This window comes from Primorskyibacter sp. S187A (assembly GCF_049800955.1).
In the GTDB taxonomy this organism is placed as follows: Bacteria; Pseudomonadota; Alphaproteobacteria; order Rhodobacterales; family Rhodobacteraceae; genus JAKVBH01.
The window spans coordinates 1-57,671 of sequence record NZ_JBNAGA010000005.1 but is presented as its reverse complement, the minus strand read 5'-3'; the positions used below and the strand labels follow the sequence as shown (position 1 = coordinate 57,671).

The 57,671-nt window shown below is 61.6% G+C and carries 44 protein-coding genes (1 of these 44 running past the window's edge); 26 read left to right on the top strand and 18 right to left on the bottom strand.

What is annotated here, in order from left to right; genetic code table 11:
• Nucleotides 1-908 carry the 5' portion of an O-antigen ligase family protein gene (locus ACP15S_RS20020; protein WP_425041422.1) on the bottom strand. The gene continues 529 nt to the left of window position 1, outside the view, so 908 of the gene's 1,437 nt are visible here — the first part of the coding sequence; the start codon lies at nucleotides 906-908; its stop codon lies off the left edge, out of view.
• 260 nt (nucleotides 909-1,168) lie between these two features.
• Here ACP15S_RS20020 and ACP15S_RS20015 point away from each other — a divergent pair, with 260 nt between their 5' ends.
• From ACP15S_RS20015 to ACP15S_RS19995, 5 genes are all read left to right on the top strand, one after another.
• Nucleotides 1,169-2,653, top strand: a complete 1,485-nt coding sequence (locus tag ACP15S_RS20015) for a UbiA family prenyltransferase (protein ID WP_425041421.1) — start codon at nucleotides 1,169-1,171, stop codon at nucleotides 2,651-2,653.
• A complete protein-coding gene (locus ACP15S_RS20010; RefSeq protein WP_425041420.1) occupies nucleotides 2,653-3,027 on the top strand; it encodes an EamA family transporter in 375 nt (124 codons plus the stop codon). The genes ACP15S_RS20015 and ACP15S_RS20010 overlap by 1 nt, the downstream gene beginning before the upstream one ends.
• On the top strand, nucleotides 3,027-4,289 hold the full coding sequence (locus ACP15S_RS20005) for a hypothetical protein (protein WP_425041419.1): 1,263 nt from the start codon (nucleotides 3,027-3,029) through the stop codon (nucleotides 4,287-4,289). Before ACP15S_RS20010 ends, ACP15S_RS20005 begins: the two co-directional genes overlap by 1 nt.
• A 140-nt stretch (nucleotides 4,290-4,429) precedes the next feature.
• Nucleotides 4,430-5,434 carry a nitroreductase family protein gene (locus ACP15S_RS20000; protein WP_425041418.1) on the top strand — a complete coding sequence of 335 codons (1,005 nt, stop codon included), beginning with the start codon at nucleotides 4,430-4,432 and terminating at the stop codon, nucleotides 5,432-5,434.
• Entirely contained in the window at nucleotides 5,431-6,618 is a 1,188-nt protein-coding gene (locus tag ACP15S_RS19995) for a polysaccharide pyruvyl transferase family protein (protein ID WP_425041417.1), read from the top strand. Before ACP15S_RS20000 ends, ACP15S_RS19995 begins: the two co-directional genes overlap by 4 nt.
• Nucleotides 6,619-6,680: 62 nt before the next feature.
• Here the strand turns inward: ACP15S_RS19995 and ACP15S_RS19990 are convergent, their stop codons facing one another.
• Together ACP15S_RS19990 and ACP15S_RS19985 are read right to left on the bottom strand one after the other, a co-directional pair.
• Nucleotides 6,681-9,845, bottom strand: a complete 3,165-nt coding sequence (locus ACP15S_RS19990; protein ID WP_425041416.1) for a hypothetical protein — start codon at nucleotides 9,843-9,845, stop codon at nucleotides 6,681-6,683.
• A 281-nt stretch (nucleotides 9,846-10,126) separates the two neighbouring features.
• Complete coding sequence (locus ACP15S_RS19985; RefSeq protein WP_425041415.1) at nucleotides 10,127-10,264, bottom strand: hypothetical protein; 138 nt, start codon at nucleotides 10,262-10,264, stop codon at nucleotides 10,127-10,129.
• A gap of 52 nt (nucleotides 10,265-10,316) precedes the next feature.
• Here ACP15S_RS19985 and ACP15S_RS19980 point away from each other — a divergent pair, with 52 nt between their 5' ends.
• Entirely contained in the window at nucleotides 10,317-11,705 is a 1,389-nt protein-coding gene (locus ACP15S_RS19980; RefSeq protein ID WP_425041414.1) for an oligosaccharide flippase family protein, read from the top strand.
• A 25-nt stretch (nucleotides 11,706-11,730) separates the two neighbouring features.
• Here ACP15S_RS19980 and ACP15S_RS19975 read toward each other — a convergent pair whose 3' ends face one another.
• The 3 genes from ACP15S_RS19975 to ACP15S_RS19965 form a co-directional block, all read right to left on the bottom strand.
• Entirely contained in the window at nucleotides 11,731-13,713 is a 1,983-nt protein-coding gene (locus tag ACP15S_RS19975) for a hypothetical protein (RefSeq protein WP_425041413.1), read from the bottom strand.
• 264 nt (nucleotides 13,714-13,977) lie between these two features.
• A complete protein-coding gene (locus ACP15S_RS19970; RefSeq protein ID WP_425041412.1) occupies nucleotides 13,978-14,241 on the bottom strand; it encodes a spike base protein, RCAP_Rcc01079 family in 264 nt (87 codons plus the stop codon).
• A 123-nt stretch (nucleotides 14,242-14,364) separates the two neighbouring features.
• A complete protein-coding gene (locus ACP15S_RS19965) occupies nucleotides 14,365-15,609 on the bottom strand; it encodes a glycosyltransferase family 4 protein (RefSeq protein ID WP_425041411.1) in 1,245 nt (414 codons plus the stop codon).
• A gap of 280 nt (nucleotides 15,610-15,889) precedes the next feature.
• Between ACP15S_RS19965 and ACP15S_RS19960 the strand changes: the two genes are divergently transcribed.
• On the top strand, nucleotides 15,890-16,591 hold the full coding sequence (locus ACP15S_RS19960) for a metallophosphoesterase (protein WP_425041410.1): 702 nt from the start codon (nucleotides 15,890-15,892) through the stop codon (nucleotides 16,589-16,591).
• Nucleotides 16,592-16,781: 190 nt separating this feature from the next.
• On the top strand, nucleotides 16,782-17,249 hold the full coding sequence (locus tag ACP15S_RS19955) for a hypothetical protein (protein WP_425041409.1): 468 nt from the start codon (nucleotides 16,782-16,784) through the stop codon (nucleotides 17,247-17,249).
• Nucleotides 17,250-17,455: 206 nt separating this feature from the next.
• On the opposite strand, the gene ACP15S_RS19950 is transcribed toward ACP15S_RS19955, so the two are convergent.
• Nucleotides 17,456-19,381: a tetratricopeptide repeat protein gene (locus ACP15S_RS19950; protein WP_425041408.1), complete on the bottom strand. Its 1,926-nt coding sequence runs from the start codon at nucleotides 19,379-19,381 to the stop codon at nucleotides 17,456-17,458.
• 365 nt (nucleotides 19,382-19,746) lie between these two features.
• Here ACP15S_RS19950 and ACP15S_RS19945 point away from each other — a divergent pair, with 365 nt between their 5' ends.
• From ACP15S_RS19945 to ACP15S_RS19925, 5 genes are all read left to right on the top strand, one after another.
• Nucleotides 19,747-22,392, top strand: a complete 2,646-nt coding sequence (locus ACP15S_RS19945) for a S8 family serine peptidase (RefSeq protein WP_425041407.1) — start codon at nucleotides 19,747-19,749, stop codon at nucleotides 22,390-22,392.
• A 107-nt stretch (nucleotides 22,393-22,499) separates the two neighbouring features.
• Complete coding sequence (locus tag ACP15S_RS19940) at nucleotides 22,500-23,861, top strand: M10 family metallopeptidase C-terminal domain-containing protein (RefSeq protein WP_425041406.1); 1,362 nt, start codon at nucleotides 22,500-22,502, stop codon at nucleotides 23,859-23,861.
• Between the two features lie 139 nt (nucleotides 23,862-24,000).
• Nucleotides 24,001-25,707: a calcium-binding protein gene (locus ACP15S_RS19935; protein WP_425041405.1), complete on the top strand. Its 1,707-nt coding sequence runs from the start codon at nucleotides 24,001-24,003 to the stop codon at nucleotides 25,705-25,707.
• A 110-nt stretch (nucleotides 25,708-25,817) separates the two neighbouring features.
• Complete coding sequence (locus tag ACP15S_RS19930) at nucleotides 25,818-28,652, top strand: calcium-binding protein (RefSeq protein ID WP_425041404.1); 2,835 nt, start codon at nucleotides 25,818-25,820, stop codon at nucleotides 28,650-28,652.
• 45 nt (nucleotides 28,653-28,697) lie between these two features.
• Nucleotides 28,698-30,020: a LicD family protein gene (locus ACP15S_RS19925; RefSeq protein ID WP_425041403.1), complete on the top strand. Its 1,323-nt coding sequence runs from the start codon at nucleotides 28,698-28,700 to the stop codon at nucleotides 30,018-30,020.
• A gap of 3 nt (nucleotides 30,021-30,023) precedes the next feature.
• On the opposite strand, the gene ACP15S_RS19920 is transcribed toward ACP15S_RS19925, so the two are convergent.
• The 7 genes from ACP15S_RS19920 to ACP15S_RS19890 form a co-directional block, all read right to left on the bottom strand.
• A complete protein-coding gene (locus tag ACP15S_RS19920; protein ID WP_425041402.1) occupies nucleotides 30,024-31,742 on the bottom strand; it encodes a hypothetical protein in 1,719 nt (572 codons plus the stop codon).
• A 9-nt stretch (nucleotides 31,743-31,751) separates the two neighbouring features.
• Nucleotides 31,752-34,151, bottom strand: a complete 2,400-nt coding sequence (locus ACP15S_RS19915; protein ID WP_425041401.1) for a hypothetical protein — start codon at nucleotides 34,149-34,151, stop codon at nucleotides 31,752-31,754.
• Between the two features lie 66 nt (nucleotides 34,152-34,217).
• Nucleotides 34,218-35,231, bottom strand: coding sequence for a cyclase family protein (locus ACP15S_RS19910; RefSeq protein WP_425041400.1), 1,014 nt, complete (start codon nucleotides 35,229-35,231; stop codon nucleotides 34,218-34,220).
• Entirely contained in the window at nucleotides 35,228-36,592 is a 1,365-nt protein-coding gene (locus tag ACP15S_RS19905; protein WP_425041399.1) for a class-II fumarase/aspartase family protein, read from the bottom strand. Before ACP15S_RS19905 ends, ACP15S_RS19910 begins: the two co-directional genes overlap by 4 nt.
• Before the next feature lie 27 nt (nucleotides 36,593-36,619).
• Nucleotides 36,620-37,909 (bottom strand): ATP-grasp domain-containing protein, encoded by a 1,290-nt coding sequence (locus ACP15S_RS19900; RefSeq protein ID WP_425041398.1) that lies wholly within the window; start codon nucleotides 37,907-37,909, stop codon nucleotides 36,620-36,622.
• Nucleotides 37,884-38,921 (bottom strand): Ldh family oxidoreductase, encoded by a 1,038-nt coding sequence (locus ACP15S_RS19895; protein ID WP_425041397.1) that lies wholly within the window; start codon nucleotides 38,919-38,921, stop codon nucleotides 37,884-37,886. The genes ACP15S_RS19900 and ACP15S_RS19895 overlap by 26 nt, the downstream gene beginning before the upstream one ends.
• Before the next feature lie 3 nt (nucleotides 38,922-38,924).
• Nucleotides 38,925-39,815, bottom strand: coding sequence for a hypothetical protein (locus tag ACP15S_RS19890; RefSeq protein WP_425041396.1), 891 nt, complete (start codon nucleotides 39,813-39,815; stop codon nucleotides 38,925-38,927).
• A gap of 338 nt (nucleotides 39,816-40,153) precedes the next feature.
• Between ACP15S_RS19890 and rfbA the strand changes: the two genes are divergently transcribed.
• The 6 genes from rfbA (at nucleotide 40,154) to ACP15S_RS19860 (ending at nucleotide 46,786) form a co-directional block, all read left to right on the top strand.
• Nucleotides 40,154-41,044, top strand: a complete 891-nt coding sequence (rfbA, locus tag ACP15S_RS19885) for a glucose-1-phosphate thymidylyltransferase RfbA (RefSeq protein WP_425041395.1) — start codon at nucleotides 40,154-40,156, stop codon at nucleotides 41,042-41,044.
• A complete protein-coding gene (locus ACP15S_RS19880; protein WP_425041394.1) occupies nucleotides 41,041-42,195 on the top strand; it encodes a DegT/DnrJ/EryC1/StrS family aminotransferase in 1,155 nt (384 codons plus the stop codon). Before rfbA ends, ACP15S_RS19880 begins: the two co-directional genes overlap by 4 nt.
• Before the next feature lie 11 nt (nucleotides 42,196-42,206).
• On the top strand, nucleotides 42,207-43,376 hold the full coding sequence (locus ACP15S_RS19875) for an HpcH/HpaI aldolase/citrate lyase family protein (RefSeq protein ID WP_425041393.1): 1,170 nt from the start codon (nucleotides 42,207-42,209) through the stop codon (nucleotides 43,374-43,376).
• The gene (locus ACP15S_RS19870) at nucleotides 43,373-44,713 is read left to right on the top strand and encodes an MmgE/PrpD family protein (RefSeq protein WP_425041392.1); all 1,341 of its coding nucleotides are present in this window, start codon (nucleotides 43,373-43,375) and stop codon (nucleotides 44,711-44,713) included. Before ACP15S_RS19875 ends, ACP15S_RS19870 begins: the two co-directional genes overlap by 4 nt.
• A 77-nt stretch (nucleotides 44,714-44,790) precedes the next feature.
• Nucleotides 44,791-45,537 carry a WbqC family protein gene (locus tag ACP15S_RS19865; RefSeq protein WP_425041391.1) on the top strand — a complete coding sequence of 249 codons (747 nt, stop codon included), beginning with the start codon at nucleotides 44,791-44,793 and terminating at the stop codon, nucleotides 45,535-45,537.
• Nucleotides 45,530-46,786 (top strand): ATP-grasp domain-containing protein, encoded by a 1,257-nt coding sequence (locus ACP15S_RS19860; protein ID WP_425041390.1) that lies wholly within the window; start codon nucleotides 45,530-45,532, stop codon nucleotides 46,784-46,786. Before ACP15S_RS19865 ends, ACP15S_RS19860 begins: the two co-directional genes overlap by 8 nt.
• An 82-nt stretch (nucleotides 46,787-46,868) precedes the next feature.
• Here the strand turns inward: ACP15S_RS19860 and ACP15S_RS19855 are convergent, their stop codons facing one another.
• Nucleotides 46,869-47,897: a replication initiator protein A gene (locus ACP15S_RS19855; RefSeq protein WP_425041389.1), complete on the bottom strand. Its 1,029-nt coding sequence runs from the start codon at nucleotides 47,895-47,897 to the stop codon at nucleotides 46,869-46,871.
• A gap of 452 nt (nucleotides 47,898-48,349) precedes the next feature.
• Here ACP15S_RS19855 and ACP15S_RS19850 point away from each other — a divergent pair, with 452 nt between their 5' ends.
• The 3 genes from ACP15S_RS19850 to rfbD all read left to right on the top strand — a co-directional run bounded on the left by ACP15S_RS19850 (nucleotide 48,350) and on the right by rfbD (nucleotide 51,698).
• Nucleotides 48,350-49,738 (top strand): AAA family ATPase, encoded by a 1,389-nt coding sequence (locus tag ACP15S_RS19850; protein WP_425041388.1) that lies wholly within the window; start codon nucleotides 48,350-48,352, stop codon nucleotides 49,736-49,738.
• A 12-nt stretch (nucleotides 49,739-49,750) separates the two neighbouring features.
• Complete coding sequence (locus ACP15S_RS19845) at nucleotides 49,751-50,716, top strand: ParB/RepB/Spo0J family partition protein (protein ID WP_425041387.1); 966 nt, start codon at nucleotides 49,751-49,753, stop codon at nucleotides 50,714-50,716.
• Nucleotides 50,717-50,849: 133 nt separating this feature from the next.
• Entirely contained in the window at nucleotides 50,850-51,698 is an 849-nt protein-coding gene (rfbD, locus tag ACP15S_RS19840; RefSeq protein WP_425041386.1) for a dTDP-4-dehydrorhamnose reductase, read from the top strand.
• On the opposite strand, the gene ACP15S_RS19835 is transcribed toward rfbD, so the two are convergent.
• Nucleotides 51,692-52,660 (bottom strand): DUF2793 domain-containing protein, encoded by a 969-nt coding sequence (locus ACP15S_RS19835; protein ID WP_425041385.1) that lies wholly within the window; start codon nucleotides 52,658-52,660, stop codon nucleotides 51,692-51,694. The two genes, rfbD and ACP15S_RS19835, sit on opposite strands and share 7 nt — an antisense overlap.
• Before the next feature lie 295 nt (nucleotides 52,661-52,955).
• On the opposite strand from ACP15S_RS19835, the gene rfbC reads away from it, so the two are divergent.
• Together rfbC and rfbB are read left to right on the top strand one after the other, a co-directional pair.
• Nucleotides 52,956-53,516, top strand: coding sequence for a dTDP-4-dehydrorhamnose 3,5-epimerase (gene rfbC / locus ACP15S_RS19830; protein WP_425041384.1), 561 nt, complete (start codon nucleotides 52,956-52,958; stop codon nucleotides 53,514-53,516).
• 6 nt (nucleotides 53,517-53,522) lie between these two features.
• Nucleotides 53,523-54,566 carry a dTDP-glucose 4,6-dehydratase gene (gene rfbB, locus ACP15S_RS19825; protein WP_425041383.1) on the top strand — a complete coding sequence of 348 codons (1,044 nt, stop codon included), beginning with the start codon at nucleotides 53,523-53,525 and terminating at the stop codon, nucleotides 54,564-54,566.
• A gap of 70 nt (nucleotides 54,567-54,636) precedes the next feature.
• On the opposite strand, the gene ACP15S_RS19820 is transcribed toward rfbB, so the two are convergent.
• Nucleotides 54,637-55,557 carry a hypothetical protein gene (locus ACP15S_RS19820; protein ID WP_425041382.1) on the bottom strand — a complete coding sequence of 307 codons (921 nt, stop codon included), beginning with the start codon at nucleotides 55,555-55,557 and terminating at the stop codon, nucleotides 54,637-54,639.
• Between the two features lie 486 nt (nucleotides 55,558-56,043).
• Between ACP15S_RS19820 and ACP15S_RS19815 the strand changes: the two genes are divergently transcribed.
• On the top strand, nucleotides 56,044-56,484 hold the full coding sequence (locus ACP15S_RS19815; RefSeq protein ID WP_425041381.1) for an adenylyltransferase/cytidyltransferase family protein: 441 nt from the start codon (nucleotides 56,044-56,046) through the stop codon (nucleotides 56,482-56,484).
• 25 nt (nucleotides 56,485-56,509) lie between these two features.
• On the opposite strand, the gene ACP15S_RS19810 is transcribed toward ACP15S_RS19815, so the two are convergent.
• Nucleotides 56,510-57,355, bottom strand: a complete 846-nt coding sequence (locus ACP15S_RS19810) for an ABC transporter permease (protein ID WP_425041380.1) — start codon at nucleotides 57,353-57,355, stop codon at nucleotides 56,510-56,512.
• 59 nt (nucleotides 57,356-57,414) lie between these two features.
• Between ACP15S_RS19810 and ACP15S_RS19805 the strand changes: the two genes are divergently transcribed.
• Nucleotides 57,415-57,671: hypothetical protein (locus tag ACP15S_RS19805; RefSeq protein ID WP_425041379.1), on the top strand; the 257-nt coding region annotated here is incomplete at its 3' end.

The window sequence follows — 57,671 nt, the reverse complement described above, 5'->3', positions numbered from 1 at the left end:
ACATTCACCATGCCCCAGTCAAAGATAAAGGTCCGCATGTAGACGTTGTGGCTGTTGAACGTGACCTTCGACAGGATGGCAACGACGGCAGAGCGGTCAGACAGAACCTCGGCAATGGCATAGAGAACAGCCATAAGGATCGTGAAAATCAGCCAGCGGCGGGAGACCCCCGCCATGGTCACGGCCCAGGCAATCAGGATGAATTGCAGGAAAAGCGGCAGAACCGCGCCGCTGGAGACGGAAAAGATCGTCCCGCAGACAATGGCGCAGGCCCCCAGCACACGTTTGAGCACCGAGAGCTGATCGCGCAGGCCCATCACGACCAGCGAGAGCATCATGGAGCAAAACAGGCCGTAGTGGATCTGGTGATAGAACACCACTTGGGAACGGTACATGCCCAACCGTTTGTCGGTGACGAAATCAGTGATGACAGGCAGGCCCACGCGGCTGAGGATATAAGGCAGCATTGCCCGTCCGGTGCGGGCCTCGATGAAGGCAAAGGGCAGCAGGAACAGACAGATAATGAACAGGGCCCAGGTCAACCGGCGGAAATCGCGCGGTGTGCGTACCGCGGCCCGCCCGATCAGGTAGCCCCCAAGGAAATCCAGCACGTTGGAGCCGCCGAATTGCACCAGCCGGTCCGGGTTGTTGACCCCGACCGCAACAAGTTGCCAGAAGGCATAGGCCAGCATGAGGCCGTCAATCACGGTAAAGCGCCCGTATTTCCCGGCGAAAAGCTGCACCAGAAGCGGCACGGTGACGAGGAGCAACATCAGCCGCACTGGGCTCATGGTCAAAGAGCCCACATTCAACAGCAGGGGCGTGGCAATCATCACGACGGCAATCACCGCCATGTTGGCCATTGGATGTGTGGTGCTGGAGACACCGATCTGATTTGCCGCAGCCATCTGGACTCGCTCGTTACCCACACCGCCCCTACCCGGGCATCTGTACCACAGCCTTTTGCCTAGAATAAGTTTCAATTGGATTTGTGGCCCAAAACGATCCAGATTGTGCCGCTGCCGTTTTTTGCGAAGTTTTCACCTCTGTGGACGACATTGCGACTTGCGGGTCACGGTTGCCCGTCCTTGCAGCGGTCCGGGTTGCGCAAGCTGAACGGGGCTGGATATCATGCGTACCTGGTGGGGCGTCTTTAGGATGTAGTGAATTGATTGATTCCCAGAGCGACTCCGCCGCAGCGGATGATGCGGCGCGCCAGTTCTCCAAATCCCACCTGCCCGCCATTGTCGTCGATCTCGACGACACCCTGGTGCAGACCGATACATTGGTCGAGGCCTTGCTGCATGCGTTCGGACGGGCGCCCCTGGCAACGCTTTCGCTTTTTGCCCGCCTGTGGCGGGACCGCGCGCAGCTGAAAGCGGAGATCACCAAGGCCGCACCGCTGGATATCGCGACCCTGCCTTATAACGAGGCGCTGGTTGCCTGGCTGCGCAGCCAATCCGAGGCGGGCCGTGAGATCATCCTCGCCACAGCCGCCGATCGCAGCACCGCCCAGCAGGTGGCCGATCACCTCAAGCTCTTCGATACGGTTCTGGCCAGCGATGGTCAGACAAACCTCAAAGGCGCAGCCAAACGTGATGCGATCCGCGCCCATCTCGCGGGCGCCCCCTATGTCTATGTCGGCGATTGTGCGGCGGATCTTCCGCTGTGGCAGGATGCGGCGGAGATTGGAGCTGTGAATGCCGGAGAGGCGCTGGTGCGCAAGATCTCCGAGATGGACAAGCCGGTCCACCGGTTTGACACGGAGATCGACCGCCCGGCTGCGTTGTGGCGCGGCATGCGGCCCTATCAATGGGTCAAGAATATCCTTGTTTTCCTGCCGCTTCTGGCGGCCCATCAATGGGGCAATCCCGGGCTTCTGGCCATGGGGCTGGGGGCGTTTGTGGCCTTCTCCCTGGCGGCTTCTGCGGTCTATCTCATCAATGATCTGCTCGATATTCAGGATGACCGCAGCCATCGCGAGAAACGCCATCGCCCTATCGCTGCGGGCCGCTTGCGCGCCAAGACGGCCTGTGTCGCGGCCGCCGCGCTCTTTGTGCTGTCGCTGGTATTGGCGGCGCTGGTCAGCCCGGCTTTGCTGGGCATATTGCTGATCTATGTGGCGGCGACATTTGCCTATTCGATCCTGATCAAGACCAAGCCGGCCATTGATGTGCTGTGGCTGGCGGGGCTTTATACCACGCGGGTTCTCGCGGGGGCGGCGGCCACCGGGATTGTGGCCTCCTATTGGCTTTTGGCCTTCTCCATTTTCGTGTTTCTCTCGCTGGCCTGCGCCAAGCGGTGCTCGGAGCTGCAGACCTATTTCACAGGCGAGAGCGCCAAGATCAGCCGCCGGGGCTACCGGGCCAGCGATATCGAGGTTGTGACGGCCTTTGGTGTCGCGTCTGCGTTCTCCTCGGTGATCATGTTGCTGCTCTACCTGCAGGATGACCGGGTGATACAGCTCTACAGCCGCCCCGAGCTTCTGATCCTTGTGGGCGCCTTGTTGCTCTATTGGCTGTGCCGGGTGTGGATCAAGGTCAAGCGCGACGAGCTCAGCGCGGATCCCATTGTCTTCGCCCTCAAGGACCGGATCAGCCGGTTCACCGGGCTGGCCATCGTTCTTGTTTTCATCATTTCGGCAGGTTTGTAATGCGTCTGGAACATCTTATCGCCGCGGTGCTCAGCATCGGTCTGGGCGCATCGGGGCAGTTGCTGCTCAAGATCGGGGCGGGGCAGATCTCGCAGGTTGGCCGGGATGGCGGCATCGTGAGCTTTCTGATCTCCATTGCCATGACATGGCAGCTGGTTCTGGGGCTTGTGTTTTACGCGGTGTCCGCGCTGGTCTGGATCCATGTCCTGTCCAATGTGAACCTGTCGCTGGCCTATCCGCTCATTGGGATAAGCTTCATCTTCGTGGTGGCCCTTGGGGTCTTTGTGCTGGGCGAGAGCCTGAGCATGATGCAAATCATCGGCTGCGGGGTGATCCTTGTGGGGATCACATTGGTCTTGCGGGGGCAGGCCTGATGATACAGCGCGCCATTCTTCCCCTTCTGGCGGCCCTGGCCGGGGCGATCATGTCCTTGTGGTTGAACGCGGGCAGCGCCGAACATGTTCTCTCGCGTGATTTCATCAACATCTGGTTTGACAGTGATATCGGGCGCGTCGCCGATAACATGACCATTCGTGACGAAGGTCATATGGCGACGTTCAAACACCCGATTTTCTCCATCACCACCTACCCCCTGACATCCGCCGCGCGCCTTTTGGGTCTTGAGCGGGAAACGGCCCTGGCCGCGGTTCTGGCGTTGAATGCGGCTGTGTTCATGGCGCTCTTTGTGACGTTGTTGCAGCGCGCGGGCGTGCGCGCGCAGGAACAGGCGCTGGGGGCGGTGCTGTGTCTGGGATCTGGCGGTGTCGTCTTTTGGTTTGGCGTGCCGGAGACCTTTCCGTTTGGCGCGACCTCTGTGCTGGCCAGCATCCTGATCCTCGATCTGGCCCGTGCCCGGCTGGACACCGGGCCGGCCTGGCCCCGATGGGCCGTGGCCACAGCGCTCTCCTTGAGCATGACCATCACCAATATCGTGGCGGCTTTTGGCGCGGCGGCTCTGATGTTGCTGCGCAGCTCGGACTGGATGCGCAGCTTGCGTGTGATCCTGATCGGGGGCACGGCGGGTGTGATTGGGCTTGCGGTGATTGCCGTGGTGCAGGATCAGCTGTTTGGCGATGCGGGCCTGTTCTTCAACCCGCGTGCCCTGATCGGCGAAACCCAGTTCTTTGCCTCCCAGCTTGATACCTTGCTGCTGGGGCGGTTGCAGACCCTCTTTGTGCAGACCGTGGCCGTGGGTCCGCCCATGCTGGTTGAAGGCGCGCCGGGGACGGCGGGGCAATTCCGGGTAGATGCCCGCTGGCCCGAGAGCGGGTTGGGCTGGATGGCGACGCTTGATTGGATGCTTCTTGCGCTGGTGAGCCTTGGCCTGATCGCCGTGCATTGGCGCCGGATGCCTCCGGTGGTGGCCATCTGCGCGCTCTATCTGTTGCTCAATACGATCATTCACCTGATCTATGGCGCGGCGGTCTTTCTCTATGTGGCCCATTTCGTGGGCCCGTTGCTGATCGTCATCCTGTGGGGGTTTGCGCAAAAAACCGAGGCGCTGAACCGCGCGGGCAGCATTGCCCTGGCGGTTGTGGCCGTGATGGTCATGGGCAGCAATATCATGACCTATCGCGCGACCATGGCAGCAGCAGATGCCGCCTATATTGCGGCGGCGCAGGAGGCGGCGGGCTGAGGCCTGCCTTGCGACGTGGTGCATATTCATTGTGGCATGGGCCGAATTGCAAAACATGTTGGATCGGGTAGAAGGCGCGAGACAGCGATTTCTGGATCTGGCCTCGCGGCCCCGATCCGCTCTCAAAAAGGTTTCTGGACGTGATTGACAAGAACGGGTCGGCATACCGCGCCCTGCAACGCATCTGGCGCAAGGTTCGGTTGTTGCGGATGGCCAGAGCTCTGACGCGCGACCATCTCTATGATCTGCGGCGCTATCTGCGCTGGTCCCATGGCATGGATACAGACCGCACCGAAGCCCAGTCGCGCCATGCGCTCTACAAGGCGTATCACGGTGTTGAGAAGGGATTGTCGCTGAGTGAGCCGCGTCCGGGATTTGGGCGCGACAAGGTGATGGCGCTGACACGCAAGCTGCAGGAATACCGGGACCGGCATGGTGTGGAACTGGCGCCGGCGGTCTCTGCGCTGCATGCCTATCAGGCCTTCAATGCCACCCATGATGTGGACAACGCGCCGCTTGAGGCGTTTCTTGCAGGCCAGCCGGACAATGGTGTTGGCGGGACCGCCCGTGTGACAGCCCAGGACATTCGCGCGGCGGGCGCGCAAGCGGATGCCTCCTTCTTCTGGTCCCGTCATTCGGTACGCCAATATGCGCCGACCCCTGTGGATCTTGATCTGATTGCCGAGGCGGTCGATCGCGCGCGCAAGACGCCCAGCGTCTGCAATCGGCAGGGGCCGCGGGTCCATGTGTTTGAAAACGCACAGCAGGCGCTGGACTGGCAGCCCGGCAACCGTGGCTTTGGAGATCGGGCCTCACGGGCGCTGGTGGTCACGGCGGATCTTCAGGCATTTTCCGGCGCGGGCGAGCGCAATCAGCCATTTGTCGATGGCGGCATGTTCGCCATGTCTTTGCTCTATGCCCTGCATTCTCTTGGTTTGGGCGCCTGCCCCCTGGCGTGGTCGATGCGCCACAGCGACGATCAGAAGATGCGTCAGGCTTTGAATATACCCGATAGTGAGGCCGTCATCATGATGATTTCAGTGGGGCATCTGCCCGAGGAGCTGGAGGTTGCCCGATCCCATCGCATGGGGCTTGATCATGTCATGGTGCTGCATGGCGCGCCCGGGCAGGGAGACGTGACATGAGCCAGACATCACAGCCCCCCCTGACCATCGGCCTGTTCTGGCATTCGATGAATTCCGACAATCTCGGCGTGGGCGCGTTGACGCTGGCCAATATTGAAATCCTGCGTCAGGCGGCGGCCGTGCAGGGGCGGCGCGCGCAGTTCATTGTTTTGGGCTGGCGCGATCCCCGGCCTTGGTATTTTGAAGCCGATGACATTGAAAACCAGCCCTTCCGTCAGCGCGAGCTTGTGCGCCCCGGTGGCCGTGTCGCCGCAGCGATTGCGCGCTGTGATGTGATTGTCGATATCGGGGGTGGGGACAGTTTCACCGATATCTATGGCTTCCGGCGCTTCTTCAATGTGTGCCATGCCAAGACGCGGACGCTTCTGGCAGGCAAGCCCCTTATCCTGAGCCCCCAGACCATCGGCCCGTTTGAGACATGGTGGGCGCGGCCCATGGCGCGCGCGGTCATGAACCGGGCGCAGCTGGTGGTCTCCCGCGATGCGCCCTCGACGCGCTTTCTTGCGGATATGGGCATCAAGGCGCCAATTCTTGAGGCCACGGATGTGGCCATGGGGTTGAGCTATGAGCGCCCCGGGCCGCGGTCTGAGGATGGCAAGGTCCGCGTCGGGCTCAATGTCTCGGGGCTTTTGTTCAACGGTGGATATACACAGGACAATCAGTTCGGGCTCAAAGGGGATTATCCGGCATTGATCCGCGCGATCCTTGCATGGGCTGCCGCGCAGCCTGAGGTGGAGATGCATTTGGTCGGGCATGTGCAATCCGATCATATCGCGGTGGAAGATGATCAGCGTGTGAGCGAGGCGCTGGCAGAGGAATTCCCCGGTGTTCAGGTTGCGCCTGTCTTTGGCTCACCCATTGCCGCCAAGACCTATATTGCCGGGCTCGATTTCTTCATGGGCGCGCGCATGCATGCCACGATCGCGGCTTTCTCTTCTGGCGTGCCGGTTATTCCCATGGCCTATAGCCGGAAATTCGCTGGTGTGTTTGGAACGCTGGGCTATCCGCATGTTGCCGATTGCAAAACCCAGAGCAACGATGACATTCTGGACATCATTCAGACAGGTTATGCCAATCGGAAGACCTTGGCCGGGGAAGTGTCTCAGGCCATGGAGGGTGTGAACGCCCGGCTGGAGCGGTACCGGACGGCGATTGGCGATGTCATTGGGAAAGCCGCCCCTTAGGCGCCCCTCCCTCAGGCGTGGCTGGCCACCCCGGGGCAGCCCCGGGGTGGCCTGTGCATGCCTCAGCTGACCATGAGCGCAACTCCGGCGCGGGCCTGGCTTGCGCCTGAGAAGCGCGTTTCAAACAGCCGTGGCTTTTCAGCAGGCACAATCGCCGCGCTCATGGCCGCTGTGCTGCGCCAGGCGCCAAAATTGGCATCCACCTGATCCCAACCGCTTTCAACGGACCAGACCCCATCCCCGGGTCCGCGATTGTGATAGGCAAATCCAATCACGCCCGCCCCGCTTTGGGTGTTGATCTCATGCGAATAGACCATGTCTCCGGCGCCGCCGGCGCTGAACGCATTCAAGGTGGCGATTGTCGCATCCCCGACGCTATAGGCCGCCAATTCCGTGTCGAACTGGTTCTCGCCGTAGTCGATGACGACATCCATGATGCCACCTGCCGCGAGATCAACTTCATAGACGGCCACATGGATCTGGCCTGAATCGATAACATCTCCGTACCGGCTGGCAGCTGTGCCGCCGACGGATACGGTCGGGATGGCAATATCGCCGCTGTCGGTCCAGCCAATGAACACGATGGCGCGCCCAGCGGGGAAATTCAGCCCGCTCATCGTCTTGACCGAGGACCGAATGATGTCTTCACGGGTGCCCAGGAAAACCGGGGTTACGGCGGGATCAGGCACTGTTGTCCATGAGAATGTATCGCCGCTCAGCCCTGAGAAGGCGGTATCATAGGTGACGCTGCGCAGGGCCTGATCTGTTATCCGCAGCGCCAGTGTCGTGCCGATGGGCCAGCCGGCCCCGCTGGTCACCAGCATCTGGCGGCCCTGGATCGTCACGGTCCCGCCATTGTCGCCCAGACCGGAAGCGATATCGAATGTCTCGATGGCGCTGCCCGCGTCGACATCCCAACAGGTCAGCGTACCGGTGCGCGGGCTGATGAAATGGTCAAACTCAACGGCAATCGGTGTTGAAGCCGAGAGCTCTTCCCCGTTGATCGGAGCTGTCGCCACGATATTGGGTGCGGGCAGGGCGCTCGCGACGCGGCCTGCGTCAAAGTCGTAATAGCCCACCGCACCGATGAACGCGCCGTCAATGGGCCCTCCTGCGCGCGGCGCGGCGGATGCAATCACCTCCGAGCGGCTCATGGGCCGGTAATCCGCGCGCGTGTCCCCCACGAGATAGGGTTGCACAAGGCTGAGCGCCTCCGATCCGCTGCCAGCGCTCAGGGCAATGGTGCCGAAGCTGTCCCCGGCATCTCCGCCCTCATCGACAACAAGGCCGCCAGTGGTGAAGTCCCGGAAGGAGAAGGCCCCAAGGCCATTTGCCCAGATGGTGCCACGCCCTCCGCCCGGTTCGGCTTCAAACGCATCCAGCGCCCCATCGCCATTGTCATCGTCGTAAAGGGTGCGCAGGATCGTGTTGTTCCAGATGTGGAAACCGGGCACGTCCTGTTCCAAGTGAATGCCATGCACTGTCGTGACATAGAGAATATTGCCGTGCACACGGATATTCTCGTAGAGGCCCTGGGGATGGCGGTTGCCGAAGAAGCCTTGCGTTGTCTGACCATCTTCTGCCGCGGTCCAATTGCCCGCCCCGTTGCCAACGACCTCGAGCCCATAGCCCTGCACGAAGGCAATCTCGGACTGGCTTTGCCCGCGCAGCAGCAATGTATTGCCCGCTTCGGGCACAACCCGCACAGTGTTGGCCGTCCCGTCCTGACGTGAAATGGTGAAGGACTGGGCCCCGTCTTGCGGCAATGTCAGCGTGATGTCCCCTGCGCTGGCATCCACCACAACGGTGCAATTGCTTTCAAGATCGCTCAGCGTCTGGCTCTGGGTGCGCAGCAACATATGTGCCCGGTAGCTGGGCGTAAGCTCTTTCCACTCTCCGCTGCCATCGCTGACAAAGGTGGCGTGGGAGGCATTCCCGCGTGTCGGGTCGGGCAGGACAAGGGATGTACCGCCGGCCCATGTATCGTTGCCATCCAGCGCAATGGTCACGGTGCCATTCGTCCGCCGCAGGCAAAACTGCCGGCCGGCATTGGCCGCAGCGGGGGGCAGGGTGATTGTGATGTCCCCCCCGACCCGGATCTCTCGGGCATGATCGGTGGCATCAAGGGTGTGATCGCTTGTGTAGCTGATAATCCCGGCCGGGCTGATCGGATCGACTTGCGCGGGTTTTGATGTCGCCGCGACAGAGGCGGTGTTGCCGACATATTCGATATCACGAATGGCGCGGCTGTTGTTCTGGGGCTGAAATTGCAGCAGATCGGTATGAAACAGCGACGCCCAGCCGGTTTGTTGTTCGTGATGGTTGTTGGCGATGCGAATATTGGCGCAATCATTTGAGGGCGGGTTTTGCAAAACGATTGCATCGTTGTGAAAGCGCCGGAAGAGATTGTCCTCAATCACGGCCCCATTGATCCCCAGCGCAATGCCGGTGCCCACGTGTTCCACGATATTGCGGCGGAAGGTAATATTGGTGATCTGATCGCCCCGCATGAAGAGAGCCGGATTTGTCGCCGTGAAACGCCCCCCTTCGGCCCAAGGCAGCAGGCCGCCGTCAAACAGGCAATCCTCGATGATCAACCCGTTGATCCCGGCCGCATTGTCGGTGCGCAAAATGGCATGCACGGAAGCGGAGGCCGGCGCCCAGAAGGGGACATTCGTGGGGTAATCGGTCTTGCGGAAAATCAGCCCGCGAAAGGTGACGTTGCTGATGGGTGTGCGGCTGAGATCCCAGTAATCCAGCTCTGGCGGGGCAAGGGGATCGGCGGAGGCAAAGGTCACGTTGGAGGGATGGCCATCCCATGTCGTGAACCATTCCAGCGCCTTCATCTCGTAGATGCTGCCCTTGTCGCGAATGTAGATGGTCTCTCCCGGGGCGACGGGCACATTGGCATGCAGGATATCCTGCAGTTCGCTTTCACGCGCGACACTCCGCGATTGGGGCACGACGGCCACCTCGAGGGTATCCCCGCTGTCCAGCTCAAGGGCATAGCTGCCGTTGAGTGCGCCTGCACCAGCGGCGCTTGGGCTCAACATGTTCTGGCTGATCTGCCAATGGCCCTCGGGATCGCCCGTCACGATCGCAGATCCCGTGACAGCCACGGCGCCCTCTCCCGCCCGGGTCGCAGCACCAAAGCGGATATCGGCAGTTGTGACCGCCTGGATCAAGGGCCGTTTGGCGGCAAAATTTGTTGATACGGCAATTTGCATTTTCGTCTCCTTCGCTGTGTCGCACGAACGGGTCGATCTGCGCGCCAGAGCATCGCGTGATAACCACGTGGAAGAGGTGTTGCGGAGCCGGACTTATAAGGAGAAATCAGCTGTGTTGCGTTCTGCCCGCGATGGCAGGGCGTTGCGTTATCGTGTCTGGTCTGTGTCTGTGCCGCGCGCAGCCATGCAGGCGCTCAGGGCAAGGGCATTGCGAAGAAAGTACCATGAAAACAGCGCGCTGAGCGGGTCTTGCCTGCGCCTTTACACGACGCACGGCGTGGTCATGTTTTGCTCACGCCTCCCCGAAAATGGGTGCCGCGCAGTTCCGCAGGGCGGCAGAAATTATCATGGGTGGCTGCGCCGCCCACGCGCTCCGCAGCGCAGCCTGCGGGTTTGATCGGTCGCAGTGGCAATCTCATGGCGCTTGAGATAGGCAAGGCCAGCCATACCACCGAGGATACCTGATCAAAGATGCTTAAATCTGCTGGGCTTGTTTTCATCAGCCAGGTTGTGATGATGGTTGTTCTGTTTTTGCGCAACATCCTGATCGCCCGGTTGATTTCGGTGGAGGATTTCGGGCTTGCGGTGAATCTGTCAATCGCTGTGGCCTTCATTGAAAATGCCTCCTACATCGGCATGCAGCGCATGATCGTTCAGGACCGTGACGGTGAATCCCGGCACTTTCAGGCGGCGCTGCACATGCTGCAGGTCATTCGTGGCGTTCTGGGCGGGCTGGCGGCGCTGGCGCTGGCCATTCCCTATGCACATTTCATCGGTGTGCCGGAGGTGGGCTGGGCCTTTGCCGTGCTGGCGCTTCTGCCTCTGCTGCGTGGGTTTCAACATCTCGATTTCGCGCGTTTTGAGCGGAATATGCAATTCGGCGCCACGGTCACGATCACATGGGCCTCCCCGATCCTGTCGCTTGTTGTGGCCTTGCTCGTTTATTTTATCTCGGCCGATTACCAGATGATGCTCTGGGCGATTGTCGCGCAGCAGATTGCCCAATGCGTGCTGTCACACCTGCTGGCGGAGCGGCGCTTTGAGCTGGCCTGGGATATGGCGATCATGCGCCGGGCGCTGGCCTTCGGCATCCCGCTTCTGGCCAACGGGCTTTTGCTTTTTGCGCTCACCAATGGGGATCGGCTCATCATCACCAATCAGTTTGGTCTCGAAGTGCTGGGCTGGTTCTCCGCGGCTTTCATGCTGGTGCAGGCAGTGGCCACATTGGTCAAGCGCACCTTCTCCTCCGTGGTGTTGCCAAAGCTCTCGGCCCAGGCGGACAACCGTGCCATTCAGGCGGCGACGCTGCAGATGGGGCTCTTTCTGGGGATTGGGCTGGGCCTTGGCATGATGTTTATCGGCCCGGCCCTGCTGCTTACAGCCTTTGATATGCGATATGCGCCCGCGCTGGAGGTTCTGGCGATCCTCGCGCTGATCCAATCTGTGTTGATGTTCAAGGGAACCATTGCCACCGTCGCCATGTCGATGGCCGATACGCTCAATGCGGTCTATGGCAATTTGCCCAGGCTGGTCTCGTTTCCAATCGCGTTCTGGGCCGCGCAATCAGGGTATGATCTGATTGCCGTGCTGCTGATCGGGTTGGTGGGTGAGCTGTTCGGGACGGGCCTCTCGCTTGCGCTCCTGAAGCGCCAACGCGGCGTGCCATTGCGGTCCCTGGCGCTGCCGACGGGGCTTGCATTGGCGGTTGGCGGGCTGGCCCTGTGGGACAGTCTCCAGAACCCACCCTCACCGGAGATGTTTGTGGCGTGGAACCTCAACCATGTCGGGCTGTTTATTCTCAGTTGCTGTTTTGTGGTCAGCCTGCGCGAATTGCTCAATATCGTGCTGCGCCGCCGGTAAGTCTGCAGCACCGGCAGCTCTGATCTTACCTGTCTGGCACCCAGCTCCAGTCATAGGGATCGTTCTCGGGCCGAACGCCCACTGCGCCAATGCCCGCGGTGCCCAGCATGCCATCGGCCCGGGGACGGGCCTTCTCGATGGCTTCGCGCGGTGTCGTTGGCATGAATGTCCCGCTTTGGGGGTCGGGCGTGAACCGGCTGAGCATCGAACGCCCACTGTCCGTGTGCCGCAAGCCATTGTCATTCCCGCTCCACCCCGGCTGGCGCCCGCCCCGCACACGGGTGGAGGAGATATTGCCCCGCACAACATTGGCCATGCCTTCCAGCCTGATCTGCGCACCGGAATGGCGTTCATTGAACCCATCGGAATGCAAGTTGGGACGCCCATCTCCGTTGGCGTCTCCGGGAAATGGTTGCAACAATGAATTGTTCAACACGCGAATATTGCGATTGTCCGGATCGCCGAAGGAGATCCCGTGACCAGAGGTGATCCACAGCACATTGTGGCGCACAATAATGTTCTGGTACCCATCCGGGCCTGCAATATTGTTGGAGAAGATACCCTGTGGGCCGGGTTTGGCAGTGTCGAGGTCCCACGTTCCCCGCGTGTCGGGCCGGCATGTCAGGCGGGCCACTTCCCAGTCTCCCAGCAGATCATAGGCGGGCTGACGCACACCATTGACCACAAGCACCGTGCCGGGCGGGGGGCGCAGGCTGAGCGGGCCTGAACCGGGCACGCGCTGCACGGCAATCCGCACACGCTCTTCAGGGCAGCTTGCGGGAGGCAGTGTCACATTGCCCGGAGCGTTCAGGCGCTGAACAACCCGGGGCTGGCTGGGCAGCACGGACGGTGCGGGTTGCGGCGCGGTTGCGGTGAAGCCCGTTGGAAACCCCGGCTGGCGGGCCCCTTCGCGGCCAAGATAGACGATATTGCCTTCAATCAGCACATCCTTGAGCCCACAAATGACCTTGTGGGAGGCAAAGAAGTGAATGAAATCCGGATGCCGGTTATTGTTGGACCAGATATCCGACATGATGTTGTTGCGCAGCACGATGCGTTCGCTGCGGCGACAGGGCCAGCCATTGGTGCGCCCCTCTGGTCTGGGCAAGACTTCCGGAGACACCTGAAACATATCCCCCCAAAGACGATGCCCGCGCACATGCTCCACAAGGATGTCACGGCCCTGGAGATGTATGGCGTTCATCAGGGTTTCGAAATGTGCGTGGCGAATGATGATCCGATCGCCCTTAGCCTGAATGCCATAGATATTGTGATACGTGGGATGGGCGCCTTTGAACGCCTCGCCCAGCGGGCCGCGGACCACAATGTTTTCGACCAGCACATTGCGCGCCGCAGGGCCTTGCCAGCCGATATAGATTGCAAAGAGATGCTCGTGCAGGCCGGGATCGCTCAGATCTGCCACGGGCGGTGAGGCCACCTCAAAGACGAGATTGCGCAAAATGACATTGCCCGGTGCGCGCTCATCGGCTGATCCGATGAAGAAGCCATCCAGCACGGCGGGACGCGCGGGATCTGTTGATTGAAAGACAATCGGTTTGCCATCGGGGATCCCCGTGAAGGCGCCGCGCAAGCCCCACCAGCCGAACCCGCCATAGCGCCCTGGATTGAGGCAAATCGTCAGCCCGGCCTTGTCTTCGGGGGCCAGTTTCAGAACGGCTTCAAGCTCGTCTGACGTGCTGACGCAGCGATGCTGGTCACTGATTGTAATGGCAAGGCTGCGCGCCTCGTCCCGCAGCAGGACCTGTCCGGCGGCGGTGGGGGCGGAGGCAAGGGTAAGCTGCCCTCGGGCCACGGTAAATGTCGCGATCTCTGTGTCGTAGCGCCCCTCTGCAAGATCTGTCGGGATTGCAGCCTGGCCTGGCGTGTTCTGCAGTCCAAAGATCACCTGACGAGGTGCCATGTTGGCATCCGGCAGCGTACTGAGCGCGGCGGCAGAGAAAGCCCACAGGTTCAGCAGAAACGTCAACAGACATCTGATCAAAAACATACCAAACCCTCCCGTGCCAGCTTAGGGACAGTCTATGCATGCGTTACGGGGTTTGAAACTCTTTCGCGTCTCTTGTGCCAAATTGGCAAACAGATCCGCCATTGATGGCTGGACGGGGCCTGTACGAAAGAGCCTGTACGAAAGGGCCCGTGTGAAGGGTCCCGGCAATCATGCGATATGCTTCGCCGGCCACCGCAACAGCACAGTCTGTATGACTGTGCTGCCCATGTTGAACTGGTGTTGGATCTGTGATCCGGGCGGGTCTCAGCGCAATCCGACGATTGCCGTCGCTGTTGTCCCTGTGGCCATAACTTGCCGTACCCGCAAGGGGTAGACCATGCCAGCCTGAGCGCCGGACAGGGTAACGATGTCGCCATTGACCAATGTGACGCGCAAATCGCCCGCACCACCCACATAGATCGCACGGGTGACATTGGGCAAAGGCTGGGCATCACTGGGTGTAATCTCTGCCGCGGCTGCCGCGGGAGAGGTCAGGCTGGGTTGATGGGTGGCAAAATCGTCTGACATTTGGGCATCCTCACGCTGGCTCCCCAGGGGGAGCGGTTTGAGCGCGGACCTTGCTCAAAAGACTTTAACAGCACGACATCATAGCGCACGACCACTAGGCAACGCCTGATTTAGGAGGCGGTATCAAACATCCTGAGTCTGGCTGGAGACAGGCTCTTGCACAGTGCGGCGTTTGGCAAAAATTCGATCATAGGCCGCAAGAAGTTCAGGCACCGAATGATGCCAGGACAAGCGGTCCAGAACACGTGCGCGCCCCTTTTCGCCCAACCGCGCCCCTTCCTCGGGGTTGTCAATGAGCCAGGCAATCTTCTCGGCAAAATCCAACGGATCATTGGCCTTCGCATACAGCGAAGCATCGCCTGCAGACGCGCGGCCCTCGGTGAGATCAAACTGCACCAGAGGTTTTGCCAGGGTCATGTATTCCATGACCTTGTTCATGGTGGAGATGTCATTCATCTCGTTTTTGGGATCAGGGGCGATGCCGATATCAATCGCATTGAGCGCGGCCAGCATATCATCGCCAAAAAGCGCGCCGGTGAAGGTAAAATATTGCTCCAGCCCATGGGCCGCGACATCCGCCTTTACTTCTTCCAGTGTGGGGCCAAAGCCAATGATGACAAAATGCACATCCGTATGGTTCAACGCGCCGGTCAGATGCGCAACCGCCTGCACAAGCAGGTCCATGCCTTCTTGTTGTCCGATCACGCCCACATAACCCATGACCGTCTTGGCGCCCTTGCGATATTGCACATCGCCGGGCCCGGGCGTGAAACTCTCAACCCGGGGGGCGGAGCGGATGACAAAGACATCCTCGGGATCCATGCCACCGCGCTCAATTGCGATCCGGCGAAAGCTCTCATTGGTCGCCATGGAGACATCCGCTGTCCGGAATGTCAGCCGTTCCCACCAGAGCATCACCTTGTAGAGCAAACCGCGCTTGCCAAATTTGGCCTCGAAAAGCTCCGGGCAGACATCATGATGATCAAACAGGAACCGTACCCCCGCCAGACGATACCGCAGGCCCAGCAGGAAAATCAGATCCGGGGGGTTGCAGCCGTGAATGACATCAAAGCCGCGCTCCCGGCGCGCTTTGCGGGCGAGGCGAAACATGTGCCACAGGGAGAGAAGATATTCACGCCCGTAAGCGAATGCGCCTGAATGCGCTTCGGGGGGTTGAGGATAGCGATAGATATGCACATCCTCGATCACTTCGAAGGTCTTGTCCCAGCCGCGCCCGGTAGGGCAAATCACCGAGACATCATACCCTGCATCGCGCAAAGACGTCGCTTCAAGCCAAACCCGTCGGTCCAGAGGGACCGGCAAGTTCTCTACAACAATCAAAACACGGCGCGGCGGTGAAAACGGCATAGGGGCTCAAACTCAACCTTGTCTTGGAAAAGCCATAACCTTCCCCCTCGGACAATCCAAGTAGCTACCCTGATGTACCGTCCATTTGGCGGCGACAAGACGCTGAAACGCAGAAGTTGTGCAACATTTCGGGCAATAGCTTGTCATTGTTGACCCAATCAGATTGAGTGCCTGCACGACGGTTTTCGGAGCCCTTATGGTTTTGTCGCAATGGCTGACGTTGTTACGTCGCTCTCCCACACCCGCCTCTTGCCCCGAAATCACTGCTCCCGTGGCTGTCGTGGGAGATATACATGGCCGTCTTGATCTGCTGGACGCCCTGCTGGAGCGGTTGCAAAAGACGACGGACGCCCCCCACACGCGCCTGGTTGTCGTCGGTGACATGGTGGATCGGGGGCCTGATGCTGCGGGCGTTCTGGCTCTCTTGCATGATCGCATGAGCCGGCCCGCACCCTTTGCCCAGACCATTTGCCTGATGGGCAATCACGAACGGATGATGCTCGATTTCCTGTCGGATCCAGTAACCCATGGTCCGCGATGGCTCTCCAATGGCGGAGCGGAGACCCTGCACAGCTTTGATCTTTCCCCGGAGCGGTTCGGGCAGGGGGATGCCGATGCGCGCCTGCGCGCCCTGGGGCAGGCCATGAGAGAGGCGCTGGGGCCGGTACGGCTCGATTGGCTTTCGCAATTGCCGCTCTTTTGGCAGGAGGGAACACTGGCGGTCACACATGCCGCGGCCTTGCCCGGGCGTGCCATGGCCGATCAACCGCCTGAAGTTTTGCTCTGGGGTCACCCAGCGTTTCTGCGCGGGCGGCGCAAGGATGGGCTTTGGGTGGCCCATGGCCACACGATAGTAGCCGAAGCCGCCGCAGAGCAGGGGCGAATTTCCGTGGATACAGGGGCGTGGCGCACGGGATGTCTGAGCGCAGCCGTGATTGACGAGGAAGGTATCCGCTTCGAAAGCGTCGTTGCGCACAAGTAGGAATGCCGTCTGAGCTGCAAAGCGAAAAGGCCACCAAAGGCGCTGTGAGTGTTGCAACCAAGTAGAAATGTCACCACAGGGCGCGACGCGAGCAAGGCTTAGCAGCCCGGAGACCTCAAATATCGCAGGGCTGAAAAGCCTTGCGGATAACTGAATTGACGCCTGCCTTTTGACGATTCAAGCTATTTGAATGAAGAGCTTAGTGATGTCCGCCAGTTTCGCTCTTGGATTTTTTGCCCACCCGGCGATTGCGGAAGAAGAGTTGCCAACCCCTGATGTGATTGCCTGTTTGAAAGCTATAGAGCCTTTAGACTTGCGCTACCGTGGCTGGATGGAACAGCAATGCGTCGGCGTTGCGGGCGACACCTGTGTCGCGATTGATCGTGGCACCGGAACTTGCTTGTCAGAATTGGTTGAGTCAATGCGTGCCTTCTATGCGGCCTTGTCTCCGCTTTTGCCCAACACGATTGAGGGAAGCGGCTTCCAAGTGAGGGGATATGAGCGCGCCTTGAAGCGAGCAACCGATACATTCGAGAATGTTCCCGAATGCGCAGAACTGGACGGGTATGAGTTCACGACATGCGAATATATCCAGTTAGGTGTTGCCACGACTGATCTGTTTTATCGTGCAAGGCAGGCTGAAGTCTCCTTGCCTTAACTCATGTCTGCGCGTTCTTTACGTCGTCGCTCATAATATGCTTCCTTCTTTGAAGGTCGTCCTGGCGGGCGGCGACCCGTCTTCTTGTAGCCATTCTTCGCACTGACTGGTTTGACTTTGTGCGGCGGTGCAGCCTTCTCCTGTTCCTTTTTGATGTGGGCAAGGACAGTGTGAGCGATACCTGTAATCCTGATTATGTAAAAAGATTACCCATTTGCCTGGCGTGCTTTATAACCCGCCACACCCTCGCAGATGGCGGCGTAAAACTTTCCGGGCGCCTGTTTGCGCCGTTCCTCGAGCAAGCTCCATTGCTGGCGCAGGAGTTTGGACCGCGTGGTTGTGTCCACCAGAAGGCTGCGCGCCATGGCAAGCCCCTCTGAGAGCGCATCCTCCGCAAAGACCGCCTCCGCGGGCTGCAGCGGGGCCACATCGGAATGCTCAAAACACAGGATCGGCACATCATTGTTGCGCGCAATCGAGGCCCCGCCGCCGCCGCCCGTAAAGCCCGGCGGCTGGAAGAAGAGCGCGGCGGAGGCGGCCATGTGATAGAATTCGTCGTAATCGAGCACGGGATGCACCACGATCCGCCCGGCCTTGCGCATCTGGGAGAAGCGCTTGTGCTTCTCAAGCAAGGCGTCCGGGGCATCCGCCCCGATCAGGTGCCAATCCGCATCCGGCACCCGGTCCAGAAGATCGAGGATCCGGTCCACCTCGCCCTGCGTGTAGCCATGCAATGTCTTGTCGAGCCGCACCCCGACCCAGGCCGTCACGATGCGCTTGCGGCTGTGATCCATCTTGCTCATGCTCTCGGGGATCACGGCCGCCTGCAGGCCCGGGAACGGCGGATAAGGGCTGTAGCGAATGGGGGCATCCTGAGGATCGCCATTCAAAGGATGAGGCCCCCGCGCGATGATGACGTCGCAGATTTCGTCCACATCATTGTTTGATTGTACGAAGAAAAAGCCGGTGGGCACGTATTTGTACAGGATGTGGCGCACCACGAGACTTTCATTGGCATGATAGCCCGAACGCCCGCCGCCATAGAGGATCATATCAGGCTCCATCTCCATCAATGTCCTGCAGGTGTTCATCACCCCGCGCAAACCGAAGCTCTCAAAATACCGCACATCGATACGCGCCCGCAGGTCCTCGGGGATCTTCTCCTCGATGAAAGCCTTGAGCACCTTGATATTGTCGGGCCGGTAGTAATCCTCGAACCCTGCATTCCAGCTGATCTGGCGTTCATAGGTGGCCACGAGGCTCACGCGGATATTGGGGTCCAGCTGGGTCAGGGCGGCGGCCATGGAGAGATAGAGATGCTTGTGCGAATGCACGGCGGAAATCTTGATCACATCGAGGCAAATGATGATGTGGCGCGGCTGATCGGGCACAATGCGCGCGGCCAGACCATCACGCTCCAGCACATCGCGCGCATAGGCCACGATGGGATCCACCATATCGCGGCGCACTTTGAGATAGATCGAATAATCCACCGCCTCGATCGCCTGCGACATATGCTCTGCCGCCCTGACACGATCCCCCGCCTCCAGCGCCTCCAATGCCAGCTGGGCATTACAGCGCATGACCTTGCGGCGAATTTGCTGGGTGATTTTCTCATCCCCCCGCGCGGTCATGGAGGAGGTGCGATACCAATAGTCCAGCGAGCGGCGCCATTGCTCCTGCTGAAATGTGCATTCTCCAAGGAGACGATAGACATCCCGATGCGGCACGCCTGACGCCAGCGCCTCCTCAAGGATGGTCATCGCCTGCTCGATCTCCCCCAGTTTGATGTATTCCCGCGCCAGATTGGCCTTGGCTCCGATGAGTGGTTGCATCTTCGACATGGCCGCCTGCATCGCCTCGGAGGGGGTGGCCTGTGAGCCAATGCGCTCAGATTGGAAGTCTGGCGGTGGTGTGGACGCGGCGTGATCCAAGGCCGCGGTCTCCTGAGATGGTTCAGACGTTGTTGATTGCTCCGCATCCTGTGCCGATCCGGCGTCTGGTGCAGATACCAGGGCTGATCCGGGCGCGCGTGCGGCCAGACGCGTTGCATTGGCCACAGGGCCTGTCACATCAGCGCCCTCAGATGGCGGCGTGGCGGCACTCGAAGAAAGGGATGCGGAAACAGACACGGGACGACACAATCCTATCGAAAACACAGGGTTCAAATGCGCGATATCGTTCAGCGCCCGGCCTTTTGTGGACATAATCTTGGATGATTATCTCCGGCAGGGTCGCAGCCTCTGCACCGGGTCGGCTCTGACGTATCACCAGACCGCAGTACCAAGCCCCCGGCCCTGCCACAAGTCAACGAAGTCTTAAGACGCGGTCTACAGGATCTGCACATGTCCCTTTCTGCTCGTCATGACATGCACCCCATGCGCCCGGCCAGACCCCGCGCCTTGCAGCGGCAAACCCCTCAAATCGAGCGAAAATATGCCCAGGCCCGACAGAGCGTCACGTGGTGTGATGCGCGCGCAGATGGTAGCTTTCCCGCATGAGTGCGACATCGAATCCCCTCTTTTCCCAGCAATGGCATTTCCCGCTGATTGGCGAGATCGAGACCGTCTGGCAGGCGTATACAGGCGCCACGATCCAGATCGGGGTCTATGATGACGGCACCGAGCAATTTCATCGTGATCTGAGCGCCAATTACGATGCCAGCCTGCATTACCGCGGTCTGGGCAGCGATGATGGCCAACCGTCCAATTCCTCCGCCTCCCATGGCACCGCCGTCGCTGGCATCATCGCGGCCGCCAACAACACCACCGGCGGTGTGGGTGTTGCCTATGATGCGACGATTACGGGCGTGGATTTGCTCAATGATGTCTTCGCACAAGGTGGATCGGTGGTTCTCGATTCCCTGCGCTACATGGCGAATTTCGACATCACGAACAATTCCTGGGGATATATCCCGACCTATGCCGCCTTCCTGAACCTGACCAACAGGTTTTCCCAATCCAGCCGTGAGGCCGAGGCCTTTGCCGTTGCCACCAGCACCGGGCGGGACGGGCTGGGCACAGTGATCGTCAAGGCGGCCGGCAATGATGCCAATAGCAGCTTTCTCGAAAACACCTATGGGCGCTATGGCAATGCCCAGGGCGAAGGGCTCAATTCCCTGCACACTATCGTCACGGTCGCCGCGACCGGGCGCAGCGGGGATGTCGCCAGTTATTCCAACTGGGGAGCGAATGTGCTGATCGCCGCACCCGCGGCCTCTGTCACGACAGACCGGGAAGGATCGCGCGGCTACAGCTTCAATGATGTGACCACAGGTTTTGGCGGCACCTCTGCCGCCACCCCCGTCACATCAGGCGTCGTGGCGCTGATGCTGGAGGCCAATGACGATCTTGGCTGGCGCGATGTGCAAAACATCCTCGCCCTTTCGGCCAGCCACACCGGCTCGGATTACGGCAGCAATGGCCAGATCTATGAACAGGGCCGCTGGTTCTCCAATGGGGCTGAGCATTGGAACGGGGGCGGCATGAGCTTTCACCTCTCCTATGGCTTTGGCATGGTGGATGCGCGCGCCGCCGTGCGCATGGCAGAGGCCTGGGACCTCCTGCACGACAGCCCCGCGACCACCGCCAATGAGCGCACCCAAAGTGTCGTCCAGAACGGCACCCAGCAATGGGACAATGGCACCCGCAGTTTTACGCTCAACGTGCAAAACGACATGGCGCTGGAACATCTCTACATCCGCCTGATCGGGAGCCACACCGCCATTGGCGAACTCTCCGTCAAACTCGAGGCCCCCACGGGTGAGATCTATGATCTGTTCCTGCGCGAAGGCCGCTTTACCGACCTGCCCGGCTCCTGGACCTTCGGGGTTGCCGGCGTGCTGGACATGGCGGCCCGGGGCACCTGGCAGGTCCATATCAGCGATCACGTCACAGGCAACAGCACGCGGATTTCACAGGTGCAGATGGATATGCACGGGTCTGAGGCCCGCGCGGACACACACCATCACATCACGGAAGACTTTCGACTCTATGCCGCCCGCGACACGGATCGGCGCCTTCTGCGAGAGACCGACGGCGGACAGGATTGGCTCAACCTCGCCAGCCTTCAGGGCGATGTCGATCTGGCGCTGCGGGACGGTGGGGCGCTGAGTGTAGACGGGACCCCATGGGCCACGATCGAGGGCCGGATCGAACAGGTCATCGCGGGCGATGGGGATGACACTCTGCGGGCCGATGGCGCAGACAATGCCCTGCATGGCGCGCGCGGCGATGACAGCCTGCGCGGCGGTGGCGGGGATGATACGCTGGAGGGCGGCGCAGGCGCGGACCGGTTGCACGGCGATGCCGGTCATGACCGGGTCTCCGGGGATGCGGGCGCAGATCTGCTGGTCGGCCGGGATGGCAATGACACTCTGGACGGCGGCAGCGCGGCAGACAGGCTTTATGGAAATGACGGCAGGGATGCGCTCTTCGGCGGCAGCGGCGCCGACACTTTATCCGGGGGCAATGACGCGGACCGGCTCGAGGGCGGCACAGGCGCCGACAGCCTGCGCGGCGGCAATGGCGATGACACGCTGGAGGGCGGCGACGGTGCAGATGCATTGCGTGGCCAGAACGGCGACGACCGGCTGACCGGCGGCGGCGGAGAGGACACGATCAACGGCGAGGATGGCGATGATTGGGGTCAGGGCAGCGATGGGGATGACATCGTGCTGGGCCGCGCCGGGAATGACACATTGCGCGGGGGTGCCGCCGATGATCTCATTTACGCAGGCCAGGATGACGATCTTGTGGCCGGCAACGACGGGGATGACACGCTGGAGGGCGGCTCCAATAACGACCGCCTCTTTGGGGGCAATGGCGATGACCTCCTGGTTGGTGGCCCTGGCGCCGACACGATGTCTGGCGGTGCGGGGGCGGATGTTTTTGTCTTTGATCTGACCCGGGATATGATGGCGGATGTGATTTCCGATTTCATCAGTGGCGAGGATTTGCTCGCCATCAGCGGCCCTGTGCCGGAACTGGCGCTTGTTGCAGAATTCAGCGGCCGCGCAGGCGAGCTGCGCTATGATGCTCAGACGGGACAGCTCTTCGTGGACAGCGATGGCGATGGAACGGGCACCCGCATTCTGACCCTGACGAATGCGCCTGATCTGAGCACCGGGGATTTCTTCCTCTAGTGCTTAAAAAGCTGCGGTTTTTGGCCCTCTGTGGCCCAAGCCACGCCTCAAAATCGCCCCATGTCTGAGGGACGTTTGGCCCGGGGACCCAAAGACATGGATTTGTGATGACCGCTGCCAGCGACCTTGAACGCCATTTTGTTGATCTCGTGAATGCAGAGCGCACATCGCGCGGGCTTGATGAGGTCAAAATCGAACTCAATCTCAACCTGGCCGCCGATCGCCACAGCCAGTGGATCACCGATGCGGACACGTTCAGCCATACCGGTGTCGACAATTCCCGCCCCATTGACCGGATGCGGGATGCAGGCATGGATTTTGCAGGCGCATCACGGGCCACGGAAAACATCGCGGCGGTCTCGGTCTCGGGCACGTCGAGCTATCTCGACGAGGTGGCACGCCTGCACAACAATCTGATGAACAGCTCCGGCCATCGCGCCAATATTCTGGATGCCGGTGTCACCTATATTGGCCTGGGCATTGCCTTTGGCCCCCTGACCTACAACAGCGGTGTCTTTGAGTCCGTGATCGTGACACAGAAATTCGTCGGCACCTCGCAAGGTGTGCCGGATCTTGATCTGATGGGAGATGGCGCGGCAGATATCCTGATGGGCGCGCAGGGCGACGATCAGATCAACGGCGCGGGCGGCAACGACTACCTCGAAGGTCTGGCAGGAGATGACAGCCTGCGAGGAGAGAATGGCGCGGATACGCTCGAAGGCGGTGCGGGCGACGATACGCTGCGCGGCGGGGCGGGCGAGAATGACCTTCTGGGCGGTGCCGGGGCAGACAAGCTCTATGGCGATGACGATGACGACAGCCTCGACGGCGGGGCTGATGACGATCTTCTGGCCAGTGGCGGCGGCGCGGACGATGCCCGCGGTGGCACGGGCGCCGATACGATCTACGGCAATGGCGGGGATGACACGCTGCGCGGCGAGGATGGCGCGGATTGGGCCTCCGGCGGTAGCGGCGATGATCTGCTCGCAGGCAATGATGGCGCAGATACCATGCGCGGCTCCTCCGGCGAAGACCGGCTCTTTGGCGGGGCCGATGATGATTTGCTTGCAGGCAATTCCGGCAATGACCTGCTACGCGGCAGCGCGGGCGAGGACCGCCTGTTCGGGGGCAGCGGCAATGATACGCTCGAAGGCGGCAGCGGCGCAGATGTGCTGAACGGGGGCAGTGGGGCAGATGTCTTTGTGTTCGAAAACATCTCCGACAGCCGTCAGGGATCCGGCAGCCGCGATCGGATCACCGATTTCGAGGTCGGGCTCGACAAGATCGATCTCTCTGCCCTGGGCGACACTCTGAGCTTTGTTCAAAGCTATTCCGGCACCGCCGGCGAGCTGCGCTACAATCAGGAGATCGGCAGGCTTTATGTCGATATCGACGGAGATGGCGGCTCGGAATTTGCCATCGACCTGGTGGGAGATCCCGCGCTGAGCGCGTCTGATCTGATCCTTTAGCCAGCTCTTCGCCCCCCCAAAATTGGCCGGGGCAGATCACGACCTGTTCATCACTCTGGTGAAAATCCTGACTGGGGCATGGGGTAATCTGTGGTAGCGTGCAACCCGGATTGCACGCATTTCAGACAGGAGATTTCCCATGCCCGATGTCGCTTTGACAACAAATTCCATTGGCAGCGGCACCCGCGCCAATCTTGGATCGGATCTTGGCGCCGCCGGCGTTGTGGCCTCCGGCATCACTGTCGGCAGTTTCACCACCACGGCCATCGTTGGATCAGGCAGCAATCAGGATTTCTTTGTCTTTGGGAGCGTTTTTTCTGAATCCGGTTATGCCATCAACATGTCAGGCAACCGCGCCTCGGTCATGGTTCAGGCCAGCGGACAGGTCTCATCCAGTACGATCTCGGACCTTGCGGCGATCCGGCTATCGGGCGACAGAGCCAACCTGACCAACCTCGGCGCCGTCAGCGGGGGCACCGGAGTTGAGCTCAGCACCATCGGCACCGATACGATGCAGGTGAGCAATCATGGCCTGATCTCAGGGTCCGGGCTTGGCTTTTCTGGCACGGATTATGCGCCGGAATATGGCGCAGGCATTACCATCGATGCCGGGATCTACGGCGGTGCAGGCCCGGTCTCACAGATCAACATCACCAACACCGGCACCATCTCTGGCGCCCGTGACGAGGCCAACGGGCCGGGTTTCGCGGTCTGGATTGACAGCTACACCATCCCCGGCGAGTTCCAGCGCAACGCCGAAGATGAGGCCAATGTGGCCGTCCGCATTGAGAATTCGGGCACGCTCTCGGGCCGGGTCAAACTGCTCAATCAGAATGACCGGATCGACAATTCCGGGCTGATCACCGGTAATGTCGAGCTGGGTCTGGGGAATGATCGCTATGACGGGCGGCAGGGTGAGGTTCAGGCCATCGTCTTTGGCGAGGGCGGCGATGACACGCTGATTGGCGGCGCCGAGAGCGATGACTTTGTTGGCGGCACCGGCGATGACAGCATGTTTGGCCTTGATGGCGCTGATTTTCTGAGCGGCGATCTTGGTGATGACACGCTCTTTGGCGGCGCAGGCGATGATGATCTCTCGGGCGGCTCCAATGATGACGATATCTTCGGCGGCTCCGGCGATGATGTCATCAATGGCGACAGCGGGGCGGACTTTATCCGCGGCGAGAGCGGCGACGATACAATCAATGGCGGATCGGCCAGCGACACAATCGATGGCGGATCGGGCGAGGAGAACATCTCCGGCGGCTCCAGCGCCGATGTGATCTTCGGCCGCTCCGGCGATGATTTCATCCGGGGCGACAGCGGCTCGGACACGATCGAGGGTGGCGCGGGCGACGATACGATCTCGGGCTCCACCGGCAATGACAGCATCAATGGCGGATCGGGCGGCGATCGCATCTTCTCAGGCGCCAATAACGATACGCTGCGCGGCACGCTGGGCGATGATTTTCTCTCCGCCAGCTCCGGCAATGACAGCCTCTCGGGCGGGTCTGACAATGACACGCTCGATGGCGGTACAGGTACTGACACGCTCTCGGGGGGCACCGGCGCGGATGTCTTTGTCTTTGACAGCGCCTCAGACAGCCCCAGCAATTCCACGCGCGACACGATCACCGATTTCACCGCAGGCGAGGATGTTATCGATCTGTCGGGGTTCTCCGGCACGCTGAGCTTCGTGTCGAGCTACACCGGAGCGGGCAACGAGGTCCGCTACAACGACAGTATCGGGCGGCTCTATATCACCACGGATACCGATGCGGCGTCGGAATTCTCGGTGGATCTCGGGGCGGGTGCCGGGCTCACCGAGGATGATCTGATCCTCTGAGCGCGTCAGAAAAGCAATAGTCGGCCGAGCGCCGCAGGAAAGCTGTGGTCCCCTCCGGGAGCCATCGGTAATGTACGGGCAAAATACATCCGATCCCGAGGCACATCCCCATGAGACTGACCTATGCAAGCGACAACAGCGCTTTCTTCAATGATGCGTTTTTTGACGAAACCAACGCTATAGCCATCACATTGCTGTCTCAAAGCAGCACGCAGATTGTCTTGCAGAACACCAGCACCGGCATCATCACCACGTTGAACGGGTCCGGTTTTGTCCTCAGTGACACCGCAGCCCCGCAAGCCGGCACCATCTCGTCCATGTCGATGACAACCGGTGGCGGCACACCGCTGGGCTCTGTGGGCAATATCAGTTGGGGCCTCGTGGCCTTTGATGACGCGCTTGATGCTCTCGATCAGGGCAATCCCAATGGGCTCGCGGCTCTGCTCAATGACAGACCCATCGTCATTGACGCCAGCGCCGCCACCGGGTCCATCGATTTCGAGACGGCTTTCCGGAATTTCGCGCCGATCATCACTCAACCGATCACGTACCTCGACAGCCCCTTCAGTGATTTCATCGTTGGGGGCACAGGCGATGACCGCATTCTGCTGGGCGCACAATCAGGCGCCACCAATGCCATAATCGAAGCCACCCAGGGCAATGACACGATCAGCTTCTCCGGCCTTGGCGATCAGGCCTTTGCCTTTATCGATTATGATTTTGACTACGGGGGCACGGGCCCCCTCACCGCCACACTCAACGGCCAGCTCAATATCGGCACCATCGCCACCTCCGGCTTCACCGACAGGCTGCTGGACATAGACGCCATTCTGAGCGCCGATGGCCTGGGGCTGGGCGGCACAACCGGGGATGACACGTTCAACATCACCCTCGATGCCCCCCACTGGATCGATATCGAAGGCGGCGAGGGCGATGACGTCTTCAACATCACGCTCAATGATGGCGTGGTCCGGCTGACCTATCTCTTTGGCGCACAAATGGCTCCCAGTTCCGGCATCGTGGTGGATCTCGAGGCCGGCCTGGTCTCCAATGATGGTCTGGGCGGGCAAGACACGATCACGGTTGCCGACACCAGCGGCGGGCTCGAAATCCGCGCCACGGATTTTGACGACCTGCTCGAAGGCTCTGATGGCAACGAGAGCTTCATCACCGAGCGCGGCAACGACACGGTTGATGGCAAGGGCGGCATCGATCAGATCCGCTATGACAGATCAGATGTGACGGGTGTCACGGTCGATCTCGAGGCCGGTACGGCCAGCGGCACATGGGAAGGCACCGCCTTTACCGATCAGCTCACGGATATCGAAGTTGTGCGTGGATCGCGCACAGCCGCCGATACGCTCCGTGGCAGCGCGGGCGAAGAAACACTGGATGGCAATGGCGGGAGCGATCTTCTGGTGGGCCGGGGCGGCAATGATCTGCTGCTTGGCGAGGAAGGCGACGATACGCTCGAGGGCGGCGCTGGTGACGATATACTGCAGGATGGCGCGGGCAACGATAGCCTTCTGGGCGGTGATGATGATGACACCTGGGAAATGGACACAGGTGAGGACACGTTTGACGGCGGCGCCGGCATCGACACGATCCTTGTCGATTTGAGTGGTCAGATGCCCCAGGAATTCGTTGTCGAGGTTGATTTCGTCGCAGGAGACAGCGGCGCGCGCGGCACCACGGACCTGCGCGATACCTTCATGAATGTGGAGAATTACACGCTCATCGGGGATTACGACATCGACATGCTGGGCGATGGCATGGCCAATACGCTGCGCAGTGATCTGGGCGATGATACGCTCGGAGGCGCAGGCGGCGCAGACAGGCTCATCGCAGGCGCAGGCAATGACAGCCTGCTGGGGGATGATGGCAATGACAGCCTCTTTGGCCAGGATGGAGACGATACGCTGCGCGGGGGTGCTGGCGAAAACCGTCTCTCCGCCGGCGCCGGCGATGACAAACTCTATGGCGGCGATGATGCGGACACCATGATCGGCTCCTCCGGCGAAGACCTGCTGGCGGGCAATGATGGCGACGATTCCATGCGCGGCGGCTCCGATGATGATCGCCTCTTCGGCAATAGCGGAGATGACACGCTTGATGGAGACAGCGGCGCGGATTCCCTCTCTGGCGGCAACAACAACGACAGCCTGCTCGGCGGATCGGGAGATGACACGCTCCTGGGTGGCAATGGCAATGATACGCTGCGGGGCGAAGCCGGTGACAACACCCTCGAGGGCGGCGCTGGCGATGACAAGCTCTACGGCGGGGATGACGCCGATACGCTTGAGGGCGGCGCGGATGATGACCTGCTGGTCGGCGCACAGGGTGATGATCGCCTGCTGGCCGATGAGGGCCGCGACACGCTCTATGGCAATGCCGGAGAGGATACGTTGAACGGCGGCGCAGGAGATGACTGGGCCTCGGGCGGCGGTGACGATGACCTTCTCCTTGGCCGTGAAGGCAATGACACGATGCGCGGCTCCTCCGGCGATGACCGCTTCTTTGGGGGTGCGGATAATGATGTTCTTGCCGGCAATTCCGGCAATGACACGCTGGAGGGCGGATCCGGCAATGACAGGCTCTTTGGGGGCGGCAATAATGATCGCATCATCGGCGGCGCGGGCGCCGATGTCATGGGCGGCGGTGCTGGTGCGGATGTGTTTGTCTTTGAGGCGGTCTCCGAAAGCGTACAGGGCTCCGGCACACGGGATCGGATCACCGATTTCACCGTCGGCGAAGATCAGATCGACCTCTCCGGCATTGCCTCCGGGCTTACCTTCGTGACGAGCTACACCGGCGCGGGCAACGAGGTTCGCTACAATGGTACGATCGGGCGGCTCTATATCGATATCGATGGGGATGGCAGCTCCGATTTTGGACTGGATCTGGACGGGGATCCCGCCCTCACAATATCCGACCTCGTCTTGTAAGGGGCGCTACAGCCCCCTGCCCTGATCTGTCCTGAAAGGTACGCTGTGCGTCGACAGCTTTTTGATCTCTACCACGCTCATCTGGCCCGGCCCTTGCGCCATGTGCCAGGTGGGCTGCGGGGCCGTGTGGCAGGTCACCTCTTCCAGGCCACACGCCATCCCGATTTTGCCTTTGCCCATGCGCGCATGCTCACAGACCGCGGCCAGCAGGCCGAGGCATCAAAGCTCTATGGCGGACCAGAGGCCGCCCCCGTCGAAGATCCCCTCTTCGCAGCCCGCCTCCAGTCGGCGGGCAAGGAGCCTCCCGCGCTGCCCGCCCCTCTGCGCGGCTTTCTGCAAGCCCAGATTGGCTATCTTGGCCTGCGTGTCAGCGCATCGCTCAAGACGGCGGAGCCTGTGGAGCTGACGCTGGAGCTGGATGGCTGCGTGCTGCGGCGCGAGACATTGCAATCCAAAGCCGGGCGCGCTGTCTTTCGCATGATCATTGCCCGTCCCGTCCTTGAGCGCTTCCCCCCTGAGGCGCTCTTGCAGGCACGGGTGAATGGCGCGCTTTTGCCCACATCCGAAGCAGGCGCGGGCTGGCAGATCCATATGCCCCATGGCCAAGGCGATATCGCCCGGATCATCGAGGCCCGCGGTCCCTTGAGCAAAAAGGGCCAGTTCCGCCTGAACAGTGCCGAGTTGGAGGCGCGTCAGGGCGGCTATCTGGCGCTCTACAGCGCATTGAAAGACGTCTTCGCAGAAGACTTTCAGCGGCCGCTTGTCGTTCTCTATGGCACGCTTCTGGGGCAGGTGCGCGCGCAGGATTTCATCCCCGGGGACGATGATTTTGATGTCGGCTATGCCGCCCCCCAGACCGACCCTGATGCCGTGCGCTCTGACGCGCTGGAGATCATGGCGCGGCTGGCCGCACGGGGGTTTGTCATTGGTTTCAACGAACAAGCCCGGCCCTTCCGCATCCGCCAGGAGGGTGGTGACGTCTGGTGCCACCTCGACAACAGGCCCGTTTTCAGCCCCGAAGCAGGCAGCCGCGAAGTCTGGCTGCACAAGCATGCGGCCCTGCCCCTGCCCCTGTCGCATTTCGAAGCCGCAGAGACCGCTGTGATGCGAGGCACAGAAATCCTCAGACCTCAGCATCCTGAGCAATTTCTGGAGGCCTATTATGGGCAGGGATGGCAGGTACCGGATCCGGGATATACCAATACGGGCCGAAGCTTGCCCCCGCAGGCGCGCCGCGCATTGGCCCGTCTCTGCCTAAGTGACCGCGAACAGCGCGACCTCGCGGCCCGCTATCCGAGCAATGTGGTGCCTGTCCGCCACCAAGCACTCTACCCGCTCTCAGGATATGCCGCCCGCGTGGGATTTTAGGCTCTATTCCACTGCTTTTCGGGCGTGATAGGCCTCAACTGTCTCGCAAAGACACCCATAGAAGCCTTGCGCGGCCGTCTCACGTATCCATTGCTTATGCGCAATCTGGCGCGAGACAACCTCCGCCCATGCTGCATCGCTTTGCAGGATCTCACAGGCCTTGGCCGTCAACCCGGCCATGTCACGGGTCTCGAACACAGTCTCGGGCGGCTGGCGGCCAGAGACATCACTGTCCCGACAGGTCAGGATTGGCACACCTGCCTTGCGCGCGACCGCCGCGCCCCCCGACCCGCCGGTGAATCCGGGGGGATGAATGAAGAGAGCCGCCGCCTCAACGCGTGTGACAAACTCCGCGAAAGGCAGGACAGGATGCACGACGATCTGACCCTTGGCCACCCGCTTGCCAATGACCGGCAAATCCCGCGCCAGACCTTCCGGATCAGCGGCCCCAATCATATGCCAGACCGCGCCGGGCACGCGGTCCAACAGGGCAAAAAGCGTCTCTAATGTTGCACGATCCTGCTGCGCGAGGCGCGCGCGCATCCTGAGCCCGGCAATCGCAGAGACAATGATCTTGCTCCCTCGCTTTGCGGGCGTGATCTCAGGCGGTGGCGGCTCGGTCTCATCATTCACAATGGTGGGATAAGGCTGCACCCGGATCCGGGCGGCGCCGGCATCGCCCTCAATGGCATGTGGGCCACGGGCAATGATCATATCCAGCGCCGGATCGACCTGATTGTTGGATTGGATGTAGAAAAAGGCACTTGGCAGATGCTCGAACAGAGCATGGCGCACCACCCGGCTTTCATTGGAGAAGAGCCCGCGATGACCGCCCCCGTACAGCACCACATCCGGCTTGAGATCCAGCATGAAGCGACATGTCTCCAGCACCCCTTCAAGCCCGGGGCTCTCGCGCATGTGCAAGAAAAAGCGCGTGCCATAAAGCGGCCCCAGAGCCGCAGCCGCCTTTTGCGCCGCAAGCACGCGCCGTTGCGGATCAAAGGCGGAGGCCACAACAGGGGTCGTGACCGCAAAGCGTTCACGGGTCACCACAAGATGGGTCGTGAGGTTCGGATCCAGTTCCAGCAGATTGCGGCAGATCGCAAAGAGGACGCGGGCATGGGTGTGCACGTCAGATATTTTGAGAATATCGAGACACAATACGATCACATGTGGTTTTTGCGCCGAAACAGTGACTGTTTCTGGCCCCTGCCCGTCTTCCGCCAGAGCCCTGCGCAGATAGTGGCTGACAGCGTCCAGAATGATCGGCTCGTTTTTGAGCATGCGGTGATCTGGCAGGCTTTCAACCACCTGCGCGACCAAGGCAGCGGCCTTGCGGGTGTCGCCTTGCGCAAACAGGGCCATCGCCTGATGCGCCCGCGCCCGGCGCAGCCCGGCCAGCGCGTGGCGCGTTTTTCGCAGCGCATCGTCTTCAGGCGCGTCGGGCTGGAGCGGCGTCAGAACGGCAGGCGGATCTCCGGCCTCACCGCGCGGCGGGTGGCTCAGAATGGCCAGATGCTGCCAATGGCCCATGGCCGCCGCCCAATCGCCCTGCTTCTCCGCTGCCATGGCCTGATGGCGCAGATGCAAATCCTTCAGACCCGGCCGGGCCGTGAAATAAGACAGCGCCTCCCGCACCCGCGCCTTGAGGGATTTCGGCAAGGCGCGTTTGAGCCGGTTGGGCACAAGCTTGCGGTAGCCGGAGAGAAAGAGGCGCTCCATCCCCCTGGATTAGCCCAGGGCCTGCGCCAGCCTGTCCCGGCCAAGCCTGGCCGCCTCGGACAGGCAGCCATGGAACCCCTGCACAGAGGTTTCACGGATCCAGTTGGTATGGGCAATCTGACGCTCGGCAATGCCCACCCAGGCATCGGCATCTTCAAGCAGGCCAACGGCCATCTCGGCAAAGCCTGCGATATTGTCTGTCTCGAACACGGTCTCTGGCGGCTGGCGCCCGGAGACATCGGAGTGATTGAACGTCAGGATCGGGATGGCCGCACGACGCGCCACAGCCGCCCCGCCCGAGCCCCCGGTAAAGCCCGGAAGATGCAGAAACAGAGACGCTTGTGTCACAAGATCGGTGAAGTCCTCAAACGGCATGACCGTATGCAGGACAATCTGCCCCTCCGTCATGCGCCGGGCAATTTCGGGGTTCTTGGCGCGCACCATCTTGATGTCGCGACAGCCAATGAAATGCCATACCGCGCCGGGCACACGATCGAGGATAGAGAAGAACCCCGCCATCTCCTCGGCACCCATCTCGGAGAGCCGCACGTCCATGCGGACCCCCGTGATGGCGGAGACAAGTGTCTTGCTCTCATGCTTGGCGGGATCAACAGGTTGCTGCGCGGCGCTCAGGGCAGCATCAACAATCGTGGGATAGGGCTGCTCCCGGATCGTGGCCCTGCCCGGATCCCCCTCAACCGCATGGGGGCCGCGCGTGATGATCATGTCGAACTTGGGATCCACCTCGTTATTGGCCTGAATGTAGAAGAAGACGGCTGGCAGCAGATCATAGAGCACATGGCGCACCAGACGGCTTTCATTGGAAAACAGCCCCCGGTGCCCACCACCGTAAAGAACGACATCGGGCGTCAGGGCGAGGATGTGCTGCGCCACTTCCGCCACCCCCTCAAGCCCTGGTGCGAGATGGCTGTGCAGGTGAAAGCGCGCGCCAAACAGATCCCCCAGCGCGGCCCGCGCACGCTCTTCGACATCCGCATCCCGCGTGGGATCGAAGGCTTCCGCCACAACAGGTGTTGTGACGGCAAACCGTTCATGGGTGATGACCACATGGATCTCGAGCCCGGGATCATGCAGGAGCAGATTGCGGCACATGGTAAAGATCACCCGGGAATGGGTATGCACCTCGGAGACCTTGAGAATATCCATCGCAATGACCACACGGCGCAGCCCTGCATTTCCAACCGACGGTGTGAAGAGACCCTCCTCACGCAGGGCGTCTTGCACATACAGCCGCGCCACCTCCAGAATGCGGGGATCATATTTCAACAGCCGCTGGTCCGGCAGGCTCTCCACGATCCGCACAGCCATTTCGCGAAAGGCGCGCATCTGGCCCGCCTTATGCGCATCCAGCGCCTGTTCGACCCGCACCCGGCGCAGGCCCGTGCGTCCGACATTGGCCTGACGCGCCCGGGTTTCGGCATTTTGGGCTTTGATCGTGCCGCTCTTGGTCGAAACCGGGTTCATGATCGCGGCATAAAGCTGCCAGTCGCGGGCGGCCGCCTCCCAATCCGCGCGGCGCTCTGCCATGCGCGCGGTCAGGGACAAAGCGCCTGCACTGTCCTCCCGACGCTCCTGAAGCGGCGCGATAAGGCGGGCGGCTGCGTCGCTTTCATCCATGTCGAGAAGCCTGTGCCCATAGCGCAGGGCAAACTGCCAGAGCTGGTCGGACGTAGCGTCCCCGACATGCGCCGCGCGTGTCTCCAGAAACAGATCCCATTGCGCCAGAAGCGCCCAGACGGGCTCGGTTTGCGCTTGGGTCTGATAGGCGTTCATCAGCATTTCGAGCAGAGCCTTGTAAACCTGCGGGTAGACCGTCTGATAGGCTGGAAAACACGACAGGACCGGCTGCAGCGTAAACACCGCAGTGGTCGAACGCCCGGCCCGGTTCTCCGCTGCGGCCAAGGCGGCACAGGCTTTGCACAGACGGCTCTGCTGGGGGGGTTCAAGCCTGTCGGCGCCCTGCCAGAACGCCTCAACAGATGCCTGCAATTGCGCCAAATCCCCTGAAACAGGCTCTGTATCATCCGCTGGAGGCAAAGGCATATCAAAAGCCGTGAGCGCTTGCCCCACGCGGTCCCCCTGCAACAGCGACGCGAGGCGGATGTTCCGCTCCATCCGGATCAGTTTGCGCAGGCCTTTCCCGCGCAGCTTGCTCTTTGTCAGGCTCAGCGCGGCCCAGACATCAAAGGCCAGGCGCAGATTGCCCTGCTCCTCAGCCTGCCATCCCAAACTCTGCAATTGCTCGGGCTTGTTGTGCATCCGTGCGATAATCTTGCGCCAGAAACGCGCTTCGCTCTGTCCTGAGGGATCGCGTTTGTGCAAGGCCGCAGCCGTGCCAAAAAGCGTGCGTTTGACACCAGAACGTAAGCTGGAGCGAAGCGAGACCATGGGCAGCTCTTCCTTGAAGTTGGGCCCAACCTACGCAAGAGGGGCCGCCGCTTCAAACCGTTCTGCTCAGACTGTGGCGATCGGTGTCGCCGGGGAGCCCACAGCCCCCGTAAGCCGCAACGGGGGCGCCGTCAGCAGGAACCGCGAGCGCCCCTCCGCCTCCAGATATTCCGCCAGATCGCAGAGCTGCCAGAGCTCAGCCAGAGGCACGCCAAGTTTGAACAGGCAATGCTCGTGCAAGGGCAGGATCGAGCCGCAATAATCGTCCGGCAGGGGATTGCCCGCGGCCTCCACCGCGATGTTGTCGGAAATGAGTGCGGCCACGCCTGAATCGCTGATCCATTGCAAGAGCCGCGTGTCATGACCATCGAGCACCGCGCAGGCCTTCTTGATCGCCGGGTCAGGATTGCCCGCGCCTTTGAGGATCATCCGGTCGATGCCCGTCCAGAAGAGCGCCATGTCGCCCTCTTCGATCTCGATCCCATCCGCCTCCATGACACGCATCAGATCGTCATAGCCAACATCGTGTCTTTCATTGCCGAAATGCTTGTGCAGGTTGATAAGCACCCCGCGCCCCTGAACACCGTGGGCCGCGAAATTCTCGATCCCAAGCTTATGGGCGCATGTAACGTGATTGTCGTCCATCGTCAGGTCTTCGCCCGCGCGGAACCCGTTGTAATAGACCGGCACATCCGTCCCATCACCCATCACATCGAAGTTCGAGCCACGATGGGCCAGCGCATCCCATTGGGTCGAATATTGCGTGTAAAGCAGCACCGCATCATCGGCGGCGATATCGGGGAAGCGCGGGTCGAACTCACGCCAATTGTAGTTGAAATAGGGCGCGTCATTGCGGATCACGGGCCGCAGGGCGGGCGGGAAGCGCACCGGCGAGAGCACATTGCCACCGGGCAGATCAAGCGGCAGCGACAGACAGAAGGTGCGCCCCTCGCGCACCTCCGCAATACCTTTTTTGACCTGTTCGGCCCCCACGAGGTTCATCCGGCCCAACTGATCATCCGGGCCCCAATCGCCCCATGTGGAGCCTTCGGGGCGGACCTTCCATCTCGGGTTCGTCATTGTACAAATCCTTGTTGTGCTGCGCGGGCCAAAACCGCATCCACCATGGCCCCGCAGGAGCCGGTATAATTGCCGGGATCGAGCAGGTGATCGATCTCTGAGGTGCTAAATTCCGCTGTAACAGTCTCGTTTTCCAAAAGCGCGTCGCGCAGATGCCGCCCACTGTCCATGGCCGCAGCCGCAGCCCCTGTGACCACCTCATGGGCCGCGCCGCGCCCCAGCTTGGGGGCAAGGCCCGACATGACCGCTTCCGACATGATCAGTCCGCCACCCGAATTGAGCGTACGCGCCATAGCCGACACATCCACATCGAGCCTCTCCAGCATGGGGCGTGCGTGATGCAGTGCGCCGGAGGCCAAGAGGAACGCCTCGGGGATCACCATCCATTCCACGGGCATGGCGGCGATGCCGCGCTCGTGTTCCTGAATCTGGCTCTCCATCATCTGCGGCACCAGAGCGCGCATCCGGTTAGCAATCGCGATGATCTGGGGGCAGGCAATGGGATTGCGTTTCTGCGGCATGGCCGAGGAGGCGCCGCGCCCGGGCACATAAGGTTCACGCACCTCCGAGATCTCGGAGCGCATGAGCATGGCCACTTCCGTGCCGATCCGACCCAGAAGGCCGCCCACGAGACCGAGCCAGAAGATCACCTCGGCGAAGCTGTCGCGGCCCGTATGCCAGGTGATGTCAGGATCGCGCAGCTCCAGCTCGCGCGCGAGTGCGGCGCGCACCTCGGGGCCCTTCTCGCGCAGGGGCGCCAGCGTGCCCACGGCGCCGCCATATTGCACCGCCAGCGCGCGGTGCTTGATCTCGGGCAGCCGCGCGCGATGGCGCAGGGCCTCATCAAGCCACCCGGCGACCTTGTAGCCAAAGGTGATGGGCACGGCATGTTGCTGAAACGTGCGACCCGCCTGCGGCGTATCGCGATGGGTGGCAGCCAGCGTCACAAGGGCCGTGATCACCCCATCAAGCTCCGCCTCGATCATCTCGAGGCCCGCGCGCATCTGCAACACGAGGCCCGTGTCGAGCACATCCTGCGTGGTCGCGCCCCAATGCACGTAGCGCGCCGCATGCTCCGGGCAGGCGGCGGTGAGCTGTTTGACCAAAGGCACGATGGCAAAGCCCACCTTCTCATAGGTCTCTTTCATGACCTCGGGATTGAGATTGTCGAGCGTTGCCGCAGCGCTGATCGCCTCAGCGGCCTCCGCCGGGATCACCTCACAGGCGGCTTCCGCCCGGGCCAGTGCCGCTTCAAAATCAAGCCAGGATTGAAACCGCCCCGCATCCGAGAAAAGCGCGCGCATCTGGGGCGTGCTGAACTGATCGGCATAATAGGGGCTGTCATAGAGAGATGCGGTCATGGGATAAAAAGGCCTTTTTGGGCTGAATTAGTCTCTTAATTGGCTCAGAACATCGCGCCTTAGCAGCGCGTGGCCCTGGGTGTCATAGGCTTCAATCCGGGCAATGGCCGCCCGGGTGCGGGCAAAGGCTGTCGCGCTATCTGGCGCGGTCACAAGGAAGGCACCCACACGCGAGCGGGTCGACATATCGTCACCGATCTCCATGCCGGGCGTCTTGTAAGGCATCCAGCGCGCGATCACGCCCTCCTCCAGCAGTGCCTCTATCCCTTCGATCCGGTCAAAGGTGCCGGGCGCGGCGTAGAGCGTATTGGTCATGAGCACGATACCGGGCGGATTGAGGGTGACCTCAACAGGATTGCCGAGCCAGCTGTCGAGCGAGGCCTCGATGGCGTCGAACCCCGAAACCTGTTTCGTGACAGCGGAGCCCGTACCACCAGAGAGACGCGGGGAGAACTCGATGAGGTGGAACCCACGCGGCGAGAGGAACCCCTGCACGAGCATCGGCACGTTATCCAGATCAAAGGCCCGGGCCAGCTTGCTCAGGGTTTCCTCGACCTCTGCGGCCTGATCGCCTAGATCGTGGGGGGCGATGGAGCCCGTGGATTGGATGACCTTGCCCTCGGGCACGCCGATCATCGGGAATTTGCGGCGCACCAGAACGATCCTGGCGCGGCCCTTTTCGATGAAACAATCCACCGAGAGCTCGTCACCTTCCAGAAATTCCTCCACGATGGCCTCGCCCACGCGGCTGATCTCCAGCGCGGTTGTGAGATGAGTGCGCAGCGCGGCCAGATCATCGGCCCGGCGCACACCATTGGAGCCATTGCTGTCGGCGGGCTTCACGATGAGCGGGAAATGCAGCGCGGCGATTTTCGTCTCTAACCCAGCCAAATCTGCCTTGGTCAGAGACACATGGCGCGCCGTGGGCAGGCCTGCCTCGGCCAGCCTGTCCTTCATTGCGCCTTTGTTGCCGATCAACGCGGCGGTGGCGAAGCTGTAGGGCGCAGGCAGGCCCAGCCGCTCGGAGACCTGCGCTGCGATGACATTGGCCTGATCCACGCAAGTGGCAATCACCAGCGATGCGCCCTCTGCGCGCGCCACAGCCTCAACAGCCTCCGGATCGAGCGTGCTTTCCTGCACATGCAGATCCGCATGGGGCGCGGCAGGCGGGGCGTCGAGATAATCCACCAGAACGACCCGCCATCCACGCGTTTTCAGAGACTGAATAAGCGCAATATGGGGCGCCGTGCCACCAAGGACGAGGGCCGTGGGCACGGGACGCGCGACCATCTCAGGCGCGCCCCAGAGCGGCGACATTGGTCTCAGCCGCCAGAGCGTCGAGCTTGGCCAACACGGCCTCGGAGAGCGGCACGCGGGACCCCTGCGCCGCCAGGGTCCGCGCCGCCCGCTCGCCGGGCAGGGAGACTGCGCCCTCGGCACCTGCGGCCTTGGTCGCGGTGATCAGGGCCGCCATCTGCGCATCATACTCTTCGCGTGGCAGGAGACGGTCGAGATCAATGGCCAGCAGCATATGCCCACAGCGCGACGGACCATCGGGCGTGTTGAGATTGCGCGCCTGCCCGCCCGAGGCCGAGCGCGTCATGAGCCCGGCCATGACATCGACCACCAGCGAGAGCCCGTAACCCTTGGCCCCGCCCAGAGGCAGCATGGAGCCTGCCAACGCGGCATCCGGATCGGTGGTGGGCTGGCCATTGGCGTCAAGCGCCCAATCGCCCGGGATGCTCTCCCCATTGGTCTGCGCCAGTCGGATCTTGCCGCGGGCCACCTGCGAGGTGGCCATGTCAAAGATAATCGGCGGATGGCCCTCCGGCGTGGGAAAGCCCCAGGCCATGGGGTTCGTGCCAAAGACCGCGCGTTGCCCGCCGGTGGGCGCGATGGCCGGTGCGGCGTTGGAGAAGATCTGCACCGCCATCCCCTGCCCCACGCCGTGTGCGGCGATAAAGGCGGCGGTGCCAAAATTGTGGGAATGGCGGATGCCCACCATGCCGATGCCGGTTTCGCGCGCCATGGCAACGGCGCGGTCCATGCCCCGGATCGCCGCCACTTGGCCAAAGCCATCGCCCGCATCCAGCAGCGCCATGGCAGGTGCGGCGGAGAGCTCGGTCAGCGGCGTTTCGGGCTGCATCAGACCCTGTTTGAGCCGGTGCACATAGATCGGCAGGCGGCTGGCCCCATGGGTGCCCTTGCCAGTGCCATGGGCGTAAACGATAGAGGCCACGATGATCTCTGCATCCGCCTCGGGCACGCCTGCGCCTATGAGCACCTGAGCGCAAAACCGCTCGAGGTCTGCCTGCAAGACATCGGGCATGGTTCAGCCCTTCTTCGGTGCAACAGTCACGGCATCGGGGTAGTATTCATCAAGCATGCGCTTGACGAGGGTCACCTGTTTGGAGCGTTTGGCGGCATCGGCATCCGAGCTGTCCCAGCTGTGGGTCTTGGCGACCGAGCCGCCTGTCTTGAGATAGATGGGGGCGGCCACGCGCACCATCTCGGGCACCTCGTAGTGACGGATGAAGCCGCCGGTGGAGGCGGGATTTTCCGTATGCACATCAAGCGGCACATCCACCGCGGCGCGCATCGCGGCCAACATCTGCATCTGGATATCGCGCACCGGGTTGATCGAATTGGCGCCAATCCCCACGAGCATCGCCGCCGCGCAGGGATTGCCATGGCCGGTATGGGCGGAGACCTTGAAGCGCACGCCCTCGGGGATATCGCCCGCCGCGCGCATCTGGTTCATCAGCCACAGCTGCCCTTCGTCATAGACGAGATAGGACATCACACCCAGATCCACCCCCCGGCGGATCTCCTCGGTGGCGCGGATGACCTGCTCCTGCCCGCGCAGGCGGTAGCCCATGCGCAGCCCTTCGGGCGTATTCACGGAAGCCGAGGTATCGGTTGTGGCCCGCGGGCCTACGGAGAGGACAAGCTCGACGCCCGCCTCAGCCGCCATATCCACCATGGCGGTGATCTCGCTATCCAGCAGCGTCATGACACCCTTGGTCTGGGTGACCCGGTGAATGGGCACGCCGTTTTTGGCCACCGCCTCCATGAGCGCGGCCATGGCAGAAGGCCCTTGAATGCCCGGCACTTCAAAGCGGTATTGCGCGCCATCCTCAAAGCGTTTTTCAGAGGTCGGCAGATCAAAACAATCTCCCGCGGGCTGGCCGATACGGGTGAGAAAATCGCGGGTTTTTTGCATCATATATCTCTGTTTGCATCGGCCCCGGAGGGGGTGGACAGGGGCCGGAAAATCCGCGCGGACCATAGGAGCGGGGCCTTGGGGTGTCAACGCGGGCCCCTGAGGGGGCAGGCGCATTCCAAAGCGGATTTCCGGGCATGGGCAACACCCCGCCCGCAAAGGCACACAGGGGCTTTTTTCCAGTGGTGCCGCGAGGTCAAAACCCCTATGGAAAGCAAAAGAGCAGCATATTTTCCGGCAGGCCTCCATGGCAGCGGAGATCGGGCAAACGCCCGGCAGACCCGATGCGTCCCGTGGCCTCCCCTGTCGGCAAGACATTGGAAGGACATCGAGGGACCATGAGCCAGGCAACACCTCGCAAGGGCATCATTCTGGCCGGTGGATCAGGCACCCGGCTTCATCCCATAACGCGGGCCGTGTCCAAACAACTGCTGCCCATCCATGACAAGCCGATGATCTATCATCCCCTCTCGGTGCTGATGCTGGCAGGAATGCAGGACATCCTCATCATCACAACGCCCGATGACATGGCGCAATACCAGCGCCTTCTGGGCGATGGCAGCCAGTTTGGCATCCGGCTCAGCTATGCGATCCAGCCCAGCCCCGACGGGCTGGCGCAGGCCTTCCTCATTGGCGAGGAGTTCCTGGATGGCGCGCCCTGCTGCCTGTGTCTGGGCGACAATATCTTCTACGGGCCCGGCTTCACCCAGTTGTTGCGCGACACGTCCGCCAAAACCGAGCAAGCCACAGTCTTTGCCTATGCGGTCCATGATCCCGAACGCTTCGGCGTGGTCGAGTTTGATGAGGACCGCAAGGTGCTCTCGGTAGAGGAAAAGCCCGCAGCGCCCAAAAGCAATTTCGCGATCACGGGTCTTTATTTCTATGATCATGACGTGGTCGAGATCGCCAAGGATGTGAAGCCCTCTGACCGGGGCGAATTGGAGATCACCGATATCAACCGCGCCTATCTGGAGCGCGGCGATCTTTATGTGGAGCTTCTGGGGCGTGGATTTGCCTGGCTGGATACCGGAACCCATGCCTCGCTACTGGATGCCTCGACATTTGTTTCTACCATTGAAGCGCGTCAGGGCTACAAGATCGCCTGTCTCGAAGAAATCGCCTATACTCAGGGATGGATCGGGCGGGATCAATTGCTCGAACAGGCCGAAGCGCTCAAGAAGACCGATTACGGCCGCTATCTCTTCATGCTCGCGGGGGAGCAGACATGACAGACGACACCAGCGAAAAGAAAATTCACGTCACCCAGCCCTTCCTGCCACCGCTGGAAGAGTTTCTGCCTTACGTTGAGGAGATCTGGGAGAACCGTTTCCTGACCAATGGCGGCCCGCTGCACCAACGGCTGGAGCGCGATCTGGCGGATTATCTGGGGGTTGAGCATCTGGCGCTTTTCAACAACGGCACCATCGCGCTCATCACTGCGCTGCAGGCGCTGGAGATTACCGGCGAGGTCATCACCACGCCGTTTTCCTTCGTGGCCACCACCAATGCGCTCATCTGGAACAAGAACACGCCGGTCTTTGTCGATATCGACCCCGAGACGCTCAATCTCGATCCCGCCAGGATCGAGGCCGCGATCACCGACAAGACCTCCGCCATCCTGCCCGTGCATTGCTATGGCAACCCCTGTGATATGGAAGCGATCCACGAGATTGCCGAGCGCCACGGGCTCAAGGTGGTCTATGACGCGGCCCATGCCTTTGGCGTGCGCGACGCGCAAGGCTCGGTTCTGGCGCGCGGCGATCTGGCGACGCTGTCCCTGCATGCCACCAAGGTCTTCAACACGTTTGAGGGCGGCGCCATCATCTGCCCCGATGCGGAGACAAAGGAGCATATCGACCAGCTCAAGAATTTCGGCATTGTCGATGAGCTGACCATCAAGGTCGCGGGCTCCAACGGCAAGATGAGCGAGATCCATGCCGCCATGGGTCTGGCACAGCTGGGACATATCGACGCCTGTATAGACCGGCGCGGCGAGATCGATGCCGCTTACCGCGCGGCGCTGGCCGATGTACCGGGGATTGAGCCCTTGCCCAAACTGGGACAAACACGGGCCAATTACGCCTATTTCCCGGTGATCCTCGATGAGCGCTATCCGCTCTCGCGCGACGAGCTTTATGATGCGCTGCGCGCGCAAAACATCCTGACGCGGCGCTATTTCTTCCCGCTGCTCTCGCAGCTGCCGATGTATGCGGGCCTGCCCTCCGCCGGGGCGGAGAACCTGCCTGTGGCCACGGAAATGGGCCGCCGGGTGCTCTGCCTGCCGATCTTCCCGGCGATGGAAGACGGCGATATCGCGCGGATCTGCGCGGCGCTGCGCGCGCCCGTCTCTGCCGGGATCATCCCCACCGCCGCCGAATAACGAGCCCACCCATGCAGCACAATCTCGCCCCCCGTGATCTCTTCGTGCGCCCGCCGCAGAGCTTCACGCGCCACTCGCCCCGCGCGCTCCTGCGCTATTGCCTGGGGGGCACGCTCTACATGCCCTCGACCCGGGCCGTCATGGACAAGATCACCACAGGCGGTCTGCCCGATGTGCTCTCCATGGTCATGTGTTTCGAGGATGCGATCCGCGCGGAAGATCTCTCGGCGGGCGAAGATAATGTGATCGCGCAGCTGGGCTATCTGGCGGAACAGGTGCGCGCCGGCACACTCAGCGATGCAGACGTGCCGCTCATCTTCCTGCGCGTGCGCTCGACCGAGCAGTTCCACAGCTTCGCCAAACGCCTGACACCGGAGCTTGCCGATATCCTGACGGGCTTTGTCTTCCCGAAATTCTACTCCTCCAATGCGCGCGATTATCTCGATCTGCTGGCGGATCTGAACACACGCTTCGAGACGCCGCTTTACGGCATGCCGATCCTCGAGGGCCGCGCCATTGCCTTCCGCGAGACGCGCAATGCAGAGCTGAGCTCGCTGCTGGGGCTCTTGCGGGGATATCACGAGTACATCCTCAATATCCGCGTGGGCGGGACGGATTTCTCGTCTTTCTTTGGCGTGCGGCGCGGTATTGGCTCGTCGATCTATGACATCCTGCCGGTGCGCGACGCGCTGGCCGATATCCTGAATTTCTTTGGCCGGGCGGAGGAGGATTACGTGGTCTCCGCGCCCGTTTGGGAATATTTCCTGGCCTATAAGCGCGATGATCTGGAGAAGGTCATGCAGATCGACCTACACCGCTCCTTGCGCACCAATACGCCGATCCTCAACGATGCGATTGACGGGCTCTTGCGCGAAGTGGCGCTGGACAAGGCCAATGGCTTCACCGGCAAGACCGTGATCCACCCCTCCCACCTGCGCTACGTCAATGCGATGCAGGCGGTGACGCGGGAGGAATATGAGGATGCCAGCCAGATCCTCGGCACCTCAGGCGGGGTGATCAAATCGGCCAAGTCCAACAAGATGAACGAGATCAACCCGCACCGCTCCTGGGCGCGGCGCATCACATCGCTGGCCGATGCCTACGGCGTGGTCGAAGATGAGCGCGGCGTGGTCCGGCTCTTTCAGGCGGGCAGCGATCCCCAGATCAACGCGGCGGAATGAGCGGGCACACCACCACCTTTCTCGATGGGTTGGAGGCGCTGGCCGCAAGCCCGCTCTCCCCTGCGCTCGAGGAGACCACGCGGCTGCGCCTGCTGGATTGGCTGGGTTGCACGCTGGCGGGCGCTGCCAGTGAGCGCGCGCGGCTGGGCCAGATGCTGGCGAGCGCGGGCGACGGCCCCGCCCCCGTCATTGGCACGGGGCAAACCGTAGCGCCGCTCTCGGCCGCCCTGCTCAATGGCATGGCCTCCCATGTGGTCGAGCTCGATGACGGGCACCGCTATGGCATCACCCATGCGGGCGGGCCGCTGATCGCCGCACTTCTGGCCATGGCCCATGATCCGCGCATGGATCAGGCCCGTTTCCTCAAGGGGATCGTGCTGGGCTATGAAGCGGCTTTGCGGGTGGCCATCGCCTGCCAGCCTGAGGCCAAGCTCAATGGCTGGCATGGCTCGGGCGTCTTCGGTGTGATTGGGGCCGCAATGGGAACGGCTGTTGCCTTGGGGTTTGACCGGGTGCAGCTCAACGCCGCGCTGGCCGCCGCCTGCACCTCTGCCTCGGGCATGGTGAAGGCCTTCGGTCCGGGCTCTGAATTGAAACCTTACAACGCAGGCCACCCCGCTTTGAACGGTCTGGCCGCCGCACTGGCCGCCGAGGCGGGCTTTCCCGGCCCCGAAGACATTCTCGACGGGCCACACGGGCTCATCGAGATGCTGCGCGGCAGCCCCGTCCCTCCGGGCGCGCTCAGCGTCGCCCCGCCCTATTGCATCGAGACCGTCTATCTCAAACCCTATGCGTCCTGCCGCTATGCCCATGCGCCGGTTGAGGCGGCGCTGCGTCTGAAGGCGGAGCATGGGATCGCACCGGCAGACATTACGGCTGTGCAGGTCGAGACGTACGGTTTGGCCGTGCACAAACATGACCATACCGAGATCGATGGGCCCTATTCCGCCCGTCTGGGCATTCCCTATTGCGTGGGCGCGGCGCTGGCACTGGGAGAGACTGGCATGGCCGCGTTTTCGGAAACCGCCCTCAACGATCCCGAGACCCTGCGCCTGATGCGCGCGACCCGGGTGACAGAAGACCCCGCGCTCAGCGCGCTGGTGCCTGCAAAACGGGCAGCGCATGTGTCTCTAACCTTGCGGAACTCCAGCGAAGTGGCCACGCAGGTGGACCTGCCTCTGGGCGAGCCGGAGGTGCCGCTCCGCGCCCCCGACCTGCGCGCGAAGTTTGCCGATCTCGCGCGGACTGCCGCGCTTTCCGAGGCGCGTATCACCGCGCTGGCCGATGCAGTGCTGGATCCTCAGACAGACCCGCGTACCGCTCTTTCAGACCTCTGAACCATGCGCCCACTGGTTTCCCTCCGAGGGTTAACCCGCTATGAGGGCGCAACATCTCTTGGAGTATGAGCCCGCCCATGACCTCTGTTGCCGTCATGCAGCCCTATGTCTTTCCCTATCTGGGCTATTTCCAGCTGATCGCAGCCGTGGACCATTTCGTGGCCTATGATGATGTGAACTTCATCAAACGTGGCTGGATCAACCGCAACCGCATCTCCAACCGGGGCCAGGACGCGCTCTTTACCGTGCCCGTACAGGGCGGCTCACAGAACGTGCCGATCCGGGAGGTCATCACGGCGCTGGATGACAAATGGCTGCGCAAGTTCACCACACAGCTCGAGCATGAGTACAAACGCGCGCCCTATTTCGCCCCGGTGCGCGATCTGGTGCTGGGGATTTTTGAAGAGGCCGCCGGTCAACCGGTTTCGGAACTGGCCGTGGCCTCCATGGCGGCGGTCATGGGCTATCTGGAGCTGCCTTTCACGCGGCTGATGTCCTCCGAGCGCTTTGCCGAGACAGCCAGCCTCAAACGCGCCGATCGGCTTATTGCCATCACCCGGGCGCTGGATGCGGCGCAATATGTGAACCTGCCCGGCGGGGTCGCGCTCTACGGGACACAAGAGTTCGCCGCCCAAGGGATCGATCTGCGCTTTATCTGTGAACGTAGCGTACCTTACGCCCAGTTTGACCACCCGTTCCTGCCCCATCTCTCGATCATCGATGTGCTGATGCACAACACCCCCGCCGCCGTGCGCGAGATGCTGGGTCAGTATGATCTCAAAACAGCCGAAGACATGGCCACCGGGGGAGCGCCCCATGACTAAGCCCACGGCGCTGGTTCTGGGGGGCGTCAGTCCGCATATTGCGGTGGTTCAGAGACTGAAAGCGCTGGGTTACCGGGTGGTGCTGGCTGATTACAAAGATGCCCCGCCTGCCGCCCCTTTCGCAGATCTGCACCTGCAGATTTCCACACTGGACGCGGGAGCCGTGGCGCAAGCCGCGCGCGATGAGGGGGCGGAGGCCATCATATCCGTCTGTCTGGATCAGCCCCTGCCCATTCTGGCGCAGGTGCGGGCCGAGCTGGGGCTGGCCTCCCCGCTCACGCCTGAGGCCGCCCATCAGCTCACCAACAAGGATGCGATGAAACAGGTGCTGCGCAGCGCTGAGGTCGACACGGCCCGCTGGGTTGTGGGTCCGAGCGCCGAGAGCCTGAAGACAGATGATCTCACCTTCCCGGTTGTGGCCAAACCGGTGGGCGGCACGGGCTCCCAAGGGGTGATCTTTGCGGCTGATCGGGCTGAGTTAGAGACACAATTGACTACCTGCTTCGCCGCCGCGCGGGGCGGAGATGTGTTGGTGGAGGAATTCATCGAAGGGCTGGAGCTGTCTATCGACTGCATCGTGATTGGCGGTAAGACCCATGTGCTTTTGGCCCGCGAGCGGCACAAGACCTTCTTTGAAGGCGGCTCAGGCGGGCAGGAGGCCACCTGCCACGCAACGCTGGCCCCTGCCGCGCTGGCCCCTGAGACAGAGGCGCTCATGCAGGCCCAGGCCCGGGCCATGGCGCAGGCCTTTGGCCTGTCGGACGGGCCGATGCTGATCCAGTCCATCCTGACCGCCGAGGGTCGTCTGGTGGTGCTGGAGGTCGCGGGGCGTATTGGCGGGGGGCCCGGGGCCAATCGCTGTGTCGAGCTTGTGACCGGGTTTGACTATGTCGGCGCCTCGATCGACCAGCAGCTGGGGCGGCCTGTGTCCCTCGAGCTTGATCCTGATCCCAGAATTTTCTCGGCCAACAACGCCTATGCCAGCGCCGGTGTCTTTGACCAAGTGACGGGAATGGAGGCGCTCATCACGGAAGGCCTTGTTGAGGAGCATTATGTCTACCGCATGCAGGGTGAGGAGATCGACGCGCATCTCTCGGGCCGGGCACGGGTCACGGCCTTTGTCTCAGCGGCTGAGAGCCGCGAGGCGCTCAAGGCGCAGCTCACGGAGGTCTTTGCACGGCTCGATGTGCTGGATCCCGAGGGTCGCTCGATCCTGCGCCGGGAGATCGGGCTGCACCACTCGCTCTAAGGCGCGCAGAGCCAGCCCCTGGGATGGCGATACGGCGGGGCTGACGCCCCTTGGTTCCGCGTTGCTGCTCCCTGTACCGGCCCTACTCCTCGGCCACCTTGGCGCGCACGAAGCCCAGAAAGGCCGCCGCCGGGTTGCGCAGAGGCGCGCGGCCTGAGCGCTGCCAATAGGCGCGCCAATCGGCCTCCAGCCCGTAGACATCCCAGCCCGGCGCCATGCGCCGCGCCTGCTCCAGCACCTCCGGCGTCAGCGGCGGGCCGCGATCCTGGCTGGCATCTCCCGCCTCCACCACCTGATCGCGCGGCGAGAACCGCAACAGATCGCCGGGGATTTCCTCGATGACGTAATCAGGCAAGTGATCCGCGGCGATCATATCGCGCATCATCTTGCGAAAGACCCGGCGCGGCGAGGCGGAGCCGGATTTCTTCAGAAGCGTATCCACCGAGACCGTCCAGCCCGGCTGGCGCCCGCAATGTTTACGCGCCAGCTCATAGATCCGCCGCTCCAGCGGTTTGCGCAGACGGAAGTAATCGCGGCTCAGCGTCAGCACCGATTTCGCCACCACCGCGCGGTAGAGCCATTCCGAGAGCGTGACCTTCACATGAGCCATGCGCCCCCCCTTGGAAGCGCGCACGATCTGCCAGCTCTCGATCAGGCCAAAGCCCGTGGTGACCTCCTGGCCCCCGGTCTCGAGATTGGTGGTGATCCGGGTGCCTGCGAGCCGCTCGAAGGCTTCACGCAGCCGCTTGTAGCCATCGCCCGAGGTTTCCCGATTGGTCGCCACAAGCAGATCATGAGCCTGCAAAACCAGCGTCCGCGCGACCGTCTTGCCCGCGTTCAGCGCCGCCACCAACTGGGAGATACAGAAGATCAGGATGTCCTTGTCATGGATCGTGGCCAGCCCTTTGACAGAGGGCGTCACGGTGATCTCCACATCATTGTGCATGTAATTCAGAATGCGCCGGTCGGGCCGGGTGGAGAGCGAAAAGAGCGGATGCTCCATGCTCGCCAGATCGCCCTTGGGCAATGCATCGAAGATATCACAGACGAAAAAATCGCCCGTAGGATGACGGTCAGGCAAAAGCCCGCCGGGTTGGGAAACGCTGCCCATGTGCCTCAATCCTTGCGCGCCTCGTTGGACGCTGCCTGCTCATGTCCGATCCCCTCGTTGGAGAATCGTGTTTTCATTAACGCCCAGCCTAGAGTTATCCACAGGAGGCGTCCACTCTGACAAACGTGGGATCAGAGTCGCTCTTTCGGGGGATTGGAATCGCCTGATCGTGGGATCAGAGTCGCCTGGCTGGAAAAGCCTTCAAAAAAAAACGCAGAATCAAATACTTGGGAAAGACAGATCTCACCGTAACTAAAGATATAACAGATTCATAACAGCGATTATTTTCTCATCACCCCTGCATATTGAAAGCGAGCCCTTGGAATTGCTTAAAAAAGTGATGGGATGTGCGGTCATGCGTTGCATGTAACGGCTTTTTGCGTACACTGAAGAAAAGGCGTTACATCGCTGAGAACAGAGCAGATACCACCATTATATGCAGGCGCATCCCCATGACCAAGGCTGACATTCGCCCTCCCTATTTTGGCATCAATCCCGATACAGCGCTTGCTGATCTGGGCGATCCCATGGCCACGTCCGATTTCAAGGCCATTTCAGAGGCCTGTGCAAGGGGGCGCAATGATCTGGCCTCCCGGGGGCTGGATGAGAGCGGCGGGCGCAAGCTACGCCTGTTTTCCACCTGGGAGATTTGCCGCTATCTGATCCCGGTGGCGCAAGCCCATTTCCGCCGCGTCCTGCGCCAGAACCCGGACCTGCCCCAGGGGCGCTCCGAGACCGAGGGCGGGGCCAAATGGTTCAGCCTTGATGAAGTCCAGCGTCTGCGGGCCTTTTTTGCCACGCAAGGCGCTAAGGGGCGCAGCTATGCCCCCTACCGCCCTGAAGGCCTGCCCGCCAAGATTGTCTCGGTCGCGAATTTCAAGGGCGGTGTGGGCAAGACCTCCACGGCCGCGCATCTCGCGATGTCCGCGGCGCTGGATGGCTACCGTGTGCTGGTCATCGATCTCGACAGCCAGGGCTCCATGACGTCGATCTTCGGCGGCGAGGTCAAAGATGAATGGCAGACGGTCTTTCCCCTGCTCGCAGGCCATTACGCACGGCATCTGCGGGCGACCAATCAGGGGCGTATTGATCGGGGCGAGGCGCCCATTCCGCTCGATGATACGCTCTCGGATGCGCTGGACACCGATCCGGCAAGCCTCATCCAGAAAACCCACTGGCCCAATATCGATCTGATCGGCGCGCAGCTGAACCTCTATTGGGCGGAATTCCAGATCCCCGTCTGGCGCATGCAGGCGCGCGGCTGGAAGCTCTGGGATGCGCTGACCGAGAGCCTGGAGGAGGCGGGCGTGCTGGAGGAGTATGACATTGTCTTCCTCGATACCCCCCCTGCCCTGGGCTATCTGACCATCAATGGGCTGGCGGCGGCGGATATCCTGCTGGTGCCCCTTGGGGCGTCCTTCCTCGAGTTCGACAGCACCGGCCGCTTCTTCGACATGCTGCACGCAACCTTCGCCTCCATTGAGGAGAGCGAGAACATTGCCGCGCGGGCGCTCGGGCGCGACGAGCTCAATTTCGAGTGGGACGCCGTGCGCGCAGTCATCACCCGCTATGACGATGCGCAGCAGGCAGAGCTTGGCGCGCTCATGCAGGCCTATCTGGGCCGTGTTCTCTCGCCGCACAGGCAGAACTTCACTGCGCTGATCGGTCAGGCCGGTGAGCAGGTCAACGGGATCTACGAGGCGGATTACCGCGATTTCAACCGCGAGACCTATGCCCGCGGCCGTGAGACTTTTGATGCGACCTACGCGGCGTTCAAGTCTCTATTGCTGGGGATTTGGCGCCGGGATGAGCTGGAAGCGTCCTCAGAGAGCGCGGCATAAGGAGAAAGTGATATGGCCCGACGCAAACGCCTGACCCCGCCCCGCCCAGACTACCTTGAGAGTGAAAGTCCGGCGCCCAAGGGGGGGCCGCTGTCCATGCCACCTATCGCGCAGGTGGCGGGTGAAGCCGCCTCTTCTGCGGCATTGCAGACCCTCTCGGATGAAATGGCGCGCGCCCGGGCTGAGGGGCGGTTTATCGAGACCCTGCCGCTGGACGCCATCGAGGCCCACCACCTCGTGCGCGACCGGATGGATGTCAGCGATGAAGATCAGGCGGCGCTGATCGCCTCCTTGCAGGCCCGTGGTCAGCAGACGCCCATCGAAGTGGTGTCACTGGGGGAAGGACGCTACGGGCTGATCGCAGGATGGCGTCGCCTCATGGCCCTGCGCCATCTGTTTGAAGAAACAGGCGCGGCCCGGTTTGGCACGATCGAGGCGCGGATCACCCGCCCCGGCGAGGCAGCTGAGGCCTATTGCGCCATGGTCGAGGAAAACGAGATCCGTGTGGGCCTGAGTTATTTCGAGCGCGCGCGCATTGCCCTGCGGGCCGTTGAGGAAGGCGTCTATCCTGATCTCAGCGCAGCCTTAAACAGTCTCTATTCCAGCGCAAGTCGGCCCAAGAAATCGAAAATTCGCAGTTTTGTCTCTCTGGTGCAGGCGCTGGATGGTGTCTTGCAATTCCCGACATCCATTGGGGAGCGTCTTGGCCTGGGTCTGGCCAAGGCCCTGTCCGAGGATGCTGCCCTGCCCGCGCAGATCACCAGCGCCTTGCAGGCGGCCTCTCCTGCATCTGCTGAAGCGGAGCAGGATGTGCTTAGACAGTCTCTAATCAAGCCCAAAATACCCGAGACAACCCCGCCTGCGCAGGCCGGTGTCTCGCTCAAATACTCCGCCAAGACAGGGGAGGTGCGGCTTTTGGGCGTCGATGCGGCGCTGGTTGCCGATCTCAAGCTCTGGCTGGCCGCACGGGAGGGCTAGCGGCGCTTTAGTGCCTTCAACATGTTTCGCGCGCGAAACGCAGCGAGGCCGGGGCGCGCAGAGAGCCGGGTGACTTCCCCCTGCCCCTTTGCTAGAGCGCCCCTGCAGGCGCAGAGACGTAAAGAGGGCACAGATGGATATCCTTGTATTCGGCAAGACGGGTCAGGTGGCCACAGAGTTGCAACGACAGGCGCGTGTGACAGCGCTTGGTCGGGATGAGGCGGATCTGAGTGATCCAACAGCTTGCGCCGCTGCAATTGCCCATCGCCGGCCGCAGGTTGTTATCAATGCAGCGGCGTATACGGCTGTGGATCGGGCGGAAGAGGAGGAAGACCTCGCCACATGTATCAATGGCAGAAGTCCGGGCGCTATGGCGGAGGCCTGCCGTGATCTGACGATCCCCTTCCTGCATATCTCGACTGATTATGTCTTTGATGGCACAGGCACTGCGCCGTGGCGCGAAGGAGATCCGGTGGCGCCTCTGGGGGCCTATGGGCGGAGCAAGCTGGTGGGCGAAGAGGCTGTCCAGACGGCGGGTGGCGCCCATGCTATCCTGCGAACCTCCTGGGTTTTCTCGGCCCATGGGGCCAACTTCGTGAAGACCATGTTGCGTCTGGCGGAAACCCGCGATCATCTCACTGTTGTTGGGGATCAGATTGGAGGCCCGACGCCGGCTGCTGATATTGCGGCAACCTTGATTGCCATGGCGCGTGCCATGACCGAGGGCCAGCCCGGTGGCATATTTCACTACGGCGGCGCGCCCGCTGTGAGCTGGGCGGATTTCGCGCGCGAAACATTTGCCCAGGCCGGGCGGTCTGTCACTGTGACGGATATTCCCTCAAGTGACTATCCGACGCCCGCCAAGCGCCCGCTCAATTCGCGGCTGGATGGGGCCGCCTTGCACGCTGCCTTTGGTATTGCCCCGCCCGATTGGCGCGCGGGGCTCGCCGCTGTGTTGGCGGATCTGGGTGCGGCTCAGTAGGTGTTGAGGAAGCTGTAGGCGTAGCGCCGCGTGCTGCCTGTGCGGTTTTCCAGAAGCAAGGCGCCTGTGGCCACGGCGAGGCTCGAGCGATCTGCCGCGCCGCTGGTTCCGGTGAGGGCTGTGTCCCCAAGATTGTCCATCCGTGTGCCCGAAGCCATTGTCTGCAAGAGGAGAGATCCGCCGGTGTCATAGGAGAAAATCCCGCTATGAGCCGCTTGAGGGAAATTCGGATCCACGATGTTGAGGACGATCATCCCGCCCGCGCTCGGAGTGGTGATGGAGCCTACGGTATCGTCAGCAATATCGACCATTCCCGAATACAGGCAAGGCACGCGGACAGCCCCATCGCTCCGCCGGGCGGAGACGGCATCTGTAAAGCTGGAGCCGTCAGCGCTGACCCGGATATTGAAATCTTCACTGCCCGCAAGCCCCATTTCCGCGCGCCCCGAGAAGCCTGACTGGAAGACCATGGAGGCGGTGTCTGTGCTGCTGGCCTTGTTGATGGTCAGGCGATGATCGCTGCCTGCATGGGTGAAAAGGGCCGCATCAGAAGCCACCGAGAGGCGGTTTGTGGCGTCTGAGCTGGCCCCGATGCCTACGCCGGGCAGGTTCTGCAGCTCAGGCGCCACAGGAAGCCACATGCCGCCGCTATAGACCCGCAAGGCCCCTGCCCCCATGTCCCAGGCGCGCCAGCCATCCTGAGGCTCCACGAAGAGCCATGCGGCATCACTGAAGACGGCCAGCCGGCCCGCCTGCCCGGCCCATGCGCCTGTGGGCGCGCTGCCCAGGGCATGAACCTCACCATCCTGCGGCGTTGCCGGAGGCGCGTTGGCATCAATGGCCTGAAGGGTCAGTTGCGCGAGGGCATCCAATTGGCGCAAGGCCTCGTTATGGGTGACGTGCTTTTGAGCCTGAGAGGGCAGCAGGTAGGGCAGGGACAGATTTGGCGAAAGATCAGACATGGGGCTCTCCGGAATGATGCATCGAGTATCGTGGCGCCGGCACAGCGCCCCGGTTGCGCCAGCCTTAACAGGGCGAACCTTGCGGGATCGCAAAGCCACCGAGCGGGGCGTTCATGATCTTTCAAGGTTTGAGCCGCGGGCCTGCGGTCAAAATGCCCCGCAATTGCCACGAAATCAGACCCACTTGCGCTTTAAGCCTGCTTAAACGGCGGGGTAAATTGACAAACCGGGCGCATGCGCCATTAAGAAGCCGCCAGAGCTATGGCCGTGTTGTGAGAGAGTGCGAGAACCTGTGATGAAGATTGAGCAAACCCCAATCCCTGGCTTGTTGCTGATGACGCCAAGACGGTTTGGCGATGGACGGGGCTTTTTTACCGAAAGCTGGAACCGGCGGACCCTGGAAGCGGCAGGCGTTCACCTGCCGGATTTTGTTCAGGACAATTACTCGCTCTCACACGGGGCCCATACCGTGCGCGGGCTGCACTTTCAGGCACCGCCCCATGCGCAGGGCAAGCTCGTGCGCTGTGGGCGTGGCTCGCTTTTTGACGTGGCCGTGGATATCCGCAAAGGCTCCCCGACATACGGCCGCTGGGTGGGCTATGAATTGTCCTTTGAGAATGCGCGCCAGCTTTGGATCCCGCCAGGGTTTCTGCATGGCTTTGTGACGCGCCGCTTTGACACGGAAATCCTTTATAAATGCACTGACTTCTACGCGCCCGAATGCGAAGGGGCCGTGATGTGGAACTCGCTCGATATCGATTGGGGGCTTGATGGCGAAGAGCCATTGCTGTCCGAGAAAGACGCGGATGCCGTGCCATTTTCCGAATTTGACAGCCCCTTTGTCTGGGAAGGATAAGAACCGATGAAAATCCTTGTAACAGGAGGGGCGGGGTTTATTGGCTCGGCCGTTGTGCGCCATGCCATTGCCGCGGGCCATCACGTCGTCAATCTCGATGCGCTCACCTATGCGGCCTGCCTTGAAAATATAGCTTCAGTCGCAAGCAGCCCCAACTACGCGTTCGAGCAGACCGATATCCGGAATCGGGTAGACATAGACACTGTTTTTGCCAAACACAGCCCCGATGCCGTGATGCATCTGGCGGCGGAAAGCCATGTGGATCGCTCCATCGATGGGCCCGGGGATTTCATCGAGACCAATATCACGGGCACCTACAATATGCTGGAGGCCGCCCGCACCTATTGGGACGCACAAGGCAAGCCCGAGGGCTTCCGGTTTCATCATATCTCGACAGATGAGGTTTTTGGCTCTCTGGGCGCGGAAGGCCAGTTCACCGAAACAACGCCGTACGACCCGCGCAGTCCCTATTCCGCCTCAAAAGCGGCCTCTGACCATCTGGTGCGCGCCTGGTTCCATACCTACGGCCTGCCCGTTGTCCTGAGCAATTGCTCCAACAATTACGGCCCCTATCACTTCCCCGAAAAGCTGATCCCGGTTGTGATCCTCAATGCGCTGGCAGGCAAGGATCTGCCGATCTATGGCGATGGGTCCAATGTGCGGGACTGGCTCTATGTCGAGGACCATGCCGATGCGCTGCTGACCGTGCTGAGCAAGGGGGCCTTGGGCGAAAGCTACAATATCGGCGGCGAGAACGAGCGCAGCAATCTTGAGCTGGTCAAAACGCTTTGCGCGATCCTCGATGCCAAGCGGCCCAAGGCGTCTGGCTCCTATGCCGATCAGATCACCTTCGTGCGTGACCGTCCTGGCCATGATGCGCGCTATGCCATTGATCCCACGCGCATTGCCACGGAATTGGGCTGGCGGCCCTCTGTGACGGTGGAAGAGGGGCTGGAGAAGACCGTGCAATGGTATCTCGACAATGAGGCCTGGTGGCGCGCTTTGCAGGACCGTCAGGGCGTTGGCGAGCGTTTGGGTGTGAAGGCCTGAGCGTTCTGAGTTCTGTCATGCCTCGGGGGCGTTGCCCCCGAACCCCCAGCGTATTTAAGGCCAGAAGAAACTAGCCATGTGGTTTCAGAAGGCTGCGCAGATCCTCGATGATCATTTCGGCTGCGGGGCGCTCAAACGGGGTCAGCTGTGCGGCAATTTTGGCGCGTGTGTTTCGCAGCGGATCATTGCCCTGCACGATGAGGTTTTCGAAAACAGTCTCTAATTCCCCTGAATTAGAGACTTTATAAAAGGCCTCTGCCAGGGTTTGACCAAAGGCATTCAGGGGGGCCGCGCAATTTTGCTCCAGCCGGATCAGGGGCGCGCCTGTGGGCAGGTATTCCGCCAGAAAAGAGCCGCTATCGGTGATCAGCGCGTCGGAGCTGCGGAATACATCCCAGTAGCTGCCGCCGTCCTGGACGACCCCATTGGGCAAGGCGGACCATTGGGCTTTGTAGTGCTCCCATTGCGCCTCTGTCATGATCCTCGACCGCATGAGGCCAAGCGCCATATTGGGGTGGGGGCGGAGCAGAAAATCGATCTCAGGGTGCTTTCGAGCCACGTCCAGTAAGGTCGGCCCGGACCAGGCGAAGGTGCCCAGCCCGAGAGAGCCGCGCTCAAGCCCATGGTGGGGCGCGACGATCACCCGCTTGCGGGTGGCCTCACCGGGCCAGATCTCAACGTCTCTTCGGGGAGGTTCCGGCGTGAGGAAGGTGTCGAACTTGGGGTGGCCAGTGATGCAGATATGGGGCGGTTTAGAGCCTTGTGCTGCCTGAATCATATCCGCATGGAGGCGCGTGGGCGCATAGTAGCGCCAGAGCCAGGGGTGAAACTGGGCCAGTCCGAACTGCATCGTGTCATTGGAGATGACGGGCATGCCGTAATGCACGTAGGCCACGCGCGTATGGCGGGCGAGGCGGCGGGGCAGGTCTTGCATGCCCCAGGGCTGTTGGATGAAAACAACATCCGCATCGAGCCTCTCAAGCGGCCACATACGGTCGCTTCTGGGGTCGTAAAGATCAGTAATATCTGTCTCTAAATGTGCCCAAAACCGTCTCTTTCGAGTATAGGTGGATGGCCTTTGCCTGCCTGGTAGGCGGCGATCCGTATCTGATAGAATGGGGTATAATGTAACCTCAAAGAGAGGATCTGCCTGCAAGGTTCTGACAAGGGATGTCAGGCCCCATTTTGCCGGGCTACAGACGACAAATCCCACATGCAGGGAGCTGCCCGGGGCGGGGTGTGCGGGCGCTTTGGGCGGGGTGGGGGTGCCTTGCGCGCGCCAGAAGGCACGGCGGATCAGCTCCATGCTGCGCGCAATGGGGATCGCGCCTGTCCAGGGCGGGGCGGAGGGTGGGGGCGTCTGGGCCATGGGTTTATCCATAGCAAGCCCGTGCCGGGGGGGCTATCTTGGCGTTGCTTGTCTTCCGCAATGTTCTGGCGGTAAATGGCGTATCGTTTTCAGCCCTCAGGATTGACCATGTCAGAGCCCCTTTCTCCGCGTGTGATCGGCTACACCACCGGTGTCTATGACATGTTTCACATTGGGCATCTGACCTTGTTGCAGCGGGCCAGAGAGGCCTGTGACCACCTGATCGTGGGCGTGACCACGGATGCGCTTGCGCAGGCGCGCAAAGGCCGCGCGCCGGTGATCCCCGAGGCAGATCGGGTGGCGATTGTGCGGGCGCTGCGCTGTGTGGATGAGGTTGTGCCGCAAAGTGACATGGACAAGATCGCGGCATGGGAGCGGATCGGCTTTCATCGCATGTTTGTGGGGGATGATTGGAAAGGCGATCCCAAATGGGTGGCGCTGGAAGAGGCTCTTGGGCCCAAGGGCGTCGAGATCGTCTACTTCCCCTATACTGCCCATGTCTCGACTACGCGCCTGCGCAATTCGGTTGACCCGGATACAGGGACGTAAACTCCCGCATTAGGCGGAAACAGTCTCACATGTTGAGCAGATCGCGGTTGTATTGACGCAGCAATAAAAGCCCGATGAGCATTGGCGCCACGATCCAGACGCCCAGATAAACAAACGAAATGTAATTGGGATGATAGAGCGGGTAGAACCCGTCCCGGATGAGGCCTGTGAGATGCAGCACGGGGTTCCACCAGAGCACAGCCTGGGCCAGATCGGGCAAGTCCTCGTAGATGAAGATCACCCCGGAGATCAGGAACAGGGGCCGCGTGGTGATTGTCCAGACCTGCTCCCAAACAGGGATGCGCTGGAACATGTAGCAATTGAACACGCCCACGGAAAAGCCCATCAGCGCCGCCAGCCCCATGGCCAGAAAAATGGGCCCGAAATCCAGGACGGTGCGGATCTCTTCATATAGGATGATGCCGGTGAAGATGATGGCGCTCACAATGGTGACCACAAGCGTGTTCAACACAAAGCGCGCCAGAAGCGCGTCAAGCCAGCGCACGCGGGGGTAAAACAAGAGCGCCCGCGAAAAGCGCATCCCCCGGCCCACCTGATTGGCGGGGATGAGCACCATCTGCAACACCATGAAACCGGTGGCCTTGAAGAGGAAGAACGAGGTGCCCAGCGTGGGTGTCTTGGCCACAAGCGACCAGGCAAAGCCCAGGATGATGATCATGCCGATAGGCTCCAGAAGCGCCCAGACATAGCCCCCCGGCGTGCGCCCGTAGCGCGTCGACATCTCGCGCAGGATGAGCGCCGTGATCGCGCGCAGGCTTTCGATCAGGGGCCGGCGTTTGCGGGCCGCAAAAGGCGCATCAATGGCCGGGCTGGTGCGTGCGATGTCGGGGCCCTCCTTTGTGCTGGCCATCGGTCGGGGCGCTTTGTAAAGTCTATGTCATTGGTATTCGTGGCAAAAGCAGAAAAACTGTGACGCAGGACACTCCCAAAGGCAAGGCGCAGGACGATCCCTATGGGCTTGAGCAGCCCCATGTCATCGCCAAGCGGGAGGCCGCTCTGGCGCGCAAGAGTTTTGCCAGCGAGGCCGCGCGCGCGGCCTATATCGAGAAATGGAACACGCGCTTCATTCGCAAGAAGCAGAAAAGCCGCGCCCTGCGCCGGGCCGAGGCGGAAGCCGCCCGCGAAGAGCAGGCCCATCAGGAATTGCTCGAGGCGGTCTCCAAAGT

What these genes read in the sequence shown, in the direction of transcription:
- ACP15S_RS19850 (WP_425041388.1), top strand. Translation starts at nt 48,350, where the DNA reads ATGACCAAGGCTGACATTCGCCCTCCCTATTTTGGCATCAATCCCGAT.
- ACP15S_RS19890 (WP_425041396.1), bottom strand. Translation starts at nt 39,815, where the DNA reads ATGCAAAAAACCCGCGATTTTCTCACCCGTATCGGCCAGCCCGCGGGA.
- ACP15S_RS19865 (WP_425041391.1), top strand. Translation starts at nt 44,791, where the DNA reads ATGACCTCTGTTGCCGTCATGCAGCCCTATGTCTTTCCCTATCTGGGC.
- ACP15S_RS19895 (WP_425041397.1), bottom strand. Translation starts at nt 38,921, where the DNA reads ATGCCCGATGTCTTGCAGGCAGACCTCGAGCGGTTTTGCGCTCAGGTG.
- ACP15S_RS19920 (WP_425041402.1), bottom strand. Translation starts at nt 31,742, where the DNA reads ATGGAGCGCCTCTTTCTCTCCGGCTACCGCAAGCTTGTGCCCAACCGG.
- ACP15S_RS19815 (WP_425041381.1), top strand. Translation starts at nt 56,044, where the DNA reads ATGTCAGAGCCCCTTTCTCCGCGTGTGATCGGCTACACCACCGGTGTC.
- ACP15S_RS19915 (WP_425041401.1), bottom strand. Translation starts at nt 34,151, where the DNA reads ATGGTCTCGCTTCGCTCCAGCTTACGTTCTGGTGTCAAACGCACGCTT.
- ACP15S_RS19930 (WP_425041404.1), top strand. Translation starts at nt 25,818, where the DNA reads ATGAGACTGACCTATGCAAGCGACAACAGCGCTTTCTTCAATGATGCG.
- ACP15S_RS19905 (WP_425041399.1), bottom strand. Translation starts at nt 36,592, where the DNA reads ATGACCGCATCTCTCTATGACAGCCCCTATTATGCCGATCAGTTCAGC.
- ACP15S_RS19965 (WP_425041411.1), bottom strand. Translation starts at nt 15,609, where the DNA reads ATGCCGTTTTCACCGCCGCGCCGTGTTTTGATTGTTGTAGAGAACTTG.
- ACP15S_RS19870 (WP_425041392.1), top strand. Translation starts at nt 43,373, where the DNA reads ATGAGCGGGCACACCACCACCTTTCTCGATGGGTTGGAGGCGCTGGCC.
- ACP15S_RS19880 (WP_425041394.1), top strand. Translation starts at nt 41,041, where the DNA reads ATGACAGACGACACCAGCGAAAAGAAAATTCACGTCACCCAGCCCTTC.
- ACP15S_RS19810 (WP_425041380.1), bottom strand. Translation starts at nt 57,355, where the DNA reads ATGGCCAGCACAAAGGAGGGCCCCGACATCGCACGCACCAGCCCGGCC.
- ACP15S_RS20005 (WP_425041419.1), top strand. Translation starts at nt 3,027, where the DNA reads ATGATACAGCGCGCCATTCTTCCCCTTCTGGCGGCCCTGGCCGGGGCG.
- ACP15S_RS19860 (WP_425041390.1), top strand. Translation starts at nt 45,530, where the DNA reads ATGACTAAGCCCACGGCGCTGGTTCTGGGGGGCGTCAGTCCGCATATT.
- ACP15S_RS19985 (WP_425041415.1), bottom strand. Translation starts at nt 10,264, where the DNA reads ATGAGATTGCCACTGCGACCGATCAAACCCGCAGGCTGCGCTGCGGAG.
- ACP15S_RS19970 (WP_425041412.1), bottom strand. Translation starts at nt 14,241, where the DNA reads ATGTCAGACGATTTTGCCACCCATCAACCCAGCCTGACCTCTCCCGCG.
- ACP15S_RS19875 (WP_425041393.1), top strand. Translation starts at nt 42,207, where the DNA reads ATGCAGCACAATCTCGCCCCCCGTGATCTCTTCGTGCGCCCGCCGCAG.
- ACP15S_RS19995 (WP_425041417.1), top strand. Translation starts at nt 5,431, where the DNA reads ATGAGCCAGACATCACAGCCCCCCCTGACCATCGGCCTGTTCTGGCAT.
- ACP15S_RS20010 (WP_425041420.1), top strand. Translation starts at nt 2,653, where the DNA reads ATGCGTCTGGAACATCTTATCGCCGCGGTGCTCAGCATCGGTCTGGGC.
- ACP15S_RS19945 (WP_425041407.1), top strand. Translation starts at nt 19,747, where the DNA reads ATGAGTGCGACATCGAATCCCCTCTTTTCCCAGCAATGGCATTTCCCG.
- ACP15S_RS19955 (WP_425041409.1), top strand. Translation starts at nt 16,782, where the DNA reads ATGAAGAGCTTAGTGATGTCCGCCAGTTTCGCTCTTGGATTTTTTGCC.
- ACP15S_RS19900 (WP_425041398.1), bottom strand. Translation starts at nt 37,909, where the DNA reads ATGTCGCCGCTCTGGGGCGCGCCTGAGATGGTCGCGCGTCCCGTGCCC.
- ACP15S_RS19980 (WP_425041414.1), top strand. Translation starts at nt 10,317, where the DNA reads ATGCTTAAATCTGCTGGGCTTGTTTTCATCAGCCAGGTTGTGATGATG.
- ACP15S_RS19990 (WP_425041416.1), bottom strand. Translation starts at nt 9,845, where the DNA reads ATGCAAATTGCCGTATCAACAAATTTTGCCGCCAAACGGCCCTTGATC.
- rfbC (WP_425041384.1), top strand. Translation starts at nt 52,956, where the DNA reads ATGAAGATTGAGCAAACCCCAATCCCTGGCTTGTTGCTGATGACGCCA.
- ACP15S_RS19975 (WP_425041413.1), bottom strand. Translation starts at nt 13,713, where the DNA reads ATGTTTTTGATCAGATGTCTGTTGACGTTTCTGCTGAACCTGTGGGCT.
- ACP15S_RS19845 (WP_425041387.1), top strand. Translation starts at nt 49,751, where the DNA reads ATGGCCCGACGCAAACGCCTGACCCCGCCCCGCCCAGACTACCTTGAG.
- ACP15S_RS19940 (WP_425041406.1), top strand. Translation starts at nt 22,500, where the DNA reads ATGACCGCTGCCAGCGACCTTGAACGCCATTTTGTTGATCTCGTGAAT.
- ACP15S_RS19855 (WP_425041389.1), bottom strand. Translation starts at nt 47,897, where the DNA reads ATGGGCAGCGTTTCCCAACCCGGCGGGCTTTTGCCTGACCGTCATCCT.
- ACP15S_RS19935 (WP_425041405.1), top strand. Translation starts at nt 24,001, where the DNA reads ATGCCCGATGTCGCTTTGACAACAAATTCCATTGGCAGCGGCACCCGC.
- ACP15S_RS19820 (WP_425041382.1), bottom strand. Translation starts at nt 55,557, where the DNA reads ATGTGGCCGCTTGAGAGGCTCGATGCGGATGTTGTTTTCATCCAACAG.
- rfbD (WP_425041386.1), top strand. Translation starts at nt 50,850, where the DNA reads ATGGATATCCTTGTATTCGGCAAGACGGGTCAGGTGGCCACAGAGTTG.
- ACP15S_RS19835 (WP_425041385.1), bottom strand. Translation starts at nt 52,660, where the DNA reads ATGTCTGATCTTTCGCCAAATCTGTCCCTGCCCTACCTGCTGCCCTCT.
- rfbB (WP_425041383.1), top strand. Translation starts at nt 53,523, where the DNA reads ATGAAAATCCTTGTAACAGGAGGGGCGGGGTTTATTGGCTCGGCCGTT.
- rfbA (WP_425041395.1), top strand. Translation starts at nt 40,154, where the DNA reads ATGAGCCAGGCAACACCTCGCAAGGGCATCATTCTGGCCGGTGGATCA.
- ACP15S_RS19910 (WP_425041400.1), bottom strand. Translation starts at nt 35,231, where the DNA reads ATGACGAACCCGAGATGGAAGGTCCGCCCCGAAGGCTCCACATGGGGC.